General features: G+C 39.6%; 55 protein-coding genes, 1 pseudogene and 1 CRISPR repeat array. Of the genes and pseudogenes, 52 read left to right on the top strand and 4 right to left on the bottom strand.

The annotated features are described in order from the left end of the window. Nucleotides 1-95: 95 nt before the first annotated feature. Nucleotides 96-2,793: a CRISPR direct-repeat array (repeat unit 29 nt; unit sequence CTTTAAATCCCACTACGTTCAGATAAAAC). A 103-nt stretch (nt 2,794-2,896) separates the two neighbouring features. From SPSYN_RS00445 to SPSYN_RS00265, 37 genes are all read left to right on the top strand, one after another. Continuing rightward, nucleotides 2,897-3,943 (top strand): ATP-grasp domain-containing protein, encoded by a 1,047-nt coding sequence (locus tag SPSYN_RS00445; protein WP_161820540.1) that lies wholly within the window; start codon nt 2,897-2,899, stop codon nt 3,941-3,943. Nucleotides 3,944-4,118: 175 nt separating this feature from the next. Further along, nucleotides 4,119-4,421, top strand: coding sequence for a hypothetical protein (locus SPSYN_RS00440; protein WP_161820539.1), 303 nt, complete (start codon nt 4,119-4,121; stop codon nt 4,419-4,421). Between the two features lie 145 nt (nt 4,422-4,566). Further along, nucleotides 4,567-5,874 carry a glycosyltransferase gene (locus tag SPSYN_RS00435; RefSeq protein WP_161820538.1) on the top strand — a complete coding sequence of 436 codons (1,308 nt, stop codon included), beginning with the start codon at nt 4,567-4,569 and terminating at the stop codon, nt 5,872-5,874. 2 nt (nt 5,875-5,876) lie between these two features. Next, nucleotides 5,877-7,088, top strand: a complete 1,212-nt coding sequence (locus SPSYN_RS00430) for a glycosyltransferase (RefSeq protein ID WP_161820537.1) — start codon at nt 5,877-5,879, stop codon at nt 7,086-7,088. After that, a complete protein-coding gene (locus SPSYN_RS00425) occupies nt 7,075-8,403 on the top strand; it encodes an O-antigen ligase family protein (RefSeq protein WP_161820536.1) in 1,329 nt (442 codons plus the stop codon). The genes SPSYN_RS00430 and SPSYN_RS00425 overlap by 14 nt, the downstream gene beginning before the upstream one ends. Before the next feature lie 34 nt (nt 8,404-8,437). Continuing rightward, nucleotides 8,438-9,597 (top strand): IS3 family transposase gene (locus SPSYN_RS00420; RefSeq protein ID WP_161820535.1). Its coding sequence is split into 2 segments (ribosomal slippage): nt 8,438-8,696 and nt 8,696-9,597, totalling 1,161 coding nucleotides; the frame shifts between segments, so codons are not numbered across the junction. Between the two features lie 122 nt (nt 9,598-9,719). Continuing rightward, a complete protein-coding gene (locus SPSYN_RS00415; RefSeq protein ID WP_161820534.1) occupies nt 9,720-10,889 on the top strand; it encodes a glycosyltransferase family 4 protein in 1,170 nt (389 codons plus the stop codon). 158 nt (nt 10,890-11,047) lie between these two features. Then, a complete protein-coding gene (locus tag SPSYN_RS00410; protein WP_161820533.1) occupies nt 11,048-12,130 on the top strand; it encodes a polysaccharide pyruvyl transferase family protein in 1,083 nt (360 codons plus the stop codon). Beyond that, entirely contained in the window at nt 12,127-13,650 is a 1,524-nt protein-coding gene (locus SPSYN_RS00405; RefSeq protein WP_202623693.1) for a lipopolysaccharide biosynthesis protein, read from the top strand. Before SPSYN_RS00410 ends, SPSYN_RS00405 begins: the two co-directional genes overlap by 4 nt. Further along, nucleotides 13,647-14,834 (top strand): Coenzyme F420 hydrogenase/dehydrogenase, beta subunit C-terminal domain, encoded by a 1,188-nt coding sequence (locus tag SPSYN_RS00400; RefSeq protein ID WP_161820532.1) that lies wholly within the window; start codon nt 13,647-13,649, stop codon nt 14,832-14,834. Before SPSYN_RS00405 ends, SPSYN_RS00400 begins: the two co-directional genes overlap by 4 nt. 250 nt (nt 14,835-15,084) lie before the next feature. After that, nucleotides 15,085-16,113: a polysaccharide biosynthesis protein gene (locus SPSYN_RS00395; RefSeq protein WP_161820531.1), complete on the top strand. Its 1,029-nt coding sequence runs from the start codon at nt 15,085-15,087 to the stop codon at nt 16,111-16,113. A 93-nt stretch (nt 16,114-16,206) separates the two neighbouring features. Continuing rightward, a complete protein-coding gene (locus tag SPSYN_RS00390; protein ID WP_161820530.1) occupies nt 16,207-17,316 on the top strand; it encodes a capsular polysaccharide biosynthesis protein CapF in 1,110 nt (369 codons plus the stop codon). A gap of 2 nt (nt 17,317-17,318) precedes the next feature. Beyond that, a complete protein-coding gene (gene wecB / locus SPSYN_RS00385; RefSeq protein WP_161820529.1) occupies nt 17,319-18,449 on the top strand; it encodes a non-hydrolyzing UDP-N-acetylglucosamine 2-epimerase in 1,131 nt (376 codons plus the stop codon). Nucleotides 18,450-18,494: 45 nt separating this feature from the next. Beyond that, nucleotides 18,495-19,313, top strand: a complete 819-nt coding sequence (locus tag SPSYN_RS00380; protein ID WP_161820528.1) for a macro domain-containing protein — start codon at nt 18,495-18,497, stop codon at nt 19,311-19,313. A 20-nt stretch (nt 19,314-19,333) separates the two neighbouring features. Further along, entirely contained in the window at nt 19,334-19,897 is a 564-nt protein-coding gene (locus SPSYN_RS00375) for a TIR domain-containing protein (protein WP_161820527.1), read from the top strand. 149 nt (nt 19,898-20,046) lie between these two features. Next, a complete protein-coding gene (locus tag SPSYN_RS00370) occupies nt 20,047-21,435 on the top strand; it encodes a nucleotide sugar dehydrogenase (protein WP_161820526.1) in 1,389 nt (462 codons plus the stop codon). 1 nt (nt 21,436) lies between these two features. Continuing rightward, the gene (locus tag SPSYN_RS00365; protein ID WP_243152859.1) at nt 21,437-22,465 is read left to right on the top strand and encodes an SDR family oxidoreductase; all 1,029 of its coding nucleotides are present in this window, start codon (nt 21,437-21,439) and stop codon (nt 22,463-22,465) included. 101 nt (nt 22,466-22,566) lie between these two features. Next, nucleotides 22,567-23,424, top strand: a complete 858-nt coding sequence (locus SPSYN_RS00360) for a Swt1 family HEPN domain-containing protein (protein ID WP_161820525.1) — start codon at nt 22,567-22,569, stop codon at nt 23,422-23,424. Between the two features lie 26 nt (nt 23,425-23,450). Next, nucleotides 23,451-24,080 carry a hypothetical protein gene (locus SPSYN_RS00355; RefSeq protein ID WP_161820524.1) on the top strand — a complete coding sequence of 210 codons (630 nt, stop codon included), beginning with the start codon at nt 23,451-23,453 and terminating at the stop codon, nt 24,078-24,080. A 60-nt stretch (nt 24,081-24,140) separates the two neighbouring features. Further along, nucleotides 24,141-24,371 carry a DUF2188 domain-containing protein gene (locus SPSYN_RS00350; protein ID WP_161820523.1) on the top strand — a complete coding sequence of 77 codons (231 nt, stop codon included), beginning with the start codon at nt 24,141-24,143 and terminating at the stop codon, nt 24,369-24,371. Between the two features lie 204 nt (nt 24,372-24,575). After that, on the top strand, nt 24,576-24,965 hold the full coding sequence (locus SPSYN_RS00345; RefSeq protein WP_161820522.1) for a helix-turn-helix domain-containing protein: 390 nt from the start codon (nt 24,576-24,578) through the stop codon (nt 24,963-24,965). Nucleotides 24,966-25,031: 66 nt separating this feature from the next. Next, on the top strand, nt 25,032-25,835 hold the full coding sequence (locus SPSYN_RS00340) for an ImmA/IrrE family metallo-endopeptidase (RefSeq protein ID WP_161820521.1): 804 nt from the start codon (nt 25,032-25,034) through the stop codon (nt 25,833-25,835). Nucleotides 25,836-25,966: 131 nt separating this feature from the next. Further along, nucleotides 25,967-26,254 (top strand): hypothetical protein, encoded by a 288-nt coding sequence (locus SPSYN_RS00335; RefSeq protein ID WP_161820520.1) that lies wholly within the window; start codon nt 25,967-25,969, stop codon nt 26,252-26,254. Nucleotides 26,255-26,498: 244 nt separating this feature from the next. Further along, nucleotides 26,499-27,044: a sigma-70 family RNA polymerase sigma factor gene (locus SPSYN_RS00330; RefSeq protein WP_161820519.1), complete on the top strand. Its 546-nt coding sequence runs from the start codon at nt 26,499-26,501 to the stop codon at nt 27,042-27,044. A gap of 117 nt (nt 27,045-27,161) precedes the next feature. After that, nucleotides 27,162-27,395, top strand: coding sequence for a hypothetical protein (locus SPSYN_RS00325; protein ID WP_161820518.1), 234 nt, complete (start codon nt 27,162-27,164; stop codon nt 27,393-27,395). Between the two features lie 19 nt (nt 27,396-27,414). Next, on the top strand, nt 27,415-27,798 hold the full coding sequence (locus SPSYN_RS00320; protein ID WP_161820517.1) for an rRNA biogenesis protein rrp5: 384 nt from the start codon (nt 27,415-27,417) through the stop codon (nt 27,796-27,798). Beyond that, nucleotides 27,795-28,931, top strand: a complete 1,137-nt coding sequence (locus SPSYN_RS00315; protein WP_243152858.1) for a DUF2800 domain-containing protein — start codon at nt 27,795-27,797, stop codon at nt 28,929-28,931. The genes SPSYN_RS00320 and SPSYN_RS00315 overlap by 4 nt, the downstream gene beginning before the upstream one ends. A gap of 33 nt (nt 28,932-28,964) precedes the next feature. Then, complete coding sequence (locus tag SPSYN_RS00310; RefSeq protein ID WP_161820516.1) at nt 28,965-29,510, top strand: DUF2815 family protein; 546 nt, start codon at nt 28,965-28,967, stop codon at nt 29,508-29,510. Between the two features lie 29 nt (nt 29,511-29,539). Then, nucleotides 29,540-31,495 carry a DNA polymerase gene (locus tag SPSYN_RS00305; protein WP_161820515.1) on the top strand — a complete coding sequence of 652 codons (1,956 nt, stop codon included), beginning with the start codon at nt 29,540-29,542 and terminating at the stop codon, nt 31,493-31,495. A gap of 30 nt (nt 31,496-31,525) precedes the next feature. Then, a complete protein-coding gene (locus tag SPSYN_RS00300; RefSeq protein WP_161820514.1) occupies nt 31,526-33,949 on the top strand; it encodes a virulence-associated E family protein in 2,424 nt (807 codons plus the stop codon). 472 nt (nt 33,950-34,421) lie between these two features. Beyond that, a complete protein-coding gene (locus SPSYN_RS00295) occupies nt 34,422-34,709 on the top strand; it encodes a VRR-NUC domain-containing protein (protein WP_161820513.1) in 288 nt (95 codons plus the stop codon). After that, complete coding sequence (locus tag SPSYN_RS00290; protein ID WP_161820512.1) at nt 34,684-36,072, top strand: DEAD/DEAH box helicase; 1,389 nt, start codon at nt 34,684-34,686, stop codon at nt 36,070-36,072. The genes SPSYN_RS00295 and SPSYN_RS00290 overlap by 26 nt, the downstream gene beginning before the upstream one ends. A 1-nt stretch (nt 36,073) precedes the next feature. After that, on the top strand, nt 36,074-36,520 hold the full coding sequence (locus SPSYN_RS00285) for a DUF7768 domain-containing protein (RefSeq protein ID WP_161820511.1): 447 nt from the start codon (nt 36,074-36,076) through the stop codon (nt 36,518-36,520). Then, nucleotides 36,517-36,708, top strand: coding sequence for a hypothetical protein (locus tag SPSYN_RS00280; protein WP_161820510.1), 192 nt, complete (start codon nt 36,517-36,519; stop codon nt 36,706-36,708). The genes SPSYN_RS00285 and SPSYN_RS00280 overlap by 4 nt, the downstream gene beginning before the upstream one ends. Before the next feature lie 3 nt (nt 36,709-36,711). Then, nucleotides 36,712-37,152 (top strand): DUF1492 domain-containing protein, encoded by a 441-nt coding sequence (locus SPSYN_RS00275; RefSeq protein WP_161820509.1) that lies wholly within the window; start codon nt 36,712-36,714, stop codon nt 37,150-37,152. Nucleotides 37,153-37,739: 587 nt separating this feature from the next. After that, entirely contained in the window at nt 37,740-37,964 is a 225-nt protein-coding gene (locus SPSYN_RS00270; protein ID WP_202623692.1) for a hypothetical protein, read from the top strand. Beyond that, nucleotides 37,936-38,286 carry an HNH endonuclease gene (locus tag SPSYN_RS00265; RefSeq protein WP_161820507.1) on the top strand — a complete coding sequence of 117 codons (351 nt, stop codon included), beginning with the start codon at nt 37,936-37,938 and terminating at the stop codon, nt 38,284-38,286. Before SPSYN_RS00270 ends, SPSYN_RS00265 begins: the two co-directional genes overlap by 29 nt. Before the next feature lie 17 nt (nt 38,287-38,303). On the opposite strand, the gene SPSYN_RS00260 is transcribed toward SPSYN_RS00265, so the two are convergent. Together SPSYN_RS00260 and SPSYN_RS00255 are read right to left on the bottom strand one after the other, a co-directional pair. Continuing rightward, the gene (locus tag SPSYN_RS00260) at nt 38,304-38,597 is read right to left on the bottom strand and encodes a type II toxin-antitoxin system RelE/ParE family toxin (RefSeq protein WP_161820506.1); all 294 of its coding nucleotides are present in this window, start codon (nt 38,595-38,597) and stop codon (nt 38,304-38,306) included. Between the two features lie 2 nt (nt 38,598-38,599). Then, nucleotides 38,600-38,989, bottom strand: coding sequence for an AbrB/MazE/SpoVT family DNA-binding domain-containing protein (locus SPSYN_RS00255; protein ID WP_161820505.1), 390 nt, complete (start codon nt 38,987-38,989; stop codon nt 38,600-38,602). Nucleotides 38,990-39,262: 273 nt separating this feature from the next. Here SPSYN_RS00255 and SPSYN_RS15655 point away from each other — a divergent pair, with 273 nt between their 5' ends. After that, on the top strand, nt 39,263-39,427 hold the full coding sequence (locus tag SPSYN_RS15655; protein ID WP_202623691.1) for a ParB N-terminal domain-containing protein: 165 nt from the start codon (nt 39,263-39,265) through the stop codon (nt 39,425-39,427). A gap of 1 nt (nt 39,428) precedes the next feature. Beyond that, a complete protein-coding gene (locus SPSYN_RS00250) occupies nt 39,429-39,608 on the top strand; it encodes a DNA methyltransferase (protein WP_161820911.1) in 180 nt (59 codons plus the stop codon). Here the strand turns inward: SPSYN_RS00250 and SPSYN_RS00245 are convergent. Beyond that, nucleotides 39,605-39,973: an AbrB/MazE/SpoVT family DNA-binding domain-containing protein gene (locus SPSYN_RS00245; RefSeq protein ID WP_161820504.1), complete on the bottom strand. Its 369-nt coding sequence runs from the start codon at nt 39,971-39,973 to the stop codon at nt 39,605-39,607. The genes SPSYN_RS00250 and SPSYN_RS00245 overlap by 4 nt on opposite strands. A gap of 125 nt (nt 39,974-40,098) precedes the next feature. Here SPSYN_RS00245 and SPSYN_RS00240 point away from each other — a divergent pair, with 125 nt between their 5' ends. The 13 genes from SPSYN_RS00240 to SPSYN_RS00180 all read left to right on the top strand — a co-directional run bounded on the left by SPSYN_RS00240 (nt 40,099) and on the right by SPSYN_RS00180 (nt 49,988). Beyond that, a complete protein-coding gene (locus SPSYN_RS00240) occupies nt 40,099-41,328 on the top strand; it encodes a site-specific DNA-methyltransferase (protein WP_161820503.1) in 1,230 nt (409 codons plus the stop codon). Nucleotides 41,329-41,428: 100 nt separating this feature from the next. Next, nucleotides 41,429-41,641 (top strand): hypothetical protein, encoded by a 213-nt coding sequence (locus SPSYN_RS00235; RefSeq protein ID WP_161820502.1) that lies wholly within the window; start codon nt 41,429-41,431, stop codon nt 41,639-41,641. A 118-nt stretch (nt 41,642-41,759) separates the two neighbouring features. Continuing rightward, nucleotides 41,760-42,686 (top strand): amidoligase family protein, encoded by a 927-nt coding sequence (locus SPSYN_RS00230; protein ID WP_161820501.1) that lies wholly within the window; start codon nt 41,760-41,762, stop codon nt 42,684-42,686. Nucleotides 42,687-42,825: 139 nt separating this feature from the next. Then, nucleotides 42,826-43,323 carry a gamma-glutamylcyclotransferase family protein gene (locus SPSYN_RS00225; protein WP_243152857.1) on the top strand — a complete coding sequence of 166 codons (498 nt, stop codon included), beginning with the start codon at nt 42,826-42,828 and terminating at the stop codon, nt 43,321-43,323. Nucleotides 43,324-43,417: 94 nt separating this feature from the next. Beyond that, nucleotides 43,418-44,224 carry a virulence-related protein gene (locus tag SPSYN_RS00220; RefSeq protein WP_161820500.1) on the top strand — a complete coding sequence of 269 codons (807 nt, stop codon included), beginning with the start codon at nt 43,418-43,420 and terminating at the stop codon, nt 44,222-44,224. Further along, on the top strand, nt 44,217-44,438 hold the full coding sequence (locus SPSYN_RS00215) for a gamma-glutamylcyclotransferase (RefSeq protein WP_161820499.1): 222 nt from the start codon (nt 44,217-44,219) through the stop codon (nt 44,436-44,438). The genes SPSYN_RS00220 and SPSYN_RS00215 overlap by 8 nt, the downstream gene beginning before the upstream one ends. Before the next feature lie 94 nt (nt 44,439-44,532). Further along, a complete protein-coding gene (locus SPSYN_RS00210; protein ID WP_161820498.1) occupies nt 44,533-45,585 on the top strand; it encodes a Fic family protein in 1,053 nt (350 codons plus the stop codon). Nucleotides 45,586-45,697: 112 nt separating this feature from the next. Then, nucleotides 45,698-46,210 carry a phage terminase small subunit P27 family gene (locus SPSYN_RS00205; RefSeq protein WP_161820497.1) on the top strand — a complete coding sequence of 171 codons (513 nt, stop codon included), beginning with the start codon at nt 45,698-45,700 and terminating at the stop codon, nt 46,208-46,210. A gap of 20 nt (nt 46,211-46,230) precedes the next feature. Continuing rightward, nucleotides 46,231-47,784, top strand: a complete 1,554-nt coding sequence (locus SPSYN_RS00200) for a terminase large subunit (protein ID WP_161820496.1) — start codon at nt 46,231-46,233, stop codon at nt 47,782-47,784. A 15-nt stretch (nt 47,785-47,799) separates the two neighbouring features. Then, nucleotides 47,800-47,958, top strand: a complete 159-nt coding sequence (locus SPSYN_RS00195) for a DUF3310 domain-containing protein (protein WP_161820495.1) — start codon at nt 47,800-47,802, stop codon at nt 47,956-47,958. 130 nt (nt 47,959-48,088) lie between these two features. Beyond that, entirely contained in the window at nt 48,089-48,355 is a 267-nt protein-coding gene (locus tag SPSYN_RS00190; protein WP_161820494.1) for a HigA family addiction module antitoxin, read from the top strand. A gap of 140 nt (nt 48,356-48,495) precedes the next feature. Beyond that, complete coding sequence (locus SPSYN_RS00185) at nt 48,496-49,728, top strand: phage portal protein (protein ID WP_243152856.1); 1,233 nt, start codon at nt 48,496-48,498, stop codon at nt 49,726-49,728. Nucleotides 49,729-49,805: 77 nt separating this feature from the next. Continuing rightward, the gene (locus SPSYN_RS00180; RefSeq protein WP_161820493.1) at nt 49,806-49,988 is read left to right on the top strand and encodes a hypothetical protein; all 183 of its coding nucleotides are present in this window, start codon (nt 49,806-49,808) and stop codon (nt 49,986-49,988) included. Nucleotides 49,989-50,117: 129 nt separating this feature from the next. Here the strand turns inward: SPSYN_RS00180 and SPSYN_RS00175 are convergent. Further along, nucleotides 50,118-50,339 (bottom strand): annotated as a pseudogene (locus SPSYN_RS00175) (transposase domain-containing protein); the annotation flags it as partial. Nucleotides 50,340-50,520 lie beyond the last annotated feature (181 nt).

Genomic DNA, 50,520 nt, shown 5'->3' with positions numbered 1-50,520 from the left:
GATTTAAAGACAACTTGTCCCACTTTTGCCGTTTCGTTAGCCGCTGTTTTATCTGAACGTAGTGGGATTTAAAGCAGCTTGTATAGCAGGCCNNNCTTTAAATCCCACTACGTTCAGATAAAACGCTGCGGCCTCTTTACACTCTTTGATTGCCTTTTCCTCTTTAAATCCCACTACGTTCAGATAAAACACCCTAGTTAGCCAGACATACACCGAAGATGATATCTTTAAATCCCACTACGTTCAGATAAAACGCAAACCATCATTAATTAACTTAGCCAAAAGTGGTATCTTTAAATCCCACTACGTTCAGATAAAACCAATTGCGGCGGTAGCTGGTGTTATGGGCACTGCCATCTTTAAATCCCACTACGTTCAGATAAAACAAATTGTTATCAAATTGGGAACGGCGTAATTACTACCTTTAAATCCCACTACGTTCAGATAAAACGACGTTTTGCGGTGAAATAAAGGAGGCTTGATTACACTTTAAATCCCACTACGTTCAGATAAAACCAACAAGATATTGAACTTGCAACAAAGTCAATTACTCTTTAAATCCCACTACGTTCAGATAAAACTTGCCAACTGCTTTATATTCATTTGTGACGATATTGCTTTAAATCCCACTACGTTCAGATAAAACAATCTAAAGAGTGCTTAAAAGTGACAACGCGCAAATCTTTAAATCCCACTACGTTCAGATAAAACCTATCGTACGGTTGAAATCGAGCTTGACAAAGCGTCTTTAAATCCCACTACGTTCAGATAAAACCATATTCTCGACCGATTCGGCTAGGAGTTTTTGTTTTCTTTAAATCCCACTACGTTCAGATAAAACGACCGGCCACCAAAATTCCAGCGCAATATACTCGTCTTTAAATCCCACTACGTTCAGATAAAACAATAAAAAACTCTAGCATATCATCAAAATCAAACTCTCTTTAAATCCCACTACGTTCAGATAAAACCGGATTATCGAGGGAGGCAATAAAGACCAGGTTGTTTACTTTAAATCCCACTACGTTCAGATAAAACGTGGAATGTACTGATATATTTTGGAGGGTAGACCGCTTTAAATCCCACTACGTTCAGATAAAACCGGAAAAGTACGCGGCTGGTAATATTGTTGCTTGTGACTTTAAATCCCACTACGTTCAGATAAAACGTAGAGGTATTAAAAGAGAAAGGCGGGAATAAGTAACTTTAAATCCCACTACGTTCAGATAAAACGTTGCGTTCTTTCAATTCACTGGACTTAGGATCCAGCTTTAAATCCCACTACGTTCAGATAAAACTATAAATAGCTAAGAAAAAACAAAGAGGGAGGTTGCTTTAAATCCCACTACGTTCAGATAAAACCGAACTGAGCATCCAGAGCTTCCACTTCTTTGACCTCTTTAAATCCCACTACGTTCAGATAAAACGACTATCAGCGTTATTGCTGCTATGGCCGCAGCTATCTTTAAATCCCACTACGTTCAGATAAAACTTGAGATTGTGGGCGACGATGTTTTTACCGTAACATCTTTAAATCCCACTACGTTCAGATAAAACTATTCAGGAATTCGGCTTTAAGAATCCCATCATTGCTTTAAATCCCACTACGTTCAGATAAAACATGTTTCGCAACCAGTTTGCCAATGGCTTTCCCCTCTTTAAATCCCACTACGTTCAGATAAAACTTACATTATCCTGACTGTTAATTTTATCTGAACTTCCTTTAAATCCCACTACGTTCAGATAAAACCTTTACAAAGAAGAAAGACTTTCTAGTTTTAAATTTCTTTAAATCCCACTACGTTCAGATAAAACAATTCTCCGGTCACTGATCATCAAACGGTTGTCAAACTTTAAATCCCACTACGTTCAGATAAAACCCTGCTCAATCTGCTGTTCAACGGTGCTCTGTATTGCTTTAAATCCCACTACGTTCAGATAAAACGTGGCGGTCTTTGTCTACGGGATGATCTTAGTAGTAGCTTTAAATCCCACTACGTTCAGATAAAACTCCTTAAAGTCATTTTCATAATTCCTGATTAAACGCCTTTAAATCCCACTACGTTCAGATAAAACGATGACTTGTTCAAGGGCTTGGAGCGCCCCAGGGATCTTTAAATCCCACTACGTTCAGATAAAACGATGGCCAGTGCTTGTAATAGCCTGTCCTCCACTACTTTAAATCCCACTACGTTCAGATAAAACAAGAACTTCATTCCCTAAGACTAGCTTTAGATGATTGCTTTAAATCCCACTACGTTCAGATAAAACTTGACACCGTTGTTGACATGTTGACAAAGGTATTATTCTTTAAATCCCACTACGTTCAGATAAAACCGGGCAATTTGTCCCCATCAGCCACCAATATAACATCTTTAAATCCCACTACGTTCAGATAAAACACTGGCTATATAAGATAGACTACGGCGGCCGACTGTCTTTAAATCCCACTACGTTCAGATAAAACAAGGTGAAACCCTAGCAAGGCACGAGCACATGCTGCCTTTAAATCCCACTACGTTCAGATAAAACTAGCGTAATCGACAACAAAAATCAAATGATAAGGGTCTTTAAATCCCACTACGTTCAGATAAAACGTTAATTTATCCGGTTTAAGCGCCGGCAATAACTATCTTTAAATCCCACTACGTTCAGATAAAACTGGACTTATTTAGCCGGGAGGATTACAAAGCTTTTCACTTTAAATCCCACTACGTTCAGATAAAACTTATCATGGACGCATTAGCGCGTTTGGATGAATACACTTTAAATCCCACTACGTTCAGATAAAACAGTAATTGATAGCTATATGGAGGAGATTAATAAAATATTAGAAATGAGACAAAGAAAAGTTGGGATATAATTATTTACTTTGTATGGATAAGGGGAATTAGAAATGAAAAGTAGTTTACGAATTGCAATTCATGAAAACGATAATATTTTTTCACATTCTACACTATGGACAAGCTCATGGATTGAATATTGTAAAAACAATCATTTGAATTATGGTATTGTTGATTGTTATCAACCAAATATAATTGCAGAGTTAAAAAAGTATGATTGCTTAGTTTGGCATTTTTCTAATTATGTGTTGCAGGATATGTTATTTGCAAGAAGTATATTAAATATCGCAAAAAATTTAGGTTTATTAGTATTCCCTGATTTAAATACTTCGTGGCATTTTGATGATAAAATCGCGGAAACATATTTATTAAAATCAATAAATGCTCCAGTTCCAAATGCATGGATGTTTTATTTAGAAAATGAATGTAATAATTGGTTGCAAACAGAAGCTGATTTTCCGCTTATAGCAAAGCTAAGGTGTGGTTCTGGAGCAAACAATGTACACCTTATAAGCAATTATAGTCAAGCTAAAAGGTATGTAAAACAAATGTTTAGACGAGGCTATAAGCCAAGTCCCAGTGTATTGTTTAAAACAAAATCCAATATTAAATCTTCCGGCAATTGGAATACGATGAAAAATCGTATGAAACGTATACCTGATTTCCTACAAACTTTATCAAGAGCAAAAATGTTTCCTCGTGAACATGGTTATGTGTATTTTCAAGAATACATACCAAATGATGGTTTTGATTTAAAGATTGTGGTAATTGGAGATAAATTAAGTTTCATCGCAAGAAATGTAAGAAAAGGTGATTTCAGGGCCTCAGGAGGTGGAGATTTATTTTTTGACAAATCATTAGTATCTAGAGACATACTCGAATCAGCGTTTGAAACAAGTGATAAATTAGGTTTTCAATGTATGGGCTACGACTATGTGGTAGATAAGCATACAGGAATGGGTAAAATTGTTGAGATTAGTTATGGATTTTCGCATACTGCGCTTTTACAAGCTGGGGGATATTGGGACAGATCTTATGTCTGGCATGATGAACCACTAAATGCTCCATATGAAGTAATAGAAAATTTAATTAAAATGTGAGAACATTTAACTGTTTCGAAGAAGATATTGATGTGGCTTTAGTTATAGACTTGACCACATACTGAACGATACATATTAGATACAGAATATGTAACTGTATGAAATTTGCAGTGTAAAGGCTAATTGTACTAGTAAACTACAGATACCAATTGTACTTGAGATTCAGGGTAGAAGGTTGGACTTTTTATATACAGCTGACGGTGCAAAAATTAATGCAGGCAATGTATCCAACCTTTTTAAAAACATGCCGAATGCATTAATTAGAGCTCAGGCAATCCAAGAGAAAATGGACGAGATTATTATTAAGCTAGAAGTGGACAAGAAACTGTATAACCCCGAATATGACGAATTGTTAAGGGATGAATTTATTCATAAGTTTGGTACCAGTACGAAAATTATTATTGAGCATGTTGATGAGATCCCTAGGGAGATAAGTGGGAAGTTTAGGATGATAAAGAATAATGTTGACAGACAATAGATGTTTATCAATTGTAGACCGTACACCGGTAATAAGCATTACTATAATAGAAATAGAATATTTTTATTTTGAAAAGAATTGGGGGATACCCCCCTTGTTACTAGGGAACTAAGGGAACTTCTTTATTTTAAATAGGGGTAACTAAATGAAAATACTTATTTTAACCCGCAGTGCTTGGGATAATACAAACAGCTTAGGAAACACTATGACGAATTTCTGGTCTGGGGTGGATAGCCAAAATATTGCGCATTTATATTGTAGAGCTGCTCCGCCTTATAATAATGTATGCCATCAGTATTATTCCGTTTTTGAGAAAGAATTGATTAGGAGTATTATCAATCGCCACTATACACCTGGAAAAGTATTTAAGTTAGATGCCAACAATAATAGTATCGAGGTTGAGAACAAAGATCAAGAAAATGAAGAGCGACTATACAGCTTTTTTCGGAAAAACTCATTCGTGTTAGCCCAATGGGGGCAGGAATTATTGTGGAAATTTGGTAGATGGCAAAATTATCAATTAGATCAGTTTATTGCAGAATTTTCTCCAGATATTATTTTTGCACCATGTTTCTCATCATTATATATGCACAAAATTCTTTGGTATGTACAGGAGAAAACTAATGCAAAGGTTGTTTTATTTCATGCTGACGATTATTTAACGGTTAAGGGATTAGGAGGTTCCCTCTTATCAAGAATGAATAGAAGGTTGCGCGCCCGTACTGTTGCCCAAAGTGCTAAGAGAGCTGATTTGAATTACTGTATATCTCCTAAACAGCAGGAAGAGTATTCCTTAGAGCTACAAAAGGAAATGAAGATATTATTTAAGGGTGCTGATTTTAGCGTACAACCTGTATATAAAAGAGATAATACAAGGGAATTAATACGTATAGTTTATGTGGGATCCACTCTATACGGAAGATGGAAGACATTAGGAATGCTGGCGCGTGCCATAAAAAAGATAAACACAGACAAACCAAGATTTGAACTGCTTATTTATTCACAATATCAACCGTCAACCGAAGCAGAGCGCACCATGGTTTTAAAAGGCGCATCATGTTTTATGGGTAAGGTTCCCGCGACACAAGTGTCGAAAGTTTTGAATGATGCTGATATTGTACTACATGTAGAGTCTTTTGATGAAAGAGAACGAGCCTTAACAAGATTATCATTTTCTACAAAAATAGTTGATTGTTTACACAGTGGAAGGTGCGTGCTTGCAATTGGTTGGAAAGAAGCTGCCAGTATTGATTATTTGATTAAAAATGATGCGGCTTTGGTAGCTACTGATGAAAATGAGATTATGATTCAATTACAGAGGATAATTAATAGTCCCTATATTCTTGAGGAATACGCACAAAAAGCATGGAAATGTGGGAAACGTAATCACCAGATAAATAAAATTCAAAAAGGTTTATATGAAGACTTAGCTGAATTGGGAAGGGTTCATTAATTATGAATGTTTTACAGATTAACTCTGTCTGTGGCGTTGGTAGCACCGGAAGAATTGTTACAGACATTGCAGACACTTTAAGAAAAAATGGGCATGATAGCTACGTAGCATATGGGTATGGTAAATCTAACGAGCCCAATTCTTACAAGATGGAAAGTGAATTATATCTTAAATATAATATTTTGAAGACACGGTTCTTTGGTAAGCATGGGTTTTATAACAGGTATGCCACTAAACAATTAGTTAATTGGATTGAAACGATAAGCCCTGATATTATCCACTTACATAATATTCATGGACATTATCTGAATGTTAAATTATTGTTTAACTATTTAAAGGAAATTAAAAAACCTATTGTTTGGACATTGCATGACTGCTGGAGTTTTACTGGACACTGTACGCATTTTGATTATGTAGGCTGCGAACGGTGGAAAAATGAGTGCTACTCTTGTCCACAAAAAAGACAATACCCAGTCAGCTGGTTTTTTGACCGCTCACAAGAATCTTTCAGAGAGAAGAAAAAACTTTTTACTTCGATCGATAATATGACACTGATTACTCCGTCTGAATGGCTAAGTAATTTGGTTAAACAATCATTTTTAAAAGAATATCCCGTTCGGGTTATTAACAATGGAATTGACTTAAATGTATTTAAGCCATGTGATAGTAATTTTAGGAATAAACACAATTTAGAAAATAAATTCATTGTTTTAGGAGTTGCCAGTGGTTGGAGTAAGAGAAAAGGGCTAACATTTTTTCATCAATTGAGTGAGCATTTGAGTGAGAATTATCAAATTATAGTGGTGGGAGTTACCGGGAAGCAGAAGCAGGAAATGCCTCGAAATATTATAGGTATAACACGAACGAATAATGTACAGGAACTTGCTGAAATTTATTCAGCAGCAGATGTTTTTATAAATCCAACCTTAGAAGATAATTTCCCAACCACCAATTTAGAAGCACTTGCATGCGGGACTCCTGTGATTACCTTTAATACTGGGGGCAGTGTGGAAACCATTGATAAGAGGACGGGTCTAGTCGTGGATCAAAGAAGTATAGAATCTCTCTTTTCAGCAATAATGTTATTTTCAAGGATAGGAAAGGTAGATTACACGATAAATTGTGTTGCCAGAGCCCAGGATCTCTATGATAGAGATAAAAGGTTTCAGGATTATTTAGAGATATATGGCAGGTTGAAAGATGAAAAAATCTAGGATAGTTCAGAATAGTTGCATTTTTTGTGCCGGTGCAAGTACCGTCTTGTTTTTAATTGGATGGCTAAACGATACCACATTATTTATGCTAATAGGGTGTATTTTTGTGTTTATCCCTTTGTTGTTTGCGGATGATGTCAGTTTATTTTCATTAATATTTTTCTATATTCCTAATATACGAATGTTTAAATTATCAGGTGGCTCAAGTATGACAGTTATCGGGTTTTTTACGGTAGCGTTTTTACTTAGAATTGTTTTAGCATCTAAGCTTAAGATTAATAGCAAAGTTATTCAATACTTATTATTATATTGGGCTACAGTATTTATATCAATGATTATAAATCAGAATTTATCTCAACTTTTACCATTGATTCGTTATTCTATTGATATCATGCTGTTTTTTTCTCTTTGTATTTTATATAAGAGTCAATTATTTAGTTTTTTTATCAAACTTAAAAATTATTTTTTGGCAGGAACTTTAAGCGCTTTAACCTGCGGTATTATTTTCCAGTTGATAAATCAAACTAATATTCAAGATATTCGCTTTGCTGGCGTTAATAATGACCCTAATTACTATGGGGTTATTATGGCTACAGCATTTTCGGTAGTAATATTGAGCATTGTTGGAAGATTTACTAAGAAAATAACTCCTAGCATATTTTTAGCAATGTTAATACTAATAGGTGGATTGCTTTCGTTATCTAGAGGATTTGTCATTGCATTGAGCATTAATATCTTATTAATTTTATATTTATTATTTTCGCGTAAGACTTTCAATATGAAACAAAAAGGATGGATTGTTTTTATTGTTATTTTGTTAATTATTTTTACAAGTGGATTGTTGAATGATTATTTCATGACAATATTTAATCGTTTTATAGAAGATGAATCGGGAGGCGGTAGAATTGAAATATGGGCTCAATATCTATTAATTATATCTTCTAATTATAAAACCTTTTTATTTGGCTTGGGTAGCTCTACAAGGATATGGGAGCAGGGGATAATAATGTTTGTACCTCATAATACAATAATCGATATATTTGTTGCATTTGGTATTTTGGGGATTATTTCTACAATTTTGCTTTATATTTCGTTTGTGTTTGTCTTGAAGGATTTAACAGGAATTAATAAATTTAATAAAATAGGATTTTGCCCATTTATCTCCTTGCTTTTAGGATATTCTTTCCTATCAGGCATACACTCTGATTCATTTATCTTTTTAAGTTTGTTTACACTTTTTATGTGTGCATTGTTTTCGGCTAAAAGGAATACGAAAGCCGATTGGCCTATACCCGATTTGTCGGACACACAGTAGTTAGGTAAAATAACAACTGTGGAGGGATTAATAAATGGGGAACAATGGAAAACGTTATGATACTGAATTCAGGGCAGATGCAACCAGATTAGTTAAAGAAAACGGCAGATCAGTCGCAAGTGTGGCAAAGGATCTGGGAATAAATCCACAGACTCTGAGAAATTGGTTAGGAGAAGATAAAAAGAGACAATCTCCTGATAAAGCAAGGATAATGGAGCTGGAGGCTGAATTAAGAGCTGAAAAGCGTAGAAATACTGACTTAGAGGAGTCGGTAGCAATATTAAAAAAAGCTGCGGCCATCTTCGCGACAAGCAACCGGAAGTAACCTATAAATTTATCAAGGAACATAGCTCCGTATTCCCGGTTGAGAAGATGTGCCAGGTCCTCGAAGTATCGCGGAGCGGCTATTATGATTGGAAAGACCGGCTCCCAAGCAAACGTAAGCTTGAGAACCAAGAAATACTTAAAATTGCCCGGAAGAGCTATAAAGAATGCCATGGTATGTGTGGTTTGGATAAACTCCTTGCTGATGTAAGAGAGAAGTTTCCCAACTGTAGCCGTAAGAGACTCTACGAAATCCAACGGAAAAACAAGTTATATGCCAAACGCAAAAAGAAATTTAAAGTAACAACGAATTCTAATCATAAACTACCAGTAACGGAAAATCTTTTAAATCAGAACTTTAAGACGGATAAACCGAATGCCGTATGGGTAACGGATATCAGCTACATATACACCTATGAAGGCTGGCTGTATCTAGCTATGATAAAAGATATATTCACCAAGGAAATAGTAGGCTGGGCAACGGATAGTAACATGAGAACAGAACTTTGTATTAAAGCCCTGGAAAATGCTGTGAGGCGGCATAAACCACCCAAGGGAATCATTCACCACTCTGATCGAGGCGTGCAATATTGCAGTAGAGAATACCAGGCAACCCTTAAGAAACACGGAATGATCTGCAGTATGAGCCGGAAAGGTAACTGCTATGATAATGCCTGTGCGGAAACGTTCTTCAGTACTATAAAATGCGAGATGCTTTACCATAAACGTTATATGACACGGGAGGAGGCCCGCTGGGACATCTTTTGGTATATAGAAGTATTTTACAACCGTAAAAGAAGACACCAAGCGCTGGGATACCTTTCACCAGCTACATTTAGAAAAGGCTATTTAGAGCAAAAGGCGGCTTAAAAAAGCTAGAATTATGAGATTTTGAGCAAAACTATGATTTAGTAAGAAAACCTAACTCTGGACTGTCTGTTTTATCGGGAAAACCCCAGACATTGGAAAAATACATTAGCGAGGAACTGCTTATGAAAATCACATTTTATTCAAATTTTTTAAATCATCATCAATTACCTTTTTGCATTGAAATGAGTAAGCTGCTCGGAAATACATACAAGTTTGTTGCAACTGAGCCGACGCATCAGGAGAGAATTGCTATGGGCTACCATGATATAAATGAACAATATGACTTCTGTATTTGTTCATATAAGGATATAGAGAACTATAATAAGGCACTAAAATTAGGAATAGATAGCGATGTAGTTATTATAGGATCGGCTCCAGATGTGTTTATCAAGGAGAGGTTATTAAGCAATAAGCTAACATTCAGATATTCTGAAAGATTATTCAAAAAAGGTAGATGGCGTATTCTTTCTCCAAGGACGATGAGGAATCTATTATTTAACCATACCCGCTACATAAATAAGAACGTATATATGCTGTGTGCGAGTGCATATACGTCTAGTGATTTTGCTCTGGTTAGAACATATCTGGGAAAAACCTATAAATGGGGATATTTTCCTAAGGTAATTAAGTATGATGTTGATGAATTAATGAGAAAAAAACATAATTATTCCACTAAACTATTATGGTGTGGCAGGTTTATAGACTGGAAACACCCTGAATTGTCGATTATGGTGGCCAAGAAATTAAAAGAAGAGGGCTATTCATTTAACCTAACTTTTATCGGAAATGGACCATTGGAAGATGAGATGAAGGAACTCTGCGTAAGATATGGTCTTCAAGACTGTGTTGTTTTTCTTGGTGCTATGGCACCGGAACAGGTAAGAAAACATATGGAATGTGCAAATATTTATCTTTTTACTAGTGATTTTAATGAAGGGTGGGGAGCAGTGCTTAATGAATCCATGAATAGTGCTTGCGCAGTGGTAGCTAGTCATGCAATTGGATCGGTACCGTTTCTTATAAAGCATAACGAAAATGGGTTGATTTATAAGAATGGGGATTTGGACAGTTTAGTTTGTCAAGTGAAACGACTAATGGATGATCGTGACTTGCAGAGCAGATTAGGTTTAAATGCATATCAAACAATGAGTGAGACTTGGAATGCTAAAATAGCTGCTGAGAGGCTGTTGATACTATCAGAGACATTAATGAAGAATAACATATGTGATACTTATTCTGATGGGCCTTGCAGTAGAACAGAATTGCTTAAAAATGACTGGTACGGAAAATGATCTTTTTCTAATCACTCGTTGTTCTAACTATATTTTAAAACAATTGTGTCTAAGATGTTTTCTGTGAAGTTTAGTATTTATTGTTTTAGTCATCATTTTTTAAGTTTGAGGGCCTAATTGTTGGTATGAACATAATCTATCTACAAAAGGAGTTAGTTATGAAAATAAAAACAGTTACTTTTCATGGGGCGCATAATTATGGGGCAGTTTTACAGGCATATGCGTTGCAAAAAACTTTACTATCATTAGGATATGAGAATGAAATTATTGATCATAGAGTAGATAAAGTAAGTATGTTTTCAAAAATAAAGATGGAATTCAAAAGGGAAAATATCGCTAGAATATATAAAAATTTGTTAACATTATTGCGATATAAAGATAAAAAAACTATGTTCAACAAATTTGAAAAGTTTATAAATGAGGATTTAGTATTAACTAAACCATATGATTCTTTCGAAGAATTGAAAACATATCCGCCAAAAGCAGATGTATACCTGGCGGGCAGTGATCAAATCTGGAACATATCAAATCGAATTAGAGATGTTTTCTTTTTGAAATTCGGGGAAAGCCATATAAAAAGAATGTCTTATGCCGCCAGTATGGGGATTTATGATTTGGATATGGAAAAAAAAATGTTATTTGGTGAATTGATAAAGAATTTTGATAGAGTTTCGGTTCGTGAAGCAGAAGCATCGGAATTTATAAAAAGTAATTATTGTATAGAAAGTGAAGTACATGTAGACCCAGTTTTCTTATTAACAAAGGAAGAATGGGAAGAAATAGCTATTGAATACGATACCGATAGAAAATATATATTATGTTATCCATTATTGTATAGTAAGCTGTTAAATGATTCTTTAATGAAACTGAAACAGATAACAGGCTATGATGTGATAGTTATTACAACTAATTCAAGGGAAAAGGTATATGGCGACATTTATATAAGAAATGCTGGCCCAAGGGATTTTTTGGGATTAATAAAAAACGCAGAGTTCGTTTTAACAACTTCTTTTCACGGTACTGCTTTTTCAATCTTGTTTCAAAAAAGATTTTTTTCATTTTCCGTATTAAATTCTACTAGAATAACCAATATCTTAGGTTTATTAGGATTGAATAATAGGTTAATCATAAATCCAGATGATATTAGTATAGAAGTTGTTAATTATACAGCAGTTAATAAAAAACTTGCTCTGGAGAGACAACGGTCTCTAGATTATCTAAAAAGGATTCAGGAAAAGTGAGTAGGACTAAAAGCTTCATATATAATTCATTGACTGCCGCACTTTTACAGATTTTTACATTCATAGCTGGTTTTATAGTACCACGAATCATTTTAGCTTTTTACGGCTCTGAAATCAATGGACTGGTAACATCTATTACTCAATTTATTGCATATTTTAACCTGGTTGAAGCAGGTCTTGCGGGAGCAGCAGTATATGCGCTTTATAAACCGCTGGCAGATGAAGACCATAAAAGCATTAATGCAGTGCTTTCAGCTACTAACAGGTTTTATATATTATCCGGATACATATTTGTAGCACTAACATTGGGTCTAGCATTAATTTATCCCGCATTTGTAAAAACTACAGAGCTTTCTCCCTTCAGCGTTGGGGCATTGGTCCTCATCTTGGGTGTTTCCGGGGCTTTAGAGTTTTTCACGATGGCAAAGTATAGAGTACTGCTGACTGCGGATCAGAAACTGTATGTACTATCCCTGGCTTCCATCGTTGCCATCGTTCTTAATACTGTAATTATAGCTGTAATGGCTTACAGTGGAGCTAGTATTGTAATTTTAAGATTTGTTGCCTTATTTTCTGTATTTGCCCGCTCCCTTATTCTCTACATATATGTCCGGCTCAATTACAAATATATCGATTATAAGGAAACTCCAAATAATGAAGCTTTAAATAAACGCTGGGATGCCTTATATCTGCAGATTCTGGGAGCAATACATACAGGAGCACCAGTTATTATTGCTACTATTTTTACTTCATTACAAATGGTAAGTGTTTACTCCATTTTTCACATGGTTGTAGCTGGTGTATCAGGTATAGTTAGCATTTTTACCAGTGGCTTGTCTGCATCCTTTGGCGATGTTATCGCTCGTAACGAGCAGTCTATTTTGCAGAAGGCTTATCAAGAGTTTGAACTAATGTTCTATGCTTTGATAAGTTGGGCCTTTTCCTGCACAATGGTCTTAATCATGCCTTTTATTAAATTATATACTGCCGGTATAAACGATGTTAACTATAATATACCCCTTATTGGATTTCTATTTACCTTAAATGGGTTGCTTTTCAGTTTAAAAACTCCCCAGGGCATGTTAGTAATTTCAGCCGGGCTATTTAGAGAAACCAGATTACAGGTTACGATTCAGGGCTTAATTGCAGTAGTCGGCAGTGTGATCTTTGTCCAATTCTTGGGATTAGCAGGTATATTGATAGGCTCTATCCTATCAAATATATATAGAGATATTGATTTGTTGTTTTATATTCCCCATAAACTAACCAAACTCAAAGTTAGGACTTCCTTTTATAGAATGTTAAGGGTATTTATTTGTTTTGGCCTAACATGCTGGCCTTTTGTCCAGTTTATTCATATTGACTGTCATAACTTTTTGGAGTGGACAGGCTGGGCAGTTATTACTGCGATTTATGCACTTTTGGTTGTTGTTATTGTGAATTATCTTTTAGATAGGCGTGTATTTATGAATGTTATGGGTAGGTTCAAGAGTCTTACTAGAAAGAGAAGTGTAACATGATGTTATTATATGAACGAAAAGAAGAATGCTGTGGCTGTACTGCCTGTATGAGTATCTGCCCGAAAAAGGCGATTACGATGATCCCAGATGAGGAGGGCTTTTTATATCCTAGCATTAATCATGAATTGTGTATCGAATGTGATTTATGTAAACAGGTTTGTCCTTTTAGTGACACCTACAAAACTAGTGGTAATTATGACCAACCGCTAGTTTATGCAGCCAAACATAAAGATGATAATGTAAGAATGAATAGTTCTTCTGGAGGGATGTTTACCGCTATTTCTGATTATATATTAGATATTGATGGCGTTGTATACGGTGCTGCTTTTGATGAGAAATTTGTAGTTCGTCATCAAAAAGCAGAAACTGCAGAAGAGCGGAATAAATTCAGGGGCTCTAAGTATGTTCAGAGTAATCTGATCGGGGTATTTGAGGACATAAAGAAGGAACTAAAAAAAGAAAGAACCGTTTTGTTTACTGGTACACCATGTCAGAATGCCGGGTTGCGTTCTTATTTGAATAAGAACTACGAAAAATTAATTTTATGTGATATTGTCTGTCATGGGACACCAAGCCCATTAATATTTGAGAAATTTATTCGTTATTGTGGACATAAAAATAGGAGTAGTATTAAGGAATACTACTGCCGCTTTAAGGGTAATGGATGGCATTCGCATACGGAGAAAGCTGTCTATGCTAACGGCAAAGAAGATAGCACATCGCTATTATCCCAAAGCTATAAGGCTTTATTTTATTCTCATGTGGCCTTAAGACCTGCTTGCCACAACTGCAAGTTTTGCAATTTCTCCAGGCCATCTGATATTACGTTTGGGGATTTCTGGGGAATTGAAAAGAGCATGCCCGATTTTGATGATAATATTGGAGTATCATTATTATTAATTAATTCCTCAAAGGGACAGGAATTATTTCAACGGATTAGCAAGAATTTATGTTATCGGAAAAGTAATACGACGGATTGCCTACAACACAATTTACATACACCGTCTCAGCCATCACCGCGACGCAATAAATTTTGGCAGGATTATAAGAACAAAGGTTTCGAGTATGTATTAAAGAAATATGCGGGGTATGGGCTTGTACCCCGGTTGAAGAAAACTGTGGTTAAGGTAATTAAAAAAATAGGCTTATTGCACGTTGTAAAAAGAGTGCTTGGGCGAGGTTGAGACCCGGGAAAAATAAAGGAGAAAAAATCATTAATGTTGTTAGTGCTGTGTTTATGAATGAACTGTGAATAAAAATGGAAGAAACATATAGAACCAAGAATCTGATTGAGATTCAAATTAGACTTCAATATCTCAATTCCAAACGGTTGCGGTAGTCAGTGCCAAAACATAAAGTTATTATAAAATTTATAGTTAATTACAATGACTTTGTTTATTAAATCATAAGGCAACATCAAAGGAGATTTTAATCATGTTTAAAGATAAAACACTATTGATCACAGGCGGCACCGGTTCATTCGGCCACGCCGTCTTAGACCGATTTCTAACTACTAACATCGGTGAAATCCGCATATTCTCCCGCGATGAGAAAAAACAGGATGATATGCGTAAACAATATAAAAACGATAAGATTAAGTTTTACATAGGTGATGTACGCGATATACAAAGTGTGAAGAATGCTATGCATGGAGTGGATTATATATTTCATGCTGCTGCATTAAAACAAGTGCCTTCATGTGAATTCTTTCCTCTTGAAGCGGTGAAGACTAATGTACTTGGCACGGATAATGTTCTAACCGCTGCTATCAATGAAGGGGTTAAAAAAGTAATTTGCCTATCTACCGACAAAGCAGCTTATCCTATTAATGCTATGGGTATATCTAAAGCTATGATGGAAAAGGTTCTGGTAGCTAAATCAAAGACTGTCTCACCGGATAGGACAACTATTTGTGGTACCCGTTACGGGAATGTGATGGCTTCCCGGGGTTCGGTTATACCTCTATTTGTTGAACAGATAAAGAGTGGACAAGCCCTAACCATTACAGACCCTGACATGACCAGGTTTCTAATGAGCCTGGAGGAAGCGGTGGAATTAGTGGTCTTTGCTTTTGCTAATGCCCAGGCCGGTGACATCATGGTGCAAAAATCCCCGGCCAGTACCATAGGAGATTTAGCCCAGGCTCTTTTAGAATTATTTGACGTAGATAATGAAATAAGAATTATTGGAACCCGTCATGGTGAAAAGCTATATGAAACTTTGTTAACCAAAGAAGAATACATAAAAGCTGAAGATATGGGAGGATTTTTCCGTGTCCCTGCTGATAAACGGGATCTTAATTATGATAAGTATTTTGTGGAGGGTGATGTTTGTCTTTCCACTTCAGAAGAATATAATTCACACAATACCTACCGCTTAAATGTTGAAGAGATAAAGGATAAGTTACTACAGCTTGACTATATAAATAATGAACTCAGTAACTGGAAGAAAACAGGAAAGTAACACCAAAAGATTAGTATTATTAGAAAGGCAGTATGAGACCCGGGAGGCATAATTGAATCTATTCATGCCTCAAGAGAGGAATGGTTATAAAATATGAAGATACTAATTACAGGGGCGAAGGGATTCGTCGGTAAAAATTTGATCGTAACCCTCGAAAGATTAGAGGATTTGGAAATCTATCAGTTTGATATTGACACTGATCCGGCACTTTTAGATACATATACTAAGGATTGTGAATTTGTATTCCACCTTGCTGGTGTAAATCGCCCTCAGAATGTTGAAGAGTTTATGGAGGGCAATTTTGGCTTCACATCAGACCTGTTGAATTCACTGAAGAATAACCATAATACCTGTCCCATCTTAATAACTTCATCAATCCAGGCAGATCTAGACAACCCTTATGGTAAGAGCAAGAAGGCTGGCGAAGACCTGCTGTTTTCATACGGACAAGAGACTGGAGCCAAAGTTTTAGTCTATCGCTTACCTAATGTTTTCGGAAAATGGTGTCGTCCCAACTATAACAGTGCAGTAGCAACATTCTGTCATAATATTGCTCATGATTTACCCATTAAGGTTAATGACCCTAATGTGGTGATGAACCTTGTTTATATAGATGATGTGGTGGAAGAGTTGATTAGGGCTTTAAATTGTAATGAAACGCGTGAAGGAGATTTCTGCATTGTCCCGATAGTACACACCATCAAGCTGGGGGAAATTGTAGAGTTAATATATTCCTTTAAGAATAGCCGCAGTGAACTTTCTATTCCTAATATGGCAGATGCTTTTACCAAGAAGTTATATGCCACCTATCTTAGTTACTTACCGGAAGACCGGTTTAGCTATCCGCTGAAGATGAACGTAGATAACAGAGGAAGCTTTTCTGAAATGATACGCACTCCTGAGCGAGGGCAGGTTTCAGTTAATATCTCCAAACCTGGCATCACCAAAGGCAACCATTGGCATCATACTAAAAATGAAAAGTTCCTGGTGGTAAGCGGGCGAGGAGTTATTCGCTTCCGCAAAGTTGGTTCAGATAAGGTCATCGAATATCATGTAAGCGGGGAGAAATTAGAGGTGGTAGATATACCCACCGGTTATACACATAATATTGAGAACTTAGGTGATTCGGACATGGTGACTATTATGTGGGCAAATGAGTGCTTTGATCCCGAGAAGCCGGATACATATTTCCTGGAGGTTTAAAGATGGCAGCGAAACTAAAACTGATGACCATACTTGGTACCCGACCGGAGATTATTCGGCTATCAGAGGTTATCAAAAAATGTGATAAATATTTTGAACATATTTTAGTTCACACCGGACAGAATTGGGATTATACTCTTAACCAGATTTTCTTTGAGGATTTGGGGTTAAGGGAACCTGATCATTACCTGGAGGCGGTCGGAGAGGACTTAGGCGAGACCATTGGAAACATCATTGCAAAGAGCTATAAAGTTTTATGTGAGGTTAAGCCGGATGCTTTATTAATACTGGGAGATACCAATTCGGCTTTATCAGCTATCTCTGCCAAAAGATTAAAAATTCCTATCTTCCACATGGAGGCTGGGAATCGTTGTTTTGATGAGAACCTGCCAGAGGAAACTAACCGGAGGATCGTTGATCATATCGCTGATGTTAACCTCTGCTATAGCGAACATGCTAGGCGCTATCTAAATTATGAGGGAGTAGCCAAAGAACGAACTTATGTTACCGGTTCTCCTATGGCTGAGGTGTTGAGTGCCAATTTTGAGAAGATTAAGAATAGTAAAGTGCTTGAGACGCTGGGATTGGAGAAAGGTAAATACATACTGCTTTCAGCACATCGTGAAGAGAATATTGACATTGAGGAGAAATTTTTTGCTCTAATGAGTGCAGTTAATACACTGGCTGAGCAGTATGGCATGCCGGTCATATACAGTACCCATCCTAGGAGTGCTAAATTTATCGAGCAAAGAGGCTTCAAGTTTCACCCTAATGTTAGGAGCTTAAAGCCCTTTGGTTTTTCAGATTATAACCACTTACAGTTAAATGCTTTTTGTGTGGTTTCAGACAGCGGTACTTTACCGGAAGAAGCATCTTATTTCAGATTTCCTGCTGTATGTATTCGGACAAGCACTGAGCGACCGGAGGCATTAGATAAGGGCAATTTTATAATCGGCAGCATTACTACGGAGCAAGTGCTGCAGGCTGTAGACATGGCAGTTACGATGGGTGAGAACGGTGACCTGGGAGTTGATGTTCCGGATTATGTAGATGAGAACGTGAGCACAAAAGTCGTGAAGATTATTCAGAGCTATACCGGGATAGTAAATCGGATGGTTTGGAGGAAAGCATAAAATAGGGATGCTTAAGTAGATAGCAGCCATTACCAAGGAGAAATCATGAAATACAAAGTGGGGTTGTGTAATAAGAAACTTATTAAGGAATTCTTTCTCATAATTTCAGCAGCTAGTGTACTCATTTCCTTTTTTGCTGTTGTAATTGATGTACCTGATCGTTACAAAATAAGTGTAGCTGTTATGATGATATGTGCTATGGCAGTCTTCTATATTGGATTATTGATAAGAGCAAACATAATGTCGGATGTCAAGCTACAGATAAATAATTCGGTTATGGAGATTAGATTTGGAGATATATTTGCCGAGCCGGAGTGGAAAGTAATATGTTTCAATGAATATTTCGATACACAAGTTGACAATGTCATAATTTCGGAAAATAGCCTTAACGGAAAGTATATTAAGGAACACGTTGACGATATTAGCGGTTTGGATAGGCGGCTTGAAAGAGATAACCATCTGATGAAGCGGGTCGTAGGAAACAATCCTGATCGTGATCATGGGAATAAGACCAAATATAAACTCGGTACAATATTTAAAGATGGCGATTACTTGCTAACCGCCTTTACAAAGTTTGATAACGACAACAGAGCATTTATAAGCATGCAGGAGTATATAGATTTCCTTATGAATTTCTGGAATGAAGTTGATATTGTTTATAGTGGCAAGTCGGTGGCAGTACCATTAATGGGATCAGGTATAACGAGGTTCAAGGATTACAACATAAACGAACAAGAACTTTTGGAATTAATCATATGGTCATTTAAAGTGAGCAGAGTGAAATTTGTCTATCCATCTAGGGTATCAGTGATACTACATACGTCTGTTAAGGACAAGATTAATTTGTATGATTTAAAGTATTAAAAACTGAAAGGGTGAGGGAAATGCCATATAGAAATGGTAACTATTGTGCGTTCTACGTTTCTGAGCCATTTAGTGAAAGTAATTTGGGTGCAAGTTCCACCAAGGACTTTGTCACTTATAATCTCTTGCGAGCATGGAAAGCGGCAGATAGTACATTCCCATTTATCGACTCTCATGAAAAAAATTATAATGTTAGGGATGGAAGCGATTGGGAAAAGACCCTTAAGCCACGGTTACATCAAAGGCTGGATAATTCCAAGAATATTATTCTTGTGTTAAGTTCAATAACAAAGAACAGTCGTGCGCTACGGGAAGAGATTGACTATGGCATTAACACCAAAGGCTTACCTGTTATAGTCATATATCCAGACTATAGTGAAAAAAGTGACATTGCAAGTGCTAATGGAATAAAAAAACAAGTAAAAGATCTCTGGGACTTGTTACCAAAATTTAGGGATTCGATGTCGAGCGTAGCTACATTTCATGTTCCCTATAAAAAGAATCTTATTCGATCAGCATTGAATGACACGGATTTCATGGTGAACACCATGGGCAAAGCAAGTGCTTATTATTATTCAATATAAAGTGATTCGTGTATATTCCTTGAAGATGAGGCAGCCCACGTGGCGGAAAAGGAAGCAGCTAATGGAAATGTGAATCCAGAGTTATATCAAGATAGTTAACCTCATTTTGAGGAGGAAATATGCAATTAAAGAAAAGAGGGAGTATCCAAATGAGCTATAGCAATCTTTATAATGACATTGTAAATAGGAAAGAAAAAATCAGTTTAATAGGTCTGGGCTATGTGGGAATGCCTATTGCAGTATCTTTTTCAAAGAAAGCGGATGTTATTGGCTTTGATGTGAATCAAGCCAAGATTGATTTATACAAGAGGGGTATTGATCCTACCAAAGAAGTGGGGGATGAGGCTATTGCCGCTTGCACGGTGGATTTTACTGCCGATGAAACGAGACTTAAAGAAGCTAAGTTCCATATTGTAGCGGTCCCGACTCCGGTAAATGAAGACCATACTCCCGACCTGTCACCGGTTATTGGAGCAAGCACAACTCTGGGGCGTAATCTCACCAGGGGTTCCATCGTAGTTTATGAATCCACTGTATATCCCGGAGTAACTGAGGAAATATGTATTCCCATATTAGAACGGGAATCCGGCTTGAAATGCGGGGTAGATTTTAAAATTGGCTATTCTCCAGAAAGGATCAATCCGGGGGATAAGGTACACAGGCTTGAGACTATCGTCAAAGTTGTGTCCGGTATGGATGAAGAATCCTTAAATATTATCGCTAAGGTGTACGAGCTTGTTGTCGAGGCTGGCGTACATAGAGCCGAATCCATAAAAGTGGCTGAGGCGGCCAAGGTTATCGAGAATTCCCAAAGGGATATTAACATCGCCTATATGAATGAGCTGTCTATCATTTTTAACAAGATGGGCATTGATACCAAGGCGGTGCTGGAAGCCGCCGGCACCAAGTGGAATTTCCTCAAATTTTCTCCTGGGTTGGTTGGCGGCCATTGCATTGGTGTTGACCCTTATTACCTTACCTATCGGGCCGAGCAGATGGGTTATCATTCCCAGATCATTCTTTCCGGCAGACGCATTAACGATGATATGGGTAAATATGTGGCGGAAAACACTGTAAAGAAAATGATTCAAGCCAATAAACCCATCAAGGGAGCCAATGTAGCTATCATGGGTATTACCTTTAAGGAAAATTGTCCTGATAGCAGAAACACCAGGGTGATCGATATTATTAAGGAATTAAAAGAGTACGGCGTTAACGTACAAGTAATAGATCCTGTGGCTGATGCCCAAGAAGTTGAGGAAGAATACGGGATTCATTTAAATAGGTTTGAGGATATAAGAGGGGTGGATGCGGTAATTTTTGCCGTAGCCCACGAGGAGTTTGTTAACCTAAGCCTGCAGGAAATCAAAGACTGGTATCGTGATTGCCCGAATCATCTCTTTAGCGTAATAAATGAAGAAGTAGCTGCAACTATTGAGAATGGTTGTGAGTACAATAAAAATGTTCTTATTGACGTGAAAGGCATCTTTGACAGAAAAGAAGCAGAGGAATTAGATTATTTGTACTGGAGGCTTTAGAGTGAGTTATAAACATAATGTGGGCTATAAGCTAAATGTGGACTATAAGCAAAATGTCGGCTATAAAGATTTAGAGTTTGACCGGGATAGTATCTTCCTGGTTACCGGGGGAGCAGGTTTTATCGGATCTAACCTTTGCGAAGCTCTCTTGGATATGGGTTATCAGGTAAGATGTATGGACAACTTATCCACCGGGAAGAGAGAAAACATTGAGGGTTTTTTACATAATAAAAACTTTACCCTAATTGAAGATGATATTCGTAACTTAGAAGCTTGCCTGGTGGCTTGCGAAGGGGTAGATTATGTCCTCCATCAAGCGGCCTGGGGGTCAGTACCCCGCAGCATAGAAATGCCTTTATTATATGAGGAAATAAATATCAGGGGTACCCTGAATATGATGGAGGCCGCTAGACAGCAGGGAGTCAAGAAATTTGTATATGCATCCAGCTCATCGGTATATGGAGATCATCCGGTGCTTCCCAAAAAAGAGGGCCAGGAAGGGAAATTGCTTTCTCCTTATGCATTAACCAAATGCGTTGATGAAGAGTACGGTAGGCTTTATAAAGAGTTGTATGGTTTGGACACCTATGGCTTAAGGTATTTTAACGTGTTTGGCAGAAGACAGGATCCTTATGGAGCTTATGCTGCTGTAATACCTAAGTTTATTAAGCAGCTTTTGAATGACGAGCAGCCTACTATTAATGGGGATGGTAAACAGTCGAGAGACTTTACATATATTGAGAACGTGATTGAAGCTAATCTTAAAGCTTGTTTGGCACCAAGTGAGGCAGCAGGCCAGTCCTTTAATATTGCTTACGGAGGCAGAGAATATTTAATTGACATCTACTATGAACTGTGCAAGGCATTGGGTAAAGAAATTGAGCCAATATTTGGACCGGACAGGCCAGGAGATATCAAGCATAGTAATGCCGATATCAGTAAGGCTAGAGAAATGCTGGGGTATGCGCCGGAATGGAGTTTCGAGCGGGGGATTCAGGCCGCTATTGAATGGTACCGGGAGAATTTGTAGCAACAGAGGTTTTACCGCTAAGTGCTAGTATAGCCAGAGATCTAAGATGCACGGAAGTCTATGGGTGCAATTTAAATTATAGGGCATACGGGGGTGTGAAAATGTTTGAGTATACATATACACTGCCATTTGAAGAGACTAAATTTGCGGAAATTGTTATTAAAGAGCTAAAACGGACAGACCTACATGATATTGCCTATCTATTGAAAGATTCCAAAGTATCGATTAACAATACAGGCATTTATTCAAATAATGTGGGTGGAGGTAGATGGAATGCTTATGCTATCTACATTGAATTTTATGTTAACCCACTGAACATAGCAGTTTTGGAAGAAAAACAGAATAAAAAGGAAATAAGTGTAGTTTGTAATAGAATAATTCCGGCAAATGTTGGATTTGATATAAAGGATGTTGAGTTTTTCCCGGATTATACTATTGAATATGATTCGAATGAAGATCTTGTTGATGACTTAGTAAAGACGGTCCAGAGCCAATCAAAAAGGATAATAGATTTGTTATCACCGGAATTAATGAACAAGGGTTTTGAAATGTCAGAAGCATATATCTATATGTATGCAATTGAAAACACAATACGGGGGTTTATAGAGAACGTATTAGTAACGAAATATGGCGGTGAGTATTTCAATAAGATTAAGTTAACAAAAAATATTAATACAAAATTATCTTCTAGAAAAGTGGATGCTTCATCAAAAAAATGGTTAAGTTTTAATAGCGAATCAGATATTTACTTTTTGGACTTCATTGAACTTGGTGATATTATTAGAGAGAATTGGACTGATTTTAGTTCCTATTTTCCAAACCAAGAATTTATTCTTACGAAAGTTAGTGAATTAGCAGATGCCAGAAATCGTATTGCACATAATAGCTATATTGGCGAGACAGAGCGGACGATGCTTAAAGCATACTATAAGATGATTACATCTCAAATTATAAAATAAGATAGATGGGGGGCTATACCAACCAAATGGACAATAAATCCACTTTTAAAGGCACAATCATATCAATCCAACCACGAATAAGGCTAACCCGTTCATTTGATGAAGCCTCTCATACCTATTTAGGTTATGCCATTAAAATTGCAGGAACCATTGATGCCGAAGAAACCAACTTCTCAATTGGCATTGGCAAAGCTGCTCAGGCTAAATTTAATTTCAAAGTTAATGATGTTATTTCCGGTGAATGCCTTCCCGTTCTGGATCCGGACATGGAGCCGGTTGATTATTATAAAGTATCGAAGTTAGCTAAGGTATCGGTAGGGGAGCAGGGAAGCCTGTCTGCACCTTGGGAGTTGGCACCTCCGGAGTTGGAGGTTTATCGGGAAAGGGGACACCGGAGGCTGGCCGCCAGGACTTATGATAGTAAGTGTAGCAGCTGCATGTGGGGAGCTAGGATGCCGGTGGAAATAATAGTTGATAACTGGAATCCAAGGGGTCGGAGAAAACACCGTTTTGAAACATTCTGCTATGGCCCTTTGAGTTGCAAGTTATATAAGGCTGGACCTAATAGAAAGGTAGAAGGCCGGAACGGGATGGTCTATGTGGAGGAAGATTGGGTTGATGAAGCTAATGTGGCGCATAGGGGGATGGAGGAATAGTTGATAAACAAATACGGTAATAATCAGGCAAGCATATATGCCAGTGATAGGAGGTCTTAAATGGCAAAACAGGATACACACCATGTAGTACCAAATCCAGATGGTGGTTGGAATGTCAAAAGAGGTGGAGGTCAAAAAGCTAGTCATCACACAGAGACAAAGGCAGAAGCAGAAAAGATAGCAAGAGGTATAAGTAAAAATCAGGGCACAGAGCTAATTATTCACGGAAAAGACGGAAAAATTCAAAGAAAAGACTCACATGGCAACGATCCATATCCTCCCCAAGGTTAATTTGAAATAATGAAATCTAGCTTGCCTGATTATTATATATTAAGATATTAATACAAATTGGAAAATAATGCTTGACGCAGATATTTTTTTGCTCTATAATTACGCTATAAGGTGAAATAAGCGGATAAGGGTAAAAGCATAAATTGTTACTTGGAACGTTTATTTTCAACAATCACCCCATAGCAGTGGAGGGAGGTGTAACAGATGAAGGAACAATACATGAGATTCGGGGATTTCATTAAAAAGAAGAGAATAAATCATCCAGATGAATTGACTCTCAAAGAAGTATCAAAAATGCTCGGTATATCTCTTTCTTTTTTAAGTGATGTTGAAAATAACAGACGAAAACCCTTTGACAAAGACAAGATTGAAATGTTTGCTGAAAAACTAGGTCTTACAGAGGAGGAAAAGGCAACCATGTTTGATTTGGCTGCCAGGGATCGTAAAGAAGTGCCGTCTGATATTGAAGATATTATGATGTATGGAGAAATTGGCGAAATGGCCCGTTTGGCCCTGAGGAAATCAAATTCTGGTGAAATCAGTGAAGAAGATTGGAAACAGTTTATCCGAAAAACGAGCAAGAATCAAGAGTAAAAAACTTGTATTAACTTAGTACCGAAAGGACGGTGAAGATTATTGATCGAATTCAGATGGAACAGAGTGGATAAAAGGAATAATAATACACCTATTATAAGCGATGCTGAAATAGATGAGTTAGCTGAAATAATATTAGGAGACTATAAGCCGCAGCTTTTACAAGAGCCCAGAAAAGTAAAATATGAGCATTTCCTTGAATCTTATCTTGGGGCTAACCTAGATTATAGGCACATATATTATGAAGAAGATGAAGGGAGAATTCTTGGAGTAACATCTTTCAACAACCGGGAAAAGCTACCGGTTTTTGATCAGGAAAAAATGTGTCTGGATACGGTCAAATTGAAGAAAAACTCCATTGTTTTAGATTTTTATGTGACAGAAGAGGGCAGGGAGGGTTTAGAACTTTTTACCGGTCTGCATGAGGGCGGGCATCTATGGATGCATCAAGGTGTTTATGCAAGAAATGAAATGCAGATGTCTTTATTCGGACACGATGCTGAATTAAAATCAGTTACTTGCTGTAGAAGAACGGATATTGAAAATTTCGGAAGGAAGGGTGGCTATCGGACCGCGGAACAGTGGCGGGAGCACCATGCAGATTATTTTGCATCTGCTATTGCTATGCCGAATGCTACATTTTTCCCGTTAGTACAAGAGATTTTAAAATCTCAGGGGATAACAGATGGCCAAATTATACAGGATACGGGTTTCGAGGAAGATTTTTTGGCTAAAGAAATACTTCCGGATATTATATCGGAAACCTATGGAGTTTCAAGAACAGCGGCCTATGTGAAATTAAGAAAAACCGGATTTGTAGTTGACCATGAAAACGTTAACAAAGAGAAAAAGCAGCTGCGGATTTTTTAGCAGATTCACAAAACAAGATTATTTTTTTTGCCTGGCAATTACGCAATTTGGCTAAATAAGAGTAATGCAAAGAAAGTAAGAGTTTAAGCTATTTATTTAAATATATCAAAAATTAATTATGGGAGGAGCTTATGAAGAAAAATGAGGAGGAATTGATTAACATCGTATGCCCCGCATGCGCTAATACGATTGTAGCTAAATATAAGGGAGAAATAGTAACGGGCAAGCTGCAGCATAAATGTAGGGTATGTAAACGCTACTGGGATTTAAATTATACAACAAAAACAATTACATGGAAGGGAGGTAAAGCGGATAAAACCCCCATCACGAAATTCAAATTGGATATGGCAACGGGGAAATGGCAACCAATAAATAGTGAAAATGTTGAGAAAGCTTTACTGAGACGAGAAGGAGCCTAAAATAGAGCTACCTTAAGGGCCAGATAGCTAATAATTAACTTTATTAGTAATCTGGCCCTTTTTTTTGTTTTTACAAACTCAATAAAAATACTTTCCGATTATAGCGAGTAGGAATCAGCGAATTACCTTAGACCGCATAATTACTGGTTTTTCAGTGGTTATGCGGTTTTTTTATGCCCATTTTTACCCCCAATTCTACCACCTTGGCTATTTCAAGCCACAAAAAATCAAAGGAGGAACAAACATGTTAAAAAAATTCCAAACCCAGGAAGGCGATATCACTATTGAGATTACCGAAAAAGGTAAAGCGATTTATTCAGTAGGAAAGAAAAAGACCACCTTCGACCTTAGTAAATGCGATTCCTTTACCTATAGGTTCGTGGGAGAAGAAGAAAAGTTTGTCATCACAGAGGACATGCTTTCGGGCACAGACGAGATTGAGCCGTGGATGTGGTTAGTAATTAGTCGGGGAGAAGACCGCTTGGAATATAACAACGACCAGGCAGAAACACGCCGCCAGCGCAGTTGTTCTGACCAAAACGACAAATCTGAAATGCTGACTTCAGGCGAGGATGCGCTGGATCATCTTCTATCCTCAATAGAAAAGGATGCTGTAAGGAAGGCAATCCGCTCTCTGGACCCCCCGCAGCAGGAACTGGTATTGGACGTATATTACCGGGGTCTTTCCATGGCTGCTGTTGCCAGACGAGATAAGGTGAGCAAAATGGCCGTCACTAATAGGATGAAAAAAATTATTAAGCGCCTTCAGGAAAATTTAAAAGATTTTTGAGTTAGGGGGTTTACTCTTGGCTCTGCCATGACTTATATACAGAGGCCAAAAAAAATTCTATAAATGCTTCACATCAAATTTGGCCTCAATTCTAACAGAAATGGAAGGTGAAAGCAAATGAGTAAAAAGGCCCTTATTGAGCCCAAGACCAAGCACCACATGGAAATTGGTATTAAAAAGTCTGATCCCAGTCAAGTGTTAGCGGCTAGGAAAGTCCGGCTTCGTGACCGCTTCTTAAATGCCATCTTTGGCCGTGGCCACAACTTGGTTGTATTGGTACCCGGAGAGAGTGTAAATACCATTTCCATTACTGAAATGGAAGTCCATGAGTTGAAAAAAGCAGATGAATAATGGAAAGGAGTGCCAAAAGATGAGCAGAATTAAGCTCGCTTTAGATGTTGTTAATGATCTTAGGACATTGGCTAAAAGTATAGAAACTCTGGTTCATGCCATGGAAACAAATGGACCTACAGGTCTTGAAGCCGGTGATGAACAGGCTAAGGAAACAAAGAAAAAAACAAGTGCAAAACCAACGGAAGAATCAAAGTTGAATGAGACAACTTCGGAGGCAACCTCAATTGAGGAAAACCAACCAACCCTGGAAGAATTAAGAGCAGCTATGGCAGAAAAGAACCGGAATGGCCACAGGGAGGCGGTGAAAGCCATCATTCAAAAATTCGGAGCCAGTAACCTTTCTTCTATGGACCCGAAATATTACGCCCAAGCCATGAAGGAAGTAGGTGAGCTAAAGTGAGCGGATCCAATAATGCACACTCTATCTATTCCGCTTCCGGTGCTCATCGCTGGATGGCTTGCCCGCCATCGGCACTGTTGGAGCAGCAGTTTCCGGATGAAACCAGTACCTATGCAGAGGAAGGCACCGCTGCCCACGATCTGGCAGAGCACAAGTTAAAGAAGGCTTTGAAGATTCGTTCTAAGAAACCTACCAGCTCTTACCAATCTGATGAGATGGATGAAATGACGGACCTTTATGTGGAGTACTGTTTAGGACTTATTGAAAAAGCCAAAGAGAGCTGCCCGGACCCGCAGATCTTAATTGAGCAGAAGTTAGATTTTAGTGACTATGTACCTGATGGCTTTGGAACCGGTGACCTGGTGGTGGTAGGCAACGGCATCCTTCATGTGGTGGATTTAAAATACGGTCGTGGCATAGAGATTTCTGCTGAGAAAAATCCTCAGATGATGCTTTACGCATTAGCGAGCTTATCCCTTTTTGACATGCTTTATGACATCAAGAAGGTTTCCATGCACATAGTACAGCCCCGGATAGATAACTTTTCTACCTATGAAATAACAGTAGACGAGCTACTTACTTGGGCGGAAGAAGAGCTAAAACCCAAAGCACTATTAGCCAGTACCGGCGGGGGCGAGTTTTGTGCCGGAGATCATTGCAGGTTCTGCCGGGCGAAAAATCAGTGTCGGGCCAGAGCGGTAAAGAACCTGGAGCTTTTAAAGTATGAATTCCAGGATCCAGCCCTTTTAACTGATGACGAGATTGCCGAAATTATTGGATTGTCCCAGGAGCTATCTAAATGGGCCAGTGATATCTACACCTATGCTACAGCTTTGGCCATTAACGAAGGCCGACACTGGGAGGGCTTTAAGCTGGTGGAAGGAAGGACCAACAGGAAATACACTAATGAAGTTGCTGTAGCAAAAGCAGCTAAAGCTGCCGGATATAATGATATTTTCAAAGAAACCCTTATCGGCATTGGCGAGATGGAAAAGCTCATGGGCAAGAACAAGTTTAAAGAAATTTTGGGCGGCCTGGTGGAAAAACCCAAAGGCAAACTAACCCTGGTTCCGGAGACGGACAAACGGGAAGCAGTAGACCCCATTAGTGTGGAGTTTCAAGTGGAAGAGTAGACCACCCTTTATATAAAAAATTAAGGAGGACCTATGATGAGTAAAAAGACGAAGAGTACGAAAGTTGTAGTCCCCGGAAGATTTAGCTTTGTGAATTTATGGGAGCCGAAAAGTGTGAACGGCAGCGACCCTAAATATAGTCTTTCCTTGATCATCCCTAAGAATGATAAAAATACTGTCAATGCCATTTTGAAAGCTACGGAAGAAGCGAAGAAAGAAGGAGTTGCCAAGTTTGGTGGTAAGATTCCCGCTAACCTAAAGACTCCTTTGAGAGATGGCGATATTGACCGTCCCGATGACCCTAATTACGCCAATTGCTACTTTATTAATGCAAACTCAAAGGAAGCTCCCGAAATAGTAGATAAAAACGTCCAAGCAATACTTGATAGAAGTGAAGTTTATAGCGGTTGCTACGGGAAGGTGAGTATGACCCTATATGCATTCAATGTGAATGGAAATCGTGGCATCGGTGCCTATTTGGGCAATGTGCAAAAAATTAGGGACGGAGAATCCCTTGGCGGACGCAGCAGGGCAGAAGATGACTTTGAAATAGAGGAAGATGATGATTTTTTAGCCTAACACGAGGTAAGGAAAGGCGGTAGTAACCCATGCATGTTATCAGCATCGATATAGAAACCTTCTCTGATATAGACCTGGGCAAGTGTGGTGTTTACCGCTATGCCGAAAGTCCCAGCTTTGATATTTTGCTCTTTTCCTACAGTATGGATGACGGGCAGATTAAGCTGATTGATCTGGCCAGTGGTGAGAAACTCCCGGAAGAAATTATAAATGCCTTAATGGATGAAAGTATTATCAAGACAGCTTTTAATGCCAACTTTGAACGAGTGTGTTTAATGAAATATCTTTGTCGAGTTTTAGGTAAAGAAGTGTATCTTGACCCAAGCTCCTGGCGGTGCAGTGAAGTTCAGGCGGCCATGCTTGGACTTCCTCTCCACCTGGAAGGGGTAGCTCAGGTACTACAGTTGGAAGAACAGAAAATGTCAGAAGGTAAAGCCCTCATCCGGTATTTCTGTATGCCTTGTAAGCCCACTGCAGCTAATGGGGGTAGGACAAGGAACCTACCCTCTGATGCACCGGAAAAGTGGGAGCAGTTTAAAGCCTACAATATCCGGGATGTTGGGGTGGAGCTGGCGATCAGGAAAAAGCTAGAGAAGTATCCTATACCAGAAACAGAACATGATTTATATGTCCTAGATCAAAAAATCAACGACCGAGGCTTTCAGGCGGATATGAATTTTGTGATGCAGGCCATAACCTGCGATAGACAGTTTAGTGTGGCGGCAACGGAAAAAGCCTATGAACTTACCGGTTTAGAAAACCCTAACTCGGTGGCGCAGCTTAAAGATTGGCTGGCCGGTCGGGGTGTTGAGGTAGAGAGTTTGTCTAAGAAAAATGTGCAAGAACTGGTGGGGGAAACGAAAGGGGAAGTGAAAGAGGCACTTAAACTCCGGCTCCTCATGGCCAAAACCAGTGTTAGAAAATATGAAGCCCTGGAGAGGGCGGTCTGCTCAGATGGGCGGGTCCATGGGCTCCTGCAATTCTATGGAGCTAACCGAACCGGACGCTGGGCTGGACGTTTAGTGCAGGTGCAAAACCTGCCACAGAATCATCTTGAAGATTTAAAACTGGCCCGGGATTTGGTGAAAGAAGGACGGTTTGAAGATATAGAGCTACTATTTGGCAACATTCCTGGTGTTTTATCGGAACTGATTAGAACCGCCTTTGTCCCTAAAGAAGGCCATCGGTTTATAGTGGCGGACTTTTCAGCTATTGAAGCCCGAGTGATTTCCTGGCTGGCCGGGGAGAAGTGGCGGCTGGAGGTTTTCGCTTCCCACGGGAAGATCTATGAAGCAGCTGCTTCCATGATGTTTCATGTACCCATAGAAGAAGTGACTAAGGGGAGTCCCCTAAGGCAAAAAGGTAAAATCTCAGAGTTGGCCTGTGGTTATGGGGGCGGAGTAGGGGCACTAAAAGCTATGGGAGCTTTGGAAATGGGAGTAGAAGAAAATGAGCTGCAGGGCTTAATAGATAACTGGAGAACTGCCAATCCGCGTATCGTTAATTTTTGGTGGGAGGTTGATAAAGCCGCCATTACCGCTGTTAAGGAAAGAACTAAAACCCGTACCCATGGGATTAATTTTACCTACCAAAGCGGCATGCTCTTTGTGACTCTCCCCTCAGGTAGAAATCTAGTGTATGTAAAGCCCAAGCTGATGCTCAATAAGTTTGGCCGGGAAGGTCTTACTTACGAAGGAATCGGTGCTACTAAGAAATGGGAGCGCATTGAAACTTATGGCCCCAAGATTGTAGAGAACATTGTGCAGGCCACATCCCGGGATCTGTTGGCAGATGCCATGCTAAGACTGGATCAGGCAGGCTTTGCTATCGTGGCTCACGTCCATGATGAGGTCATTTGTGAAGTGCCAATCGGTGAATCTTCGGTAGAAGAGATCTGTTCATTTATGAGCAAGGGACCAAAGTGGGCTCAAGGCCTGCCTTTAACCGCAGATGGATATGAGTGTGAATTTTATCAAAAATCATGAATTAAGACTTTTACAAAGGGGTTGAAGCTAATGAAGTTTGTTATTTCCACGGGCAACAGCCGTAAAGATAAATTTTGGAAAGAACAGGCGGTGTCCTGGGAGGAGTTTGTAAAAAAACTCTCCCGAACTACCGTCACCAGTGAAACGCAACAAGAATATCGCCAAATGAAGAAATATCAGCAGGACAATGTGAAAGATGTGGGTGGTTTTGTAGCCGGTAAGTTAAAAGACGGCCGGCGCAGAAAAGATAGTGTCATTAATAGATCCATGCTGACTTTGGATATGGACTATGCCGATGATGCAGAAGGTATTGCTGAAAATATGGAACTCCTCTATGGGTATGCTTGCTGCATCTATTCCACCCATAAACATACACCGGAAAAACCAAGGCTTAGGCTAATAATCCCTCTATCCAGGCCGGTATCGGCGGATGAGTACCAAGCGGTAAGCAGAAGGCTGGCCAAGGAAATCGGAATTGAGTTATTTGATGATACCACCTATGAGCCTAATAGATTGATGTATTGGCCCAGCACTTCATCAGATGGAGAGTATTTCTTTAGAGCTATAGAAGGTGACTATCTGAATCCAGATGAGATATTAAAGCTTTACGAAAACTGGCAGGATTCTTCCTCCTGGCCGGTATCCTCCAGGCAAACCTCTTTGCTTAATAAGCTTCTTAAAAAGCAGGCGGATCCACTTAGTAAGAGTGGTTTAGTAGGGGCATTTTGCCGGAGTTATAGTATCGAGGAAGTTATAGAAAAGTTTCTTTCGGAAGTTTATGAACCCAGTGTCATGCAGGAACGTTACGACTATATCCCTGCCGACTCTACTGCCGGGGTGGTTATTTATGATAACAAGTATGCCTATTCTCATCATGCTACAGACCCGGCTTGCGGAAAGTTATGCAATGCCTTTGACCTGGTGCGGATCCATCGGTTTGGGGAGCTGGATGAAGATGCGGATGAGAAGAAACAACCGCCATCCTATAAAGCAATGCTGGAGTTTTGCACCGAAGATACGGAAGTAAAGAAACAGCTGGCTAAGGAACGGGAGGATGACTTAAGAGAGGAATTTGAAAAATTAGATGAAGACGGGGATTTAAATGAAGAAGTCGAGGAAGAAGATCTTACCTGGCAATTAACCTTGGAGCTAAATAAAAATGGTTCAGTAAAAGATACGCCCACAAATATCTTAACCATTATGAGAAATGATCCGAGGATACAGGGGGTTGCCTACAACCAGATGACTCATCTGTTAGATGTTAATGGGAGACTTCCTTGGAAGCAGGTAAAACCGGGATGGAACGATGCAGACTTGGCCCAGCTTAAAATGTATTTTGACAGGTATTATGGGATTTGGTCACCTACTAAAACTAAAGACGCACTTTTGTCAGCAGCATCTGAGAGAGTATTTCACCCTATTAAAGACTATCTTAATGCACTTCCTGTTTGGGACGGAACCGAGAGGGTGGATACCCTTCTTATCGACTATCTTGGCGCAGAGGATAACCGCTACACCAGGGCAGTTATGCGAAAGACATTAGTTGCTGCAGTTGCACGAATATATGAGCCGGGCATTAAATTTGACTATATCTTGGTTCTTAATGGACCACAAGGAATAGGGAAATCAACCTTCTTTGCCAAACTTGGGGGCAAATGGTTTTCCGATAGCTTAACCATATCAGATATGAGGGATAAAGCCGGAGCCGAGAAGCTTCAGGGCTACTGGATTTTAGAGCTTGGTGAGCTTGCAGGGCTTCGAAAGATGGATGTGGAGACGGTCAAATCTTTTATAACTAGGGCTGATGACAAGTTTCGCCAAAGCTATGGTGTAAATGTTGAGAGTCATCCCAGGCAATGCATTATTGTAGGAAGCACCAACAGCACTAGCGGTTTCTTAAGAGATGTAACGGGTAACAGAAGATTCTGGCCGGTAAGAGTAAACCAGGGTAAAAAGAGAGTCTGGGAAATGACCGACATAGACCAAATATGGGCTGAGGCCTTGGAAAAATATAAGTTGGGAGAACCCTTAATTTTAACAGGTGATGAAGAAATAATGGCCTATGAAGAACAACGAGATGCTATGGAATCTGATGATAGAGAAGGTCTGGTGGAGCAATATCTTGAAAAGCCACTGCCGGATAATTGGAACAAGATGGACATCTATGAAAGACGCAGTTATCTGGCGGGTGAGAGTGAGTTTGGGGAGACGATTCCTGAAGGTGTTAACCGGAGAACCCGAGTGTGTTGCCTTGAAATATGGTGCGAGTGTTTCGGGAAAGAAAGAAACGCTATTCGCCGGACGGATTCCTATGAGATTGAAGGCATTCTAATGCGGATCGGAGGCTGGAAGCGTTATGAAGGAAACAAACGAGGCAATATGCGATTCCCTATTTATAATGCCCAAAGAGCATTTGTTAGAGAAGATTACGATGGTACTGATGACAGCGATTAAGCTTACAGATTATATCAAATGTAGTCTGACTTACGAAAAAGTGTAGTCTGAACATAAAAAAAAGTAGTCTGATGTAAAAAATCAGCTTACATGAAAACAAAATAAATGTAGTCTGATGTAGTCTATAAATCATCAGCCTACACATAGGACCACAAAGCGAAAGCCAGTAATACCGGGGGTTTATATAGATTAGTAGTCTATGTAGGAGATATATTAATTGATTAATTAAATTTACTACTAATAGTAAGGATATAGCCTACACACGCGCGTATAGAGTTTAAACCCCTTAGACTACACCTATAGACTACAAATGGTGAAATGACAGGTGAAAATATACAGCGAAAAACCATAAAAGTGCAAAAACAATAAGGGCCACAAAAAACCATGAAACATAAAAATAGATTGGGTTTTTCATAGACCATGGAATGCAAATTAAGGATTGGAACGCAATCAATCATGGAGAGTGAGAGAAATGACTGAAAAAGAACTGGAGCTGATGCTTGTTAAAGAAGTGAAAAGAAGAGGCGGGAGAGCCTATAAATTTATCTCCCCTGGTATAAATGGGGTGCCTGACCGGCTGGTGCTTTTGCCTTATGGTAGGGCTGGGTTTGTAGAAGTCAAAGCACCGGGGAAGAAGATGCGGCTCAACCAGATAAAGAGAAAAAAAGAGCTGGAATCGCTAGGGTTTTTGGTGTATTGCCTAGACGATCCGGAGGAGATCGGAGGTGTGGTGGATGGCATTGCCGGTAAAACGGTGTGAGTATCAACCCTATGAATATCAAACATTTTCTACAAATTTTATTTTAAACCATAAAGCAGCAGGGCTTTTTTTAGAACCAGGACTTGGCAAAACAGTAATCACCTTAACCGCCATATTGGCTCTTTTATATGACTATTTTGATGCTACTAAAGTATTGGTAATTGCACCATTAAGGGTGGCCCGAGATACTTGGGGCCGGGAATGCGAAAAATGGGAGCACTTAAAAGGACTTACCATATCTAAGGTTCTTGGCAGTGAGAAGGAAAGAAAAATGGCCCTTTATACTAAAGCGGATATTTATGTTATAAATCGTGAAAATGTTGAATGGCTTATAAAAACTAAAGACTGGGATTTTGATACCGTCATCATTGACGAGTTATCAAGCTTTAAATCTCCATCTGCTAAACGCTTTCGAGCTCTAAAAAAAGTCCGCCACAAAATCAAGAGAATTGTGGGGCTTACCGGAACTCCTGCTCCTAATGGCCTTTTGGATATATGGAGTCAGATCTATCTTTTGGATGGTGGGGAGAGATTGGGAAGAACCTATAGCGGCTACCGCAGCCGATACTTTCATCCACAAAAATATATTAACGGTGGCATACCTGCTGATTATGCAATTAACGAAGGTGCAGAAGAAAAGATCTATGAGAAGATATCTGACATTTGCATTAGCATGAAGGCTCTAGAGTATTTGAAAATGCCGGAGATCATCTTTAACAAAGTGGAAGTAGAGTTATCGGAAAAGGAGATGCAGCTTTATCGGCAGTTAGAACGGAATCTGCTGTTACCCTTTGAGAATAGCGATGTAGATGCCGCCAATGCTGCAGTATTATCGAACAAGCTTTTGCAAATGTCGGGTGGAGCAGTATACGACGAATATGGAGATGCACACTTGATTCATGCAAGAAAGCTGGAAGCCTTAGAGGACTTGATTGAGGCGGCCAATGGAAAACCGGTTCTGGTCTACTATGCCTTTAAGCATGAAAGGGATCGGATCAGAAAACGCTTTAGTGCCGGTGAGATTAACACCTCAGAGGATATTGCCAAATGGAACCGGGGCGAGATGCAGTTAGCCCTTTGTCATCCGGCATCAACAGGACATGGTCTTAATCTGCAGGAAGGCGGCTCCACTATCATCTGGTTTGGCCTTAGCTGGAGCCTGGAACTTTACCAGCAAGCGAACGCCAGGCTGTGGCGGCAGGGTCAGAAACAAACGGTAGTCATCCATCACATTTTAACCAAAGGTACTATCGATCACAGAGTAATGACGGCTCTGGATAATAAAGATACCGGCCAAAGCGCCTTGATTGAGGCAGTGAGAGCCAGGCTTAAAGCCAATCAAAAAGAAGGGGAGGAAACATAGCATGGGAGTGAGTTTATATAACCAAGAAGGATACCTGGATCCAACGGCCCATGAGGCTTTAACTAATATTGAGAGAGAAAGAAGAAAAAAGATAGTGTTCATCTGCAGCCCCTTTGCCGGGGATTTGGAGCTAAACACTATAAGAGCAAGAAGGTATGGACGTTTCGCCGTAATCAAAAACGTTGTTCCGATCATCCCGCATCTCATGTATCCACAATTTTTAGAAGAAAATGATCCGGAGGAAAGAAAGCTGGGAATGGAAATGGGACTAATCCTTTTAAGCAAGTGTCAGGAGTTATGGGTTTTTGGACGAGAGCTTTCAACCGGAATGGCGGCAGAAGTGAGAAGAGCAAAGAAGTGGAATATCCCGATTCGATATTTCACAACGGAATGCCGGGAGATGACAGGACAAAGGGAATACGGGGAGATTGGGGGTCAAAGAAGATGAAAGACTGCTTTGCTTATAAACGAAATAGCTGCATAGCTTTGAAAGAAAAACAATGTGAAGGCTGCAATTTCTATAAAACCAAGGAGCAATATTTACTGGACCAAGAAAAGGCATTGGAGAGAATTCGAGGTTTAGATGCTAAGAAGCAAAAACACATCTTTGAAAAGTATTACAAGATGGAGGTGTAAAGCATGGGCGCTAAGGAATATTTATCTCAAGCCTTGTGGCTTGATCAGCGGATTAATAGCAAGCTGGAGCTATTAGAAACTTTAAGAGCGTTGGCTATGAAGGTAAGTGTTAATCTTACAGAGGAAAAAGTGTCCGGCGGCAAAAATACAAAAAGCCATATGGAAAATACCATAGCCAAAATTGTGGATTTAGAAAAAGAAATTAATCGGGACATTAACCGTCTGGTGGGTGTGAAGGCAGAAATCATGGATACTATTAGCCAGGTGGATGATCCTATTTGCCAGTTGCTGTTGGAGATGAGATATGTTAACGGTTGGTCTTGGGAAGCTGTAGCCGGGGAATTAAGATTTGATAGGAGTTGGATTTCACGTTTGCACGGTAGTGCTTTAAAAGAAATCGAGAAAAAAATGAAACACGCATCAAAAAGCAACAAAAAGCAATAAAAACAACAAGAAGCAACAGCCAACCCGTGCTATACTATAAAGTGTAATGGTATAGAAAATCAAGAACACCAGATGCTGTTTGAATAGGCCCTAGGGATAGATCGACCACGACTCCCGGGAAACGCAGCATTCTTGATATAGAGCCCTCAGGGATCAAATCCTTAAGGGCTTTTTCTATGCCCCAAATTATATAAGCAGAATTTTGTCATAATCTGATATAATACTTTTATGGCAAAACCATTGACTATTTTTGTAGTCTATGTATATAATTCTAGCAATGAACAAAAACTCGTAGGAGTTTTTAGCGAGAAGGTGCCTGCACCATCTCGTATTTTTATTTTTAGGCGTTTTTCGGCGCAGTAATAGGCCTTCATTTATCTGAAAATGGATCGAACGGCCTGTTTTATAATACATTAAAATTCTGATTGGATATTGGCAAAAACTATTTAGCCCAGCATCTGGTTGGGCACACTGGATTTCCTAGGGTGGTTTTAGGCCACCTACCTAATTTAATATAGTAGAAAAGCTCTGAAACATTTAATTTGTTATCGGGGCTTTTTTTTATGCCCAAAACGGGGAGGTGTCTTATGAAAATCAAATGTATATCCTGTCGCTTTGCCACTATTGATGAATCAGCCAGCGATAGGGATTGGAAAGCTTATGAATGCAGCAATCCAGAAAGCGAATATCATAAATCCTTAATTAACATTTCCGAAAACGGCGATAAACATAAACGGATCTCCTGGTCTGGCTGTGACCAAGGGGAGAGGAAGGTGAAGACTGATGCCTCGGAAACCAAAAACTATTTGTAGCTACCCCGGGTGCCAGGCATTAACTAATGACAGGTACTGCGATGAACATAAAAAGCAGGTAACAAAAGAACATAACCAGAAAAGTTCAAAGTTCTATACTTACCAATGGCGAAAGGCCAGTAAGCAATTTTTAAAAGAGCATCCTTTGTGTGTTCAATGTCAAAAAGAAGGAAGGCTTACTCCGGCAACAGAGGTGGACCATATCATTCCCCACGGCGGGAACAGAAAACTTTTCTGGGACAGAAAGAACTGGCAGCCCCTTTGTAAAAGTTGTCACAGTAAAAAAACTGCTGAAGAAGATGGCGGCTTTGGAAATATTTAGAAAGGACTAACTTAGCATTACTTCATATATCTTTTTAGTTCTTTATAAAAGTTTTCCCTAGTGCCAGCCATGATGATGACTACTATTTCGCCATTTTCGAGTTGAGATATCCTATAGGCAAGCTCATAATTCGTACGATTATAGTAAATATCGAGGCTATAAATACCCTTTAGATCGCCAGATTTGGCGTCTCCTATTTGGGGATTTGTTCTTATACTTACAATTGCTTCCTTGAATGAATTCTTTAGCTGCTTGTCTTTAAGCTTTTTAAAATACTTTTCTGCCATTGGGGTATAGACTACAGGAAGCATTATTAAGCCTCCGTTTCTTCATCGCCAAAGATATCGTCTGTTGGATCTATATAATTTACAGAGGCTGCCTTTGCAATTTCATCAGCTTCTTCGATTAACTTTTCAACAGCAGGCCTAACTTTACGATTGGCTTTTTTAAACTCGGTTAATAGCTTTTCACCTGAAAAACCTTGCTCGATTAGATCTTGTAAGATCTCCTCAGCAAAAGCGGGATCTTCTTTTTTCACAGGCAAAAGGATTAACATATCCTTAGAATAGATACAGTCAAGCTCTTTATCTAAACCTAAGGAATCAAAATATTTTGCGGGGATAGTGATCTGTCTTTTACTGGAGATATTAATCCGGCGTTTTTCCATTTGTCCATCTCCTGCATTTATATTTGTTGTTAACATTATTTTATGCTCCTTTCAACTAAAAATGCATAAGTAAGGAAACAAAGTTCCTTACTTAAATTGTAAAGCTTTAGGGAACAGTTGTCAAATTGATTTTACAATTAGCGCCCCTAGGGGGTAGACATCTTACGGGAAGCCTTGAAAAGACAACGCGCCAGGGCCTTGTGTGAAAAATCGCATAATTCGCAAGGGGGGATTAACTAGGGATTTCGGCTCGATGACGATTTAAGTCTTCGGGCTTTTTTAATGCCAGAAAACGGAGGAGGTTTGTAAATGAACCAAGGGATGATTGTTCAAAAGATACCGGTAAGTGAGATTAACCCGGCCAAATATAATCCAAGAAAGGATTTGAAACCGGGAGATCCGGAATACGAAAAGCTGAAAAAATCTATCCAGGAATCAGGAAACCTTAAAACACTCAGCCGTTTTTCCGGTTAAGCTGCCAGCTTTTTTTATTAAACTGACTACCGATGTGGGGGATATAATTTATGAACCTTTAAATGGGTCCGGGACTACCCTATTAGCCGCAGAGCTGCTCGGTCGTAATTGCTATGGTATGGAGCTTTCGCCAGGTTATTGCGATTTAACCGTTAAACGGCTTTATCTCATACATGGCTAATCCTCGGAATTAAAAATATCATCAAAGCTAGCTGAAGGTATTTCACCAGCGGCTATAGCATCAGCTTCTTCTAGCATAACAGCGATAGCTTTTTTAATATTTTTACTTTGGATTTCAAACTGAGTAACAAGTTCTTCCCCTGAATAGCCTTGAGAAATTAAGTCTTTTAGAATTTCTACAGAAAACTCAGCAGCTTCTCTGTGTAAGGGTTTAATAATGATTTTGCCATCTTCAAGAGAACATTCAACCTCATTGTCGAGATTAAGATGCTTATAAAACTGTAAAGGAATGGTGATCTGGCGTTTTTTGGAAACGCTTATTATTTTACGATTCATGACATCACGCTCCATTGCATTTGCAGGCACAATAATAACCTCCTTTATAGTATGCGCAAGTTTTAAAAATTACACACATCTCAGTATCCGTGTAATCATTATAACAAGGAAACAAAGAAAACTTAACTGAAATATTGTTGATTGGGGGGGTCAGGTTGAGAATAGAAAAAATACCGGTAACTAAAATCAAACCGGCTAAATACAATCCTCGCAAAGATTTAAAGCCCGGGGATCCGGCTTATGAGAAGCTTAAACGTTCCATGACAGAATTCGGATATGTGGAGCCTATTATCTGGAATGAAGAAACCGGAAATATCGTGGGCGGCCATCAAAGGTACAAAATTTTATTGAAAGAAGGACATACCGAAGTTGAATGTGTGGTAGTAAAGCTTCCTGCAGATAAGGAAAAGGCTCTAAATGTGGCTCTTAATAAAGTAACCGGTGACTGGGAGATTGAAGCCTTAGCTGATTTATTGCATGAGCTAAATGAACAGGACTTTGATTTAAGCCTGACTGGCTTTGATGCTGCAGAGATAGAGGATCTTTTCAGTCAGGTACATGATAAAGATGTTACGGATGACGATTTTGATTTAGACAAAGCATTGGAAGAAGAACCTGTTTCAAAACCGGGTGACATTTGGCTATTGGGCAGGCATCGCCTTATTTGTGGCGATAGCACCAAAGCTGAAACTTATGAAAAATTAATGGAAGGAAAGAAAGCAAATTTAGTATTAACGGATCCCCCTTACGGAGTTGCCTATGAGGGAAGCCAGGGAACCATTAAAAATGACAATTTACAGGACGAGGAGTTTTATAAGTTTTTGCTTAGCGCCTTTACTAACATGGAAAGCATAATGGCTAACGACGCATCTATATATGTATTTCATGCAGATACAAAAGGCTTAATTTTCAGAAGGGCTTTTGAAGATGCCGGATTTTATTTGTCAGGGGTTTGCCAGTGGGTTAAGCAATCATTGGTACTAGGCCGCTCACCCTATCATTGGAAAAATGAACCTTGCCTTTTTGGCTGGAAGAAGAAGGGTAAACATAAATGGTATGCGGGAAGATCTGAGACTACTATATGGGAGTTTGATAAACCTTCTAAAAATAAACTCCACAGCACCATGAAGCCGATCCCCTTAATGGCCTATCCCATTAAAAATAGCACAGCAGTTAATGCTATCGTTGTAGATCCTTTTTCCGGCAGTGCTTCAACTTTGATAGCCTGTGAGCAGATAGACAGGATTTGTTTTGCCGCAGAGCTAGAAGAACGCTTTGTGGATGTAGGAGTGAAGCGATTTATCGATCATGTAGGAAGTGACAAGGAAGTTTATCTGATAAGGGATGGGAAAAAGATCCAATATAAGGATTTGGAAATTGGCTAACAGCCCGCTATTTTCGTATAAGATTCACACTAAAATCCTCTTGCTATTATGAGAACATTGAGGGATATATGGTGTGACTATCTTATTTGGAGGTATTTTTATGGGTAGTAAGAAAAAAACTGATGGGTTAAAACCCCAATGTAGGCTGGTTGGAGAGGACGGCAATATATTCTTCATTTTGGGCCGGGTGCGGCAAACTCTGAAAGCGAGCGGGAAAAATGAGCAAGCCCAAGAGGTAAGCCAGCGAGTTATGGCCTCCGGATCCTATGATGAGGCCCTAAGAATTATCATGGAATACGTGGATGTTGAGTAAGTTTTAACCCTAAATTGTATTGAAATAAATACTGTATTTCTTCAATAAAAACCTTGCTATTATGTGTGTTCTAAGTGATATATAGACTACCAAAAAACACACGAAGGGGGAAATACAGATGGAAAACAAAAACTTTTTAGCCGCCAAGTTTGGCATTGAAGTAGAATTTACGGGAATTACCAGAAGGCAAGCAGCCGAGGTTGCAGCCAGGTATTTGGGTGGAACCATTACAGAGACAAGGGACTCTTACGGTACTTGCAAGGTTACTGCCCCGGACGGAAGAGTTTGGAAATTCGTCTACGATGGCAGCATCTACACCCAAAAGAGAGTGAACGGAGAGAAGGTTTCAGCGGGCAGGGAATATAGCGTTGAGCTGGTTAGCCCCATTCTTACATACGAAAAAGACATGGCCACTTTGCAGGAGTTAATCAGAAAACTTAGAAAGGCTGGGGCCTTCTCAGAGAGGCTTAACAGAACAGGGGTCCACATCCACTTGAACGGGACCGACCACACTCCGAGAAGCCTAAGGAACTTTATTAACATCATTTACTCCAGAAACGACCTGCTTTATGAAAGCCTGGAGATAGAGCCAACCAGGATGCGCTACTGCAAAAAGATGGACCAAGATTTGGTGGAGCGAATGAACCGGAAAAAGCCTACCACCTTTAAGCAGATAGAGGACATTTGGTATGAAGGTTACAGCGACAGCCGAGCAAGGCACTACCACGAAAGCCGGTATCATTTTATCAACCTACATAGCTTTTTCAACGGCTGCGGCACGGTAGAGCTAAGAGGTTTTAACGCCAGCCGACTGCATGCCGGGAAAATACGCACATACATAACCCTTGCCTTGGCCATGAATTACCAAGCCTTAACTCAAAAGAGCGCCAGCAGCAAAAAGCCCCAGGTGGAAAATCCTAAGTTCGCAATGAGGACTTGGCTTAATAGAATCGGCTTCATCGGCGAAGAATTCAAAAACTGCCGGGAGCATCTTATAAAGCACTTAAGAGGAAGTGCAGCCTGGAGATTCCAAAGGGCCGCTTAACTAAAAAAGACAGCAACCTTAAGGCCACCGGGCGGGGAACCGCCCTTTAGGTGGTATATAAGGGCAACTCTTGATATAAAGGGCCACACGAGGCCAAAGTGGGGCAGATAAAGGCTCTTTGGAAAGGATGGGTGAATCAGTGGAGAGAAATAAAATTCTAAACTTAGCCTATGGTTCTAACTTGAATTTGGGGCAGATGGCTTATCGCTGTCCTACAGCTAAAGTCTATGGCAAAGGGATGCTTTTAGATTATCAGCTGCTTTTCAAAGGCAGAGAAGATAATGCCTATGCCACTATTGAACCAAAACGGGGAAGTAAGGTACCGGCGTTGGTGTGGGAGCTGCAGCCGGAGGATGAAAAGGCACTGGATTATTACGAAGGCTACCCCAGGTTCTATGAAAAGATGGAAGTGGAATTGAATCTTGAAACCGGCGAGAGAATTACCGCCATGGTGTATATCATGACAGATGAAGTGATGGAGAGGATTCAGCTTAACCTACCAAGCCGGAGCTATCTTGAAACTGTAAGGGTCGGTTATGCTACGGCTGGCTTTGATAATAAATACATTGAAGCCGCTCTCGATATCAGCAGAAAAGAACAAGATTTACGAAATAGGGAAAGAAGGCAGGTGCGATGATTAAAATAAAGCAATGTAAATGCATAAATAGCTTGATATATCTTGTGTTTAGAGCAATGTATAGAGTACCAAAAACACAAGGGAGGTAGAAATTATGACTCGGAAAGAAATAGTAAAAAGACTTGGCGAGCACCTGGGAGTTACGCCAAAATATCTGTCGGTTCCCAGCTTTAACTACCAAATCACAACCTCTGATGAAATCTACACCATTGACCGGCATGGGGTTATTACCACTAGCGATGGGCAAGTAGTTAGCATGGAGGAAATTTTAAATGCACCGCCACCGAGTGCAGCAGTAGCTGAAGAGGAGATTACTGGAGAGATGACAATGGAGGCCGAACCTGAAGCTAGGGCAATCGCGAATAACGGTGACACACAAGCTTTTGATAGTATTGAAGTAAAGTTTCCTTTAGAGGGCCATTCAGCTTTAAGCCTTCGGAATCTCATTAACATGATTTACAGCAAACAAAACCTGATAATGCAGGCTTTTAAAACAGAGGTTCCTTTTATGGATGATAGTTTCGCTGAAGATTTAAGTAAGGAAAAAATTAGCACTTTAGAGGATTTTAAAGCAACCTTTGAAAATTTAGGAGCAGACCGGTGTCCCGGGCTGACATTTGATTTTGGGGAAGAAACCTTGACCTTTAAACTGGGCAGGATTAATCCGGACCAGGATATTATAAATGCTTTTACAGAGTTTACGGCTTTAATTAACACTTTATCTAAAACATTAAAGAGGGCATCTTTTAAGCAGACCCAAGAGGAAAATCCCAAATATGCTTTGAGGACTTGGCTCATTCGGCTGGGGATGAATGGGGAAAAATACAAGGCTACCAGAAAAGCGATGTTGGCTCATCTGGGGGGTAGTGCTGCCTTTAGGACGGTGAGAGAACATGAATAAAAAGACACCGGATAATTTCTTTACTCAGACAACTTGTGACCGCTGCGGTGGCAGTTTAGCGGGCGGCAGAATCATGTCCATGTTCAATGAAGATTGCCTTTGCATGAGCTGTAAGGAAAAGGAGACCAATGAGCCGGATTATAACAAAGCAGTTGAGGCAGACCATGAGGAAATTAAAAAGGGGAATTACAATTTTAAGGGGATTAAGGGATAGAGGTTTATATTAGTATCTGCATATTTTGATTGTTATCTGCATATAATAGTGATAAAATTATGCATATAAATCTTTAAATAGGCAGGTAAGTATAATGAAAAAGTTTAATTATAGGGAAGTTGATCAAGAATTGATGGTGCCTGAAGTGATGAATCTGGTTTCAACAATTCATGGATATAAGGGAAAGCAAGAGCTTTTTATGAAAGCAAAGCCGGATATTCTAAAATCAATGCTTGAAGTAGCAAAAGTTCAAAGCACAGGTGCTTCCAATAGGATTGAGGGTATATTTACAACAGATAAAAGGCTGGTGGAGTTGGTATCTGAAAAAGCAGAGCCTCTTAATAGAGATGAAGAAGAAATCGCTGGCTACAGAGAAGTTTTAAACACAATCCACGAAAACTATGAGCATATTATTTTAAAACCAAATGTAATTCTTCAATTGCATAGGGACTTATATAGCTTTCTCCCAACAGTTGATGGTGGAAAATATAAGAATCAGGATAATATCATAGAAGAAGTGGACGGAAAAGGGATAAGACACATTCGTTTTAAACCTCTATCAGCTTTTGAAACACCAGAAGCCATAGAAAGACTTTGTACCGAGTATCAAGAGGCTATTAGAGAGGCTAAAATTGATCCTTTGATTTTAATTTCCAAGTTTGTTTTTGACTTTTTAGGAATCCATCCCTTTAATGATGGAAATGGAAGAATGAGCAGACTTTTAACCTTATTACTTCTATACCAAAAGGGTTATTTTGTAGGGAAATATATTAGCCTTGAAATGCTGATAGAAAACTCTAAGGAAAGTTATTACAGGACACTTCAACAAAGCTCAGAGGGGTGGTATGAAAATCAAAACAACTATTTCCCCTTTGTAAAGTATTATTTAGGGATAATAGCTAAAGCCTATAAGGAGTTTTCTCATAGAGTGGAAACAGTTGTGGTTGATAAAATGGGTAAAGCTGAAAGGGTAAAGGAATTATTTGATAGAAGAATTGGAAAGATTTCAAAGTCAGATATAGCTAATATTTACCCTGATATCAGTGTGACTACCATTGAAAAGGCTCTTTCTGATTTATTGAAGGAAGGGTATATTAAAAAAGTTGGTTCCGGAAGAGCCACTGCATATGTTAAAAATGAAGATTAGATTGATGGGGCCTCAAAAAGACTCTTTTTCTTTAAAGTAACTTATATTATATGCTGCAAATAAAGACCTTCGGGTCTTTTTTCTTTGCGCAAAATAAAGGAGGTGAAAGCCAATGGCAGGCAGAGGAAGACCACCGAAACCTACCGTACTAAAAGTGCTAGAAGGCAATCCCGGCAAAAGACCTTTAAATCAAAATGAACCCAAACCCGAAAAGAAAGCACCCAACTGCCCGTCATGGCTGCTTCCGGATGCCAAGAAAGAATGGCGCAGGTTATCAAAAGAGTTGGAAGCTATGGGGCTTTTAACTCGAATAGACATGGCCGCCTTTGCCGGTTACTGCCAGGCTTATGCTAGATGGAAGGAAGCTGAGGAATTCATCTCTAAACACGGTTCCATTTTAAAGACTGCCTCGGGATATATTCAGCAGATTCCGCAAGTTTCTATTGCTCAGCAGAACTTAAAGCAGATGCGAAACTTCTGCTCGGAGCTGGGGCTTACTCCTTCAGCTCGCAGTAGACTCAACATTACTAACGCCGGTGGTGTTATTGAGGGAGATGCCATGGCTAGTCTACTGGAAGAAATACCGAATGCAGAGGATTTCATGGTTATGGCAGAAGATGACTAACGAGGAAGGAGGTGATCATCTTGCCTTTCAGTGAGGTTCATGCTAACCATGCTATCAACTTTATCCAGCAATTAAAACTCACCAAAGGCAGATGGGCAGGTCAACCTTTCATCTTGCTGCCTTGGGAGAGGGATTTGGTGAGCAAGCTATTTGGCACTTTGAGGGAAGATGGCACAAGGCAGTATCGCACCGCTTATTTGGAAATAGGGAAGAAAAATGGAAAATCGGAGCTCGGTGCAGCCATTGCTCTTTATATGCTTTTAGCTGATGGGGAGCCTAATGCGGAGGTATATGTGGCAGCTTGTGATAGGCAGCAGGCCAGCATCATTTTTAATACCAGTGTTAACTTTGTGGAAGGAAACCCGACTCTATCCAAAGTCACAAACTTAGTGCGCTCAACTAAAAGAATTGTTTACCCTAAGACCGGGAGCTTTTATCAGGTATTAAGCTCTGATGTGAAATCCAAATCAGGACTTAACGCTTCCTGTGTAATTTTAGATGAGATCTGGACCTATCCTAATCCGGATTTGGCTAAGATGCTCACTACCGGCTCTGGTGATGCCAGGACCCAACCCCTCTTTTTATATCTAACCACCGCAGGCAACCAGCTTTCCGGCTATGGCTGGGAAATGCACTGCAAGGCTAAAGATATCTTGGAAGGCAGAAGAGTAGATCCCAGTTTTCTTTCCATCATTTATGGACTGGAAGATGATGCGGATATTGAAGATGAAAACAACTGGTATAAGGCCAACCCCAGTCTGGGCCATACCATTCAGATAGAACGGGTCCGGGAACATTATCAGCAGGCGAAGGACGATCCGGCGGATTTGGCTCTTTTTAAGCAGCTAAGGTTAAACATGTGGTTAAAGCAGAATATTAAATGGATGCCCATGGAGAAGTGGGATTTGTGTAATTTCCCGGTTGATCCGGAAGAGCTGAAAGGAAGGGCCTGCTATGCAGGACTGGATTTATCCTCTACTACCGATATCACCGCCTTTGTGCTGGTGTTCCCACCAGAGGAGGAAGGGGACAAATACTATGTGCTGCCTTTTTTTTGGATACCGGAAGAGACTCTTTACCAGCGGGTGAAAAAAGACAGCGTACCTTATGACATCTGGTACCAGCAGGGATTGCTAAACCTAACGGAGGGGAATGTGGTTCATTATGGCTTTATTGAAAAGTTCATCGAAAGGCTGGGGGAGAAATATAACATTAGGGAAATTGTCTACGACCGTTGGGGAGCTACCCAGATGAGTCAAAATCTAGAAGGTATGGGCTTTACAGTTGTGCCCTTTGGTCAGGGTTTTAAGGATATGTCACCACCCACCAAAGAAATGATGCGCCTGATTTTAAGCCAGCAAATCGCCCATGGCGGTCATCCGGTGCTTAGATGGATGGCGGATAATATTGTGGTAAGAACCGATCCCGCCGGAAATATCAAAGTGGATAAGGATAAATCCGTAGAAAAGATTGACGGCATTGTAGCCATGATCATGGGTCTGGCCAGAGCCACAGTAAATCCGCCCGATGATGGGGGATCTATTTATGATAAGAGGGATATGATTATTTTGTGACAGTGGGGTAGAAGAATGGTAGAAGAACTTGATGTCATTGAAGATAAGAAACTGGGATACTGTTTGGGTAATGTCATTAAGTATGTTTCACGGGTGGCGAAAAAAGATAAAACAAAAGAAGTCGAAGATCTCAAAAAAGCCCGGTGGTACTGGGCGGAAGAATTCATGAGCTGACCAATTCAAAATAATAAAAGGTGAGCAGTTTAAAGAAGATGCTTTTTGTGCCTTGGCATTTTAACAGTAGTATGATCTAATAGACAATAAGAAAATAGAAATACTTAATTACATGGGGTTGATGGATTATATGGAAGAAAAAATTAATCACATTTCTCGCGAGTTTATTATTCATCCAGGTGAGACATTAAAAGAAATATTAGAAGATCGTAATATGAGTCAGCGAGAACTAGCTATCAGAACTGGTGTTAAAGAAGCTCACATAAGCAAACTCGTGAACTGTCTAGCACCAATCTCTGTATCTTTTGCAAAAAGACTAGAGGATGTACTTGGTATTGAAGCTACCTTCTGGATAAATCTACAACAGAACTACGAAAAAGAAAGTAGCAGGCTATAATGAACTAAATATGCTCACAAAGGAAGAACCAAAAATTGTACCTTAAATAGTGATTCATAATTAAAAGGTATTTAACTCAAACACTCTATAAAGGGTGTTTTTTTTATACCCAAAAACGATGGAAGGAGGAATGAAAAGCCTTGGCAAATTTTCTAAAACGTCTTTTTAAATCCCGTGACAAACCAAAAGACAGTGTCAGCCAGGCCCCAAATTTCTACATGGGGCAAAGTGTCTCCGGCAAGGTAGTCAATGAAAGAACCTCTATGCAGACTACAGCTGTTTTCGCCTGCGTGAGAATCATTGCTGAGACAATAGCATCATTACCTCTGCACACCTACCGGTACCGGGGTGAAGGAAAAGAAAAGATGTATGACCATCCCTTGTACCGGATTTTGCATGATGAACCGAATCCGGAAATGAGCTCTTTTACCTTGCGGGAGACGATGATGACCCATCTTCTCCTTTGGGGGAACAGCTATTCTCAGATTATCCGAAATGGTCGGGGAGATGTGCTGGGGCTATACCCGCTTTTGCCGGATAAGATGCTGGTAGACCGGGATCAAAAGGGTGAACTTTACTACACCTACCGTAAGGAAGGACAAAGCTATTATCTTGGCCCGGATGAAGTGCTGCATATTCCTGGCTTAGGTTTTGATGGGGTTATGGGCTACTCGCCGGTGGCTTTAGCAAAAAACGCCATCGGTTTAAATATCGCTGCCGAGGAATACGGAGGCAGATTTTTTGCTAACAATGCTACACCCACAGGGATTCTCTCCACTTCCGGAACCATAAAGGATCCAACCAAGGTCAGGGATGCCTGGCAGGCCGCTTATGGGGGACGCAATAATTATAAAGTGGCGGTGCTAGAGGATGGCCTTCAGTATCAGGCTATCAGCATGCCTAACTCTGATGCCCAGTTTTTAGAGACCAGAAAGTTTCAGATAGAAGAAATCTGCCGGATTTTTCAGGTGCCGCCCCATATGGTGGCTGATCTGAGCCGATCCAGTTTTTCCAACATTGAGAACATGGCAATTAGCTTTGTGGTTCATACCATTCGTCCCTGGCTGGTACGGATTGAACAGGCTATGAACCGGAAGCTTTTTAAAGAAAAGGAAAAAGGCCAGTGTTTTGTTTCTTTTAATGCCTCAGCCTTGATGCGAGGAGACTATAAATCCCGGATGGATGGTTATGCCATTGGCATTCAAAATGGATTCTTTTCCGTTAACGATGTGAGGAGAATGGAAAACATGGATCCGATACCCGAGGAGGAAGGTGGGGATCTTTATCTTACCAACGGCAATATGTTGCCTCTAAAGTTGGCGGGGGCTTATGCCAAGAAGGCCCTGGAGGAAAATGCGGGTGATGAAGAGTGAAGTAAAATACATTTGATTTATCCTTGCAAATGCATATACTTGTTATAAATCAGTATGAATGTGGGGGGGGTGTCCTAATGGGGGCTGAAAAAGAGGATAGGATTGAAATTACTAATTCTGCCATGGAGGTTCTTAAAAAGGTTCAAAATGATATGGCGGGAGAAGCGGAAAGATTAGGTCTTAAGAGCGAAGAGGATGTTGTTAATTTAGTTAAAGAAGTTCGAAGGGAGATTAAACAAGAAAAAACAGAAAATAAATAAATCTTAAGTAGCCTTAGAAGACGTTTAGATAACGTCTTTTTTTGTGCCCAAAAGGAGGTTGATGGGTAAGCGTCAAGTAACAAGGTGTATTGAAAAATGAGCAAAACCAGTGTAAACTGAGGTTTTGCTCTACTTACAGGCTTTCTGAACTTCTGGACTCCATGGGAGGTAGTCTTCAAGGAATTCCGGATATTGCTTAAAGAGGACGCCGGGCATGTCCCGGAAGATCAAAAGCAGGTATTTGTATGGATTAAGACCGTTCGCTTTAGCAGTTTCAACAATGCTGTACACAGCAGCACTGGCTGCGGCTCCTTTCGGGCTGCCGCTGAAGAGCCAATTTTTCCTTCCAATGAGGCTGAATAAGCACCCGTGTAAATGGCAATAATCTCCATATGGAAAATAAAAATAAATGGAGGTTATAGCGTGAAAAGAGCAAAGAACATACTCACGGACAAAGAAATGGAACTGGTAAGTCTGCTAATGCAAGATTGCCAAAGCACGGGTGATATACAGACAAAGCTAAAACGGCTGT

This window comes from Sporotomaculum syntrophicum (assembly GCF_009932395.1).
Taxonomy (GTDB): domain Bacteria; phylum Bacillota; class Desulfotomaculia; order Desulfotomaculales; family Desulfallaceae; genus Sporotomaculum; species Sporotomaculum syntrophicum.
The sequence above is the reverse complement of the archived record's forward strand: the minus strand, read 5'-3'. Positions and strand labels throughout refer to the sequence as shown.

Coding starts and splice junctions, on each gene's coding strand:
- SPSYN_RS00445 (WP_161820540.1), top strand. CDS start 2,897: ATGAAAAGTAGTTTACGAATTGCAATTCATGAAAACGATAATATTTTT.
- SPSYN_RS00435 (WP_161820538.1), top strand. CDS start 4,567: ATGAAAATACTTATTTTAACCCGCAGTGCTTGGGATAATACAAACAGC.
- SPSYN_RS00430 (WP_161820537.1), top strand. CDS start 5,877: ATGAATGTTTTACAGATTAACTCTGTCTGTGGCGTTGGTAGCACCGGA.
- SPSYN_RS00425 (WP_161820536.1), top strand. CDS start 7,075: ATGAAAAAATCTAGGATAGTTCAGAATAGTTGCATTTTTTGTGCCGGT.
- SPSYN_RS00415 (WP_161820534.1), top strand. CDS start 9,720: ATGAAAATCACATTTTATTCAAATTTTTTAAATCATCATCAATTACCT.
- SPSYN_RS00410 (WP_161820533.1), top strand. CDS start 11,048: ATGAAAATAAAAACAGTTACTTTTCATGGGGCGCATAATTATGGGGCA.
- SPSYN_RS00400 (WP_161820532.1), top strand. CDS start 13,647: ATGATGTTATTATATGAACGAAAAGAAGAATGCTGTGGCTGTACTGCC.
- SPSYN_RS00395 (WP_161820531.1), top strand. CDS start 15,085: ATGTTTAAAGATAAAACACTATTGATCACAGGCGGCACCGGTTCATTC.
- SPSYN_RS00390 (WP_161820530.1), top strand. CDS start 16,207: ATGAAGATACTAATTACAGGGGCGAAGGGATTCGTCGGTAAAAATTTG.
- wecB (WP_161820529.1), top strand. CDS start 17,319: ATGGCAGCGAAACTAAAACTGATGACCATACTTGGTACCCGACCGGAG.
- SPSYN_RS00380 (WP_161820528.1), top strand. CDS start 18,495: ATGAAATACAAAGTGGGGTTGTGTAATAAGAAACTTATTAAGGAATTC.
- SPSYN_RS00375 (WP_161820527.1), top strand. CDS start 19,334: ATGCCATATAGAAATGGTAACTATTGTGCGTTCTACGTTTCTGAGCCA.
- SPSYN_RS00370 (WP_161820526.1), top strand. CDS start 20,047: ATGAGCTATAGCAATCTTTATAATGACATTGTAAATAGGAAAGAAAAA.
- SPSYN_RS00360 (WP_161820525.1), top strand. CDS start 22,567: ATGTTTGAGTATACATATACACTGCCATTTGAAGAGACTAAATTTGCG.
- SPSYN_RS00355 (WP_161820524.1), top strand. CDS start 23,451: ATGGACAATAAATCCACTTTTAAAGGCACAATCATATCAATCCAACCA.
- SPSYN_RS00350 (WP_161820523.1), top strand. CDS start 24,141: ATGGCAAAACAGGATACACACCATGTAGTACCAAATCCAGATGGTGGT.
- SPSYN_RS00345 (WP_161820522.1), top strand. CDS start 24,576: ATGAAGGAACAATACATGAGATTCGGGGATTTCATTAAAAAGAAGAGA.
- SPSYN_RS00335 (WP_161820520.1), top strand. CDS start 25,967: ATGAAGAAAAATGAGGAGGAATTGATTAACATCGTATGCCCCGCATGC.
- SPSYN_RS00330 (WP_161820519.1), top strand. CDS start 26,499: ATGTTAAAAAAATTCCAAACCCAGGAAGGCGATATCACTATTGAGATT.
- SPSYN_RS00325 (WP_161820518.1), top strand. CDS start 27,162: ATGAGTAAAAAGGCCCTTATTGAGCCCAAGACCAAGCACCACATGGAA.
- SPSYN_RS00320 (WP_161820517.1), top strand. CDS start 27,415: ATGAGCAGAATTAAGCTCGCTTTAGATGTTGTTAATGATCTTAGGACA.
- SPSYN_RS00310 (WP_161820516.1), top strand. CDS start 28,965: ATGATGAGTAAAAAGACGAAGAGTACGAAAGTTGTAGTCCCCGGAAGA.
- SPSYN_RS00305 (WP_161820515.1), top strand. CDS start 29,540: ATGCATGTTATCAGCATCGATATAGAAACCTTCTCTGATATAGACCTG.
- SPSYN_RS00300 (WP_161820514.1), top strand. CDS start 31,526: ATGAAGTTTGTTATTTCCACGGGCAACAGCCGTAAAGATAAATTTTGG.
- SPSYN_RS00295 (WP_161820513.1), top strand. CDS start 34,422: ATGACTGAAAAAGAACTGGAGCTGATGCTTGTTAAAGAAGTGAAAAGA.
- SPSYN_RS00290 (WP_161820512.1), top strand. CDS start 34,684: ATGGCATTGCCGGTAAAACGGTGTGAGTATCAACCCTATGAATATCAA.
- SPSYN_RS00285 (WP_161820511.1), top strand. CDS start 36,074: ATGGGAGTGAGTTTATATAACCAAGAAGGATACCTGGATCCAACGGCC.
- SPSYN_RS00280 (WP_161820510.1), top strand. CDS start 36,517: ATGAAAGACTGCTTTGCTTATAAACGAAATAGCTGCATAGCTTTGAAA.
- SPSYN_RS00275 (WP_161820509.1), top strand. CDS start 36,712: ATGGGCGCTAAGGAATATTTATCTCAAGCCTTGTGGCTTGATCAGCGG.
- SPSYN_RS00270 (WP_202623692.1), top strand. CDS start 37,740: ATGAAAATCAAATGTATATCCTGTCGCTTTGCCACTATTGATGAATCA.
- SPSYN_RS00265 (WP_161820507.1), top strand. CDS start 37,936: ATGCCTCGGAAACCAAAAACTATTTGTAGCTACCCCGGGTGCCAGGCA.
- SPSYN_RS00260 (WP_161820506.1), bottom strand. CDS start 38,597: ATGCTTCCTGTAGTCTATACCCCAATGGCAGAAAAGTATTTTAAAAAG.
- SPSYN_RS00255 (WP_161820505.1), bottom strand. CDS start 38,989: ATGTTAACAACAAATATAAATGCAGGAGATGGACAAATGGAAAAACGC.
- SPSYN_RS15655 (WP_202623691.1), top strand. CDS start 39,263: ATGAACCAAGGGATGATTGTTCAAAAGATACCGGTAAGTGAGATTAAC.
- SPSYN_RS00235 (WP_161820502.1), top strand. CDS start 41,429: ATGGGTAGTAAGAAAAAAACTGATGGGTTAAAACCCCAATGTAGGCTG.
- SPSYN_RS00230 (WP_161820501.1), top strand. CDS start 41,760: ATGGAAAACAAAAACTTTTTAGCCGCCAAGTTTGGCATTGAAGTAGAA.
- SPSYN_RS00220 (WP_161820500.1), top strand. CDS start 43,418: ATGACTCGGAAAGAAATAGTAAAAAGACTTGGCGAGCACCTGGGAGTT.
- SPSYN_RS00215 (WP_161820499.1), top strand. CDS start 44,217: ATGAATAAAAAGACACCGGATAATTTCTTTACTCAGACAACTTGTGAC.
- SPSYN_RS00210 (WP_161820498.1), top strand. CDS start 44,533: ATGAAAAAGTTTAATTATAGGGAAGTTGATCAAGAATTGATGGTGCCT.
- SPSYN_RS00205 (WP_161820497.1), top strand. CDS start 45,698: ATGGCAGGCAGAGGAAGACCACCGAAACCTACCGTACTAAAAGTGCTA.
- SPSYN_RS00195 (WP_161820495.1), top strand. CDS start 47,800: ATGGTAGAAGAACTTGATGTCATTGAAGATAAGAAACTGGGATACTGT.
- SPSYN_RS00190 (WP_161820494.1), top strand. CDS start 48,089: ATGGAAGAAAAAATTAATCACATTTCTCGCGAGTTTATTATTCATCCA.
- SPSYN_RS00180 (WP_161820493.1), top strand. CDS start 49,806: ATGGGGGCTGAAAAAGAGGATAGGATTGAAATTACTAATTCTGCCATG.